Source organism: Cupriavidus sp. U2, from assembly GCF_009663685.2.
GTDB lineage: Bacteria > Pseudomonadota > Gammaproteobacteria > Burkholderiales > Burkholderiaceae > Cupriavidus > Cupriavidus necator_C.
The window spans coordinates 745,152-801,053 of sequence record NZ_RCOG02000032.1 but is presented as its reverse complement, the minus strand read 5'-3'; the positions used below and the strand labels follow the sequence as shown (position 1 = coordinate 801,053).

52 protein-coding genes and 1 tRNA gene (2 of these 53 running past the window's edge) are annotated in these 55,902 nt (G+C 66.1%); 25 read left to right on the top strand and 28 right to left on the bottom strand.

The genetic code is table 11. From position 1 onward, the window contains the following. From polA to D9X30_RS27890, 4 genes are all read left to right on the top strand, one after another. A protein-coding gene (gene polA / locus D9X30_RS27905; protein WP_153945549.1) for a DNA polymerase I crosses the window boundary here: on the top strand, window positions 1–361 show its final stretch. Its footprint begins 2,447 nt before the window's first position; 361 of the gene's 2,808 nt are visible here — the last part of the coding sequence; its start codon lies beyond the left edge, outside the window; its stop codon occupies window positions 359–361. A gap of 334 nt (window positions 362–695) precedes the next feature. Further along, on the top strand, window positions 696–2,105 hold the full coding sequence (locus D9X30_RS27900) for an NAD(P)/FAD-dependent oxidoreductase (RefSeq protein WP_153945548.1): 1,410 nt from the start codon (window positions 696–698) through the stop codon (window positions 2,103–2,105). Between the two features lie 159 nt (window positions 2,106–2,264). Continuing rightward, window positions 2,265–3,140 (top strand): dienelactone hydrolase family protein, encoded by an 876-nt coding sequence (locus D9X30_RS27895; RefSeq protein ID WP_153945547.1) that lies wholly within the window; start codon window positions 2,265–2,267, stop codon window positions 3,138–3,140. 184 nt (window positions 3,141–3,324) lie between these two features. Continuing rightward, window positions 3,325–4,137, top strand: coding sequence for a ZIP family metal transporter (locus D9X30_RS27890; protein WP_153945546.1), 813 nt, complete (start codon window positions 3,325–3,327; stop codon window positions 4,135–4,137). 36 nt (window positions 4,138–4,173) lie between these two features. Here D9X30_RS27890 and D9X30_RS27885 read toward each other — a convergent pair whose 3' ends face one another. From D9X30_RS27885 to D9X30_RS27875, 3 genes are all read right to left on the bottom strand, one after another. Then, window positions 4,174–5,037, bottom strand: a complete 864-nt coding sequence (locus D9X30_RS27885) for a sulfurtransferase (RefSeq protein WP_153945545.1) — start codon at window positions 5,035–5,037, stop codon at window positions 4,174–4,176. Window positions 5,038–5,103: 66 nt separating this feature from the next. Further along, complete coding sequence (locus D9X30_RS27880; RefSeq protein WP_153945544.1) at window positions 5,104–6,024, bottom strand: DMT family transporter; 921 nt, start codon at window positions 6,022–6,024, stop codon at window positions 5,104–5,106. A 185-nt stretch (window positions 6,025–6,209) separates the two neighbouring features. Beyond that, complete coding sequence (locus D9X30_RS27875; protein ID WP_153945543.1) at window positions 6,210–7,316, bottom strand: aromatic ring-hydroxylating oxygenase subunit alpha; 1,107 nt, start codon at window positions 7,314–7,316, stop codon at window positions 6,210–6,212. Between the two features lie 432 nt (window positions 7,317–7,748). Between D9X30_RS27875 and D9X30_RS27870 the strand changes: the two genes are divergently transcribed. The 4 genes from D9X30_RS27870 to folE2 all read left to right on the top strand — a co-directional run bounded on the left by D9X30_RS27870 (window position 7,749) and on the right by folE2 (window position 12,020). Beyond that, window positions 7,749–8,045, top strand: a complete 297-nt coding sequence (locus tag D9X30_RS27870) for an exodeoxyribonuclease VII small subunit (protein WP_153945542.1) — start codon at window positions 7,749–7,751, stop codon at window positions 8,043–8,045. Further along, on the top strand, window positions 8,042–8,926 hold the full coding sequence (locus D9X30_RS27865) for a polyprenyl synthetase family protein (protein ID WP_153945541.1): 885 nt from the start codon (window positions 8,042–8,044) through the stop codon (window positions 8,924–8,926). Before D9X30_RS27870 ends, D9X30_RS27865 begins: the two co-directional genes overlap by 4 nt. 44 nt (window positions 8,927–8,970) lie before the next feature. Beyond that, window positions 8,971–10,887 carry a 1-deoxy-D-xylulose-5-phosphate synthase gene (dxs, locus tag D9X30_RS27860; protein WP_153945540.1) on the top strand — a complete coding sequence of 639 codons (1,917 nt, stop codon included), beginning with the start codon at window positions 8,971–8,973 and terminating at the stop codon, window positions 10,885–10,887. 329 nt (window positions 10,888–11,216) lie between these two features. Continuing rightward, window positions 11,217–12,020 carry a GTP cyclohydrolase FolE2 gene (folE2, locus tag D9X30_RS27855; RefSeq protein WP_153945539.1) on the top strand — a complete coding sequence of 268 codons (804 nt, stop codon included), beginning with the start codon at window positions 11,217–11,219 and terminating at the stop codon, window positions 12,018–12,020. A 46-nt stretch (window positions 12,021–12,066) separates the two neighbouring features. On the opposite strand, the gene tsaD is transcribed toward folE2, so the two are convergent. Beyond that, complete coding sequence (gene tsaD, locus D9X30_RS27850) at window positions 12,067–13,125, bottom strand: tRNA (adenosine(37)-N6)-threonylcarbamoyltransferase complex transferase subunit TsaD (protein ID WP_153945538.1); 1,059 nt, start codon at window positions 13,123–13,125, stop codon at window positions 12,067–12,069. A 148-nt stretch (window positions 13,126–13,273) separates the two neighbouring features. On the opposite strand from tsaD, the gene D9X30_RS27845 reads away from it, so the two are divergent. The 3 genes from D9X30_RS27845 (at window position 13,274) to dnaG (ending at window position 17,199) form a co-directional block, all read left to right on the top strand. After that, entirely contained in the window at window positions 13,274–14,509 is a 1,236-nt protein-coding gene (locus D9X30_RS27845; protein WP_153945537.1) for a BaiN/RdsA family NAD(P)/FAD-dependent oxidoreductase, read from the top strand. A 180-nt stretch (window positions 14,510–14,689) separates the two neighbouring features. Further along, entirely contained in the window at window positions 14,690–15,139 is a 450-nt protein-coding gene (locus D9X30_RS27840; protein ID WP_153945536.1) for a GatB/YqeY domain-containing protein, read from the top strand. 218 nt (window positions 15,140–15,357) lie between these two features. After that, complete coding sequence (dnaG, locus tag D9X30_RS27835) at window positions 15,358–17,199, top strand: DNA primase (RefSeq protein ID WP_249641105.1); 1,842 nt, start codon at window positions 15,358–15,360, stop codon at window positions 17,197–17,199. A gap of 160 nt (window positions 17,200–17,359) precedes the next feature. On the opposite strand, the gene D9X30_RS27830 is transcribed toward dnaG, so the two are convergent. Then, a complete protein-coding gene (locus D9X30_RS27830) occupies window positions 17,360–17,719 on the bottom strand; it encodes a hypothetical protein (RefSeq protein ID WP_249641104.1) in 360 nt (119 codons plus the stop codon). Between D9X30_RS27830 and rpoD the strand changes: the two genes are divergently transcribed. Together rpoD and D9X30_RS27820 are read left to right on the top strand one after the other, a co-directional pair. Then, entirely contained in the window at window positions 17,709–19,994 is a 2,286-nt protein-coding gene (gene rpoD, locus D9X30_RS27825; RefSeq protein WP_249641103.1) for an RNA polymerase sigma factor RpoD, read from the top strand. The two genes, D9X30_RS27830 and rpoD, sit on opposite strands and share 11 nt — an antisense overlap. A gap of 16 nt (window positions 19,995–20,010) precedes the next feature. Beyond that, window positions 20,011–20,089: transfer RNA gene (locus tag D9X30_RS27820), tRNA-Ile, on the top strand. Between the two features lie 80 nt (window positions 20,090–20,169). Here the strand turns inward: D9X30_RS27820 and D9X30_RS27815 are convergent. The 5 genes from D9X30_RS27815 to D9X30_RS27795 form a co-directional block, all read right to left on the bottom strand. Further along, window positions 20,170–21,042 (bottom strand): NAD(P)-dependent oxidoreductase, encoded by an 873-nt coding sequence (locus tag D9X30_RS27815; protein ID WP_153945534.1) that lies wholly within the window; start codon window positions 21,040–21,042, stop codon window positions 20,170–20,172. Window positions 21,043–21,281: 239 nt separating this feature from the next. Continuing rightward, on the bottom strand, window positions 21,282–22,058 hold the full coding sequence (locus D9X30_RS27810) for a DeoR/GlpR family DNA-binding transcription regulator (RefSeq protein WP_153945533.1): 777 nt from the start codon (window positions 22,056–22,058) through the stop codon (window positions 21,282–21,284). 76 nt (window positions 22,059–22,134) lie between these two features. Beyond that, a complete protein-coding gene (gene pdxA, locus D9X30_RS27805) occupies window positions 22,135–23,136 on the bottom strand; it encodes a 4-hydroxythreonine-4-phosphate dehydrogenase PdxA (RefSeq protein ID WP_153945532.1) in 1,002 nt (333 codons plus the stop codon). Window positions 23,137–23,163: 27 nt separating this feature from the next. Continuing rightward, window positions 23,164–24,384: a four-carbon acid sugar kinase family protein gene (locus D9X30_RS27800; RefSeq protein WP_153945531.1), complete on the bottom strand. Its 1,221-nt coding sequence runs from the start codon at window positions 24,382–24,384 to the stop codon at window positions 23,164–23,166. Beyond that, window positions 24,381–25,364, bottom strand: coding sequence for a 2-keto-3-deoxygluconate permease (locus D9X30_RS27795; protein ID WP_153945530.1), 984 nt, complete (start codon window positions 25,362–25,364; stop codon window positions 24,381–24,383). Before D9X30_RS27795 ends, D9X30_RS27800 begins: the two co-directional genes overlap by 4 nt. A 222-nt stretch (window positions 25,365–25,586) precedes the next feature. On the opposite strand from D9X30_RS27795, the gene D9X30_RS27790 reads away from it, so the two are divergent. Further along, window positions 25,587–26,195, top strand: coding sequence for a glutathione S-transferase family protein (locus D9X30_RS27790; protein WP_153945529.1), 609 nt, complete (start codon window positions 25,587–25,589; stop codon window positions 26,193–26,195). Window positions 26,196–26,406: 211 nt separating this feature from the next. Here D9X30_RS27790 and D9X30_RS27785 read toward each other — a convergent pair whose 3' ends face one another. Then, window positions 26,407–27,213 carry an IclR family transcriptional regulator domain-containing protein gene (locus D9X30_RS27785; RefSeq protein ID WP_153945528.1) on the bottom strand — a complete coding sequence of 269 codons (807 nt, stop codon included), beginning with the start codon at window positions 27,211–27,213 and terminating at the stop codon, window positions 26,407–26,409. A gap of 207 nt (window positions 27,214–27,420) precedes the next feature. Here D9X30_RS27785 and D9X30_RS27780 point away from each other — a divergent pair, with 207 nt between their 5' ends. Continuing rightward, window positions 27,421–29,064, top strand: a complete 1,644-nt coding sequence (locus tag D9X30_RS27780; protein ID WP_153945527.1) for an acyl CoA:acetate/3-ketoacid CoA transferase — start codon at window positions 27,421–27,423, stop codon at window positions 29,062–29,064. Between the two features lie 75 nt (window positions 29,065–29,139). Continuing rightward, window positions 29,140–30,138 carry a Bug family tripartite tricarboxylate transporter substrate binding protein gene (locus D9X30_RS27775; RefSeq protein WP_249641102.1) on the top strand — a complete coding sequence of 333 codons (999 nt, stop codon included), beginning with the start codon at window positions 29,140–29,142 and terminating at the stop codon, window positions 30,136–30,138. A gap of 44 nt (window positions 30,139–30,182) precedes the next feature. Here the strand turns inward: D9X30_RS27775 and D9X30_RS27770 are convergent, their stop codons facing one another. After that, the gene (locus D9X30_RS27770) at window positions 30,183–30,395 is read right to left on the bottom strand and encodes a hypothetical protein (RefSeq protein WP_153945525.1); all 213 of its coding nucleotides are present in this window, start codon (window positions 30,393–30,395) and stop codon (window positions 30,183–30,185) included. A 272-nt stretch (window positions 30,396–30,667) separates the two neighbouring features. Between D9X30_RS27770 and D9X30_RS27765 the strand changes: the two genes are divergently transcribed. Then, window positions 30,668–32,215: a DEAD/DEAH box helicase gene (locus D9X30_RS27765; protein ID WP_153945524.1), complete on the top strand. Its 1,548-nt coding sequence runs from the start codon at window positions 30,668–30,670 to the stop codon at window positions 32,213–32,215. A 99-nt stretch (window positions 32,216–32,314) separates the two neighbouring features. Here the strand turns inward: D9X30_RS27765 and gluQRS are convergent, their stop codons facing one another. After that, window positions 32,315–33,193 carry a tRNA glutamyl-Q(34) synthetase GluQRS gene (gluQRS, locus tag D9X30_RS27760; RefSeq protein WP_153945523.1) on the bottom strand — a complete coding sequence of 293 codons (879 nt, stop codon included), beginning with the start codon at window positions 33,191–33,193 and terminating at the stop codon, window positions 32,315–32,317. Window positions 33,194–33,205: 12 nt separating this feature from the next. Beyond that, window positions 33,206–34,138: a LysR family transcriptional regulator gene (locus D9X30_RS27755; RefSeq protein WP_066731515.1), complete on the bottom strand. Its 933-nt coding sequence runs from the start codon at window positions 34,136–34,138 to the stop codon at window positions 33,206–33,208. 144 nt (window positions 34,139–34,282) lie between these two features. Here D9X30_RS27755 and D9X30_RS27750 point away from each other — a divergent pair, with 144 nt between their 5' ends. Both D9X30_RS27750 and D9X30_RS27745 read left to right on the top strand, forming a co-directional pair. Then, on the top strand, window positions 34,283–34,984 hold the full coding sequence (locus D9X30_RS27750; RefSeq protein WP_153945522.1) for a pirin family protein: 702 nt from the start codon (window positions 34,283–34,285) through the stop codon (window positions 34,982–34,984). A 193-nt stretch (window positions 34,985–35,177) separates the two neighbouring features. Then, complete coding sequence (locus tag D9X30_RS27745) at window positions 35,178–36,155, top strand: CobD/CbiB family protein (protein ID WP_092594371.1); 978 nt, start codon at window positions 35,178–35,180, stop codon at window positions 36,153–36,155. Between the two features lie 45 nt (window positions 36,156–36,200). On the opposite strand, the gene D9X30_RS27740 is transcribed toward D9X30_RS27745, so the two are convergent. The 3 genes from D9X30_RS27740 to D9X30_RS27730 form a co-directional block, all read right to left on the bottom strand. Beyond that, the gene (locus tag D9X30_RS27740) at window positions 36,201–36,506 is read right to left on the bottom strand and encodes a putative signal transducing protein (RefSeq protein WP_153945521.1); all 306 of its coding nucleotides are present in this window, start codon (window positions 36,504–36,506) and stop codon (window positions 36,201–36,203) included. Between the two features lie 64 nt (window positions 36,507–36,570). Then, window positions 36,571–37,548, bottom strand: coding sequence for a ribosome small subunit-dependent GTPase A (gene rsgA / locus D9X30_RS27735; RefSeq protein WP_153945520.1), 978 nt, complete (start codon window positions 37,546–37,548; stop codon window positions 36,571–36,573). After that, a complete protein-coding gene (locus tag D9X30_RS27730) occupies window positions 37,545–38,795 on the bottom strand; it encodes a M48 family metallopeptidase (protein WP_153945519.1) in 1,251 nt (416 codons plus the stop codon). The genes rsgA and D9X30_RS27730 overlap by 4 nt, the downstream gene beginning before the upstream one ends. Before the next feature lie 162 nt (window positions 38,796–38,957). Here D9X30_RS27730 and orn point away from each other — a divergent pair, with 162 nt between their 5' ends. Next, on the top strand, window positions 38,958–39,590 hold the full coding sequence (gene orn, locus D9X30_RS27725) for an oligoribonuclease (RefSeq protein WP_153945518.1): 633 nt from the start codon (window positions 38,958–38,960) through the stop codon (window positions 39,588–39,590). Between the two features lie 85 nt (window positions 39,591–39,675). Then, window positions 39,676–40,557, top strand: a complete 882-nt coding sequence (locus D9X30_RS27720) for an AEC family transporter (RefSeq protein ID WP_153945517.1) — start codon at window positions 39,676–39,678, stop codon at window positions 40,555–40,557. Window positions 40,558–40,604: 47 nt separating this feature from the next. Here the strand turns inward: D9X30_RS27720 and mog are convergent, their stop codons facing one another. Both mog and yjgA read right to left on the bottom strand, forming a co-directional pair. Continuing rightward, the gene (gene mog, locus D9X30_RS27715; RefSeq protein WP_153945516.1) at window positions 40,605–41,252 is read right to left on the bottom strand and encodes a molybdopterin adenylyltransferase; all 648 of its coding nucleotides are present in this window, start codon (window positions 41,250–41,252) and stop codon (window positions 40,605–40,607) included. After that, complete coding sequence (gene yjgA / locus D9X30_RS27710; protein ID WP_153945515.1) at window positions 41,249–41,866, bottom strand: ribosome biogenesis factor YjgA; 618 nt, start codon at window positions 41,864–41,866, stop codon at window positions 41,249–41,251. Before yjgA ends, mog begins: the two co-directional genes overlap by 4 nt. 48 nt (window positions 41,867–41,914) lie before the next feature. On the opposite strand from yjgA, the gene pmbA reads away from it, so the two are divergent. Further along, entirely contained in the window at window positions 41,915–43,282 is a 1,368-nt protein-coding gene (pmbA, locus tag D9X30_RS27705) for a metalloprotease PmbA (RefSeq protein ID WP_153945514.1), read from the top strand. 63 nt (window positions 43,283–43,345) lie between these two features. Here the strand turns inward: pmbA and D9X30_RS27700 are convergent, their stop codons facing one another. From D9X30_RS27700 to D9X30_RS27690, 3 genes are all read right to left on the bottom strand, one after another. After that, window positions 43,346–43,846: a dihydrofolate reductase gene (locus tag D9X30_RS27700; protein WP_153945513.1), complete on the bottom strand. Its 501-nt coding sequence runs from the start codon at window positions 43,844–43,846 to the stop codon at window positions 43,346–43,348. Further along, window positions 43,843–44,637, bottom strand: coding sequence for a thymidylate synthase (locus D9X30_RS27695; protein WP_153945512.1), 795 nt, complete (start codon window positions 44,635–44,637; stop codon window positions 43,843–43,845). The genes D9X30_RS27700 and D9X30_RS27695 overlap by 4 nt, the downstream gene beginning before the upstream one ends. Window positions 44,638–44,756: 119 nt before the next feature. After that, a complete protein-coding gene (locus D9X30_RS27690; protein ID WP_153945511.1) occupies window positions 44,757–45,464 on the bottom strand; it encodes a TerC family protein in 708 nt (235 codons plus the stop codon). A 590-nt stretch (window positions 45,465–46,054) separates the two neighbouring features. Here D9X30_RS27690 and egtD point away from each other — a divergent pair. After that, window positions 46,055–47,161 (top strand): L-histidine N(alpha)-methyltransferase, encoded by a 1,107-nt coding sequence (egtD, locus tag D9X30_RS27685; protein ID WP_153945510.1) that lies wholly within the window; start codon window positions 46,055–46,057, stop codon window positions 47,159–47,161. 149 nt (window positions 47,162–47,310) lie between these two features. Further along, window positions 47,311–48,567, top strand: a complete 1,257-nt coding sequence (locus tag D9X30_RS27680) for an SUMF1/EgtB/PvdO family nonheme iron enzyme (RefSeq protein ID WP_153945509.1) — start codon at window positions 47,311–47,313, stop codon at window positions 48,565–48,567. A gap of 94 nt (window positions 48,568–48,661) precedes the next feature. Here the strand turns inward: D9X30_RS27680 and D9X30_RS27675 are convergent, their stop codons facing one another. The 5 genes from D9X30_RS27675 to D9X30_RS27655 all read right to left on the bottom strand — a co-directional run bounded on the left by D9X30_RS27675 (window position 48,662) and on the right by D9X30_RS27655 (window position 52,658). Next, on the bottom strand, window positions 48,662–50,521 hold the full coding sequence (locus tag D9X30_RS27675) for a DEAD/DEAH box helicase (RefSeq protein WP_153945508.1): 1,860 nt from the start codon (window positions 50,519–50,521) through the stop codon (window positions 48,662–48,664). 821 nt (window positions 50,522–51,342) lie between these two features. Then, complete coding sequence (locus D9X30_RS27670; protein WP_153945507.1) at window positions 51,343–51,558, bottom strand: hypothetical protein; 216 nt, start codon at window positions 51,556–51,558, stop codon at window positions 51,343–51,345. 151 nt (window positions 51,559–51,709) lie between these two features. Beyond that, window positions 51,710–51,976: a hypothetical protein gene (locus tag D9X30_RS27665; protein WP_153945506.1), complete on the bottom strand. Its 267-nt coding sequence runs from the start codon at window positions 51,974–51,976 to the stop codon at window positions 51,710–51,712. An 84-nt stretch (window positions 51,977–52,060) separates the two neighbouring features. Then, window positions 52,061–52,327 (bottom strand): hypothetical protein, encoded by a 267-nt coding sequence (locus D9X30_RS27660; RefSeq protein WP_153945505.1) that lies wholly within the window; start codon window positions 52,325–52,327, stop codon window positions 52,061–52,063. Window positions 52,328–52,382: 55 nt separating this feature from the next. Continuing rightward, window positions 52,383–52,658, bottom strand: a complete 276-nt coding sequence (locus tag D9X30_RS27655; protein WP_153945504.1) for a hypothetical protein — start codon at window positions 52,656–52,658, stop codon at window positions 52,383–52,385. A 433-nt stretch (window positions 52,659–53,091) separates the two neighbouring features. Here D9X30_RS27655 and D9X30_RS27650 point away from each other — a divergent pair, with 433 nt between their 5' ends. Continuing rightward, the gene (locus D9X30_RS27650; RefSeq protein ID WP_228770718.1) at window positions 53,092–55,305 is read left to right on the top strand and encodes a serine/threonine protein kinase; all 2,214 of its coding nucleotides are present in this window, start codon (window positions 53,092–53,094) and stop codon (window positions 55,303–55,305) included. 23 nt (window positions 55,306–55,328) lie between these two features. Here D9X30_RS27650 and D9X30_RS27645 read toward each other — a convergent pair whose 3' ends face one another. Next, window positions 55,329–55,902: the 3' portion of a formylglycine-generating enzyme family protein gene (locus tag D9X30_RS27645; protein ID WP_153945503.1), read on the bottom strand. It continues 716 nt past the right edge of the window; only the last 574 of its 1,290 coding nucleotides appear in the window; its start codon lies off the right edge, out of view; the stop codon is at window positions 55,329–55,331.

The following is a 55,902-nucleotide window of genomic DNA, read 5'->3' as shown; positions in this document are numbered from 1 at the left end:
GCGCGAGCAGGGTTACGTCGAAACCGTGTTCGGCCGCCGCCTCTGGCTGCCCGACATCCGGGGCGGCAACGGCCCGCGCCGCCAGGCCGCCGAGCGTGCCGCCATCAACGCGCCGATGCAGGGCACGGCCGCGGACCTGATCAAGCTGTCGATGATCGCCGTGCAGGACTGGCTGGAAACCGACAGGCTCGCGTCGCGCCAGATCATGCAGGTGCACGATGAGCTGGTGCTCGAAGTGCCGCAGGCCGAGTTCGACCTCGTGAAGACGAAGCTGCCCGAGCTGATGTGCTCGGTGGCCACGCTCAATGTGCCGCTGGTGGCCGAAGTCGGCAGCGGCGCGAACTGGGAAGAAGCGCACTAGCGGCCGCACCCGCGGCCTGGCCGCGCGCAGCAGGCACCCTGGGGCGCACTTCCCGGGGGCGCCCCGGCAGCACAGTCGCGCATGCGCCGCTGGGGCACAGATCGCCGCGTCGGCGCTGTCTGCCGCGCGATGCCGATGTATGCAAAGAAGTACTGTCTGAATCGACGCGGGAAGGCTTGCCAGCCGTGCTGCTCTGCAGCACACTGGCAGCAAGCCAGCCGTTTCCTGGCAGTACCAGCCGCACACAGAACATCGGCCTCGCGGTGCGAGACCACAACAGAAAGACGCCGCAGGGGCCTGCACCGGTTTTCAAATTGAAAACATCGGGTAGACCATGAGCAACGCACAAGGCAGAGAGGAAAGCGCCCCCACTCCTATCGACACTACCGCGGGCGGCACGCAAGTCAGCGTGGCACCGCGTCCTTCTAACCTCCCGCACCGGATCATCGTGGTCGGCGGCGGGGCCGGTGGGCTTGAACTCGTGACGCGGCTCGGCGACAAGCTGGGCAAGTCGCGGCGCGCACAGGTGACGCTGGTCGACCGCATGCCCACGCACATCTGGAAGCCGCTGCTGCATGAAGTGGCTGCCGGCAGCATGGATCCGAATACCCACCAGCTCGAATATGCCGCCCAGGCACGCTGGCACCATTTCGACTTCCAGCAGGGCGAACTGACCGGCATCGACCGCGCCCGCAAGATCGTCAACGTGGCGGCCTGCATGGATCAGGATGGCACCGAACTGCTGCCCGCGCGCGAACTGCCGTACGACACGCTGGTGCTGGCCATCGGCTGCATCACGCATTTCTTCAATGTGCCCGGTGCCGCCGAACACGCCATTGCGCTCGATACCGTGGACCAGGCCGAACGCTTCCGCCGCAAGCTGATCGCGGCCTGCGTGCGCGCCCAGAACGGCAAGGGGCGTATTGGTGCCGATGGACGGCCGCAGGTGGACGTGGCCATCATCGGCGCCGGCGCCACGGGCGTGGAGCTTTCGGCGGAACTGCGCAATACCGCCCACGTGCTCAACGCCTATGGGCTGCACCACCTGGACCCCCGCCGTGACGTGCGCATCCATGTGATCGAGGCCGGTCCGCGTATCCTGCCGGCGCTGTCGGAGCGTGTCTCCGCCGAGACCACCAAGCTGCTGCGCAAGCTCGACGTTGACGTGTTCACGTCGGAGCGCGTCACCGAGGTCACGGGCGATGCCGTGCTCACGGCCAGCGGCAAGCGCATCGATGCGGACCTGACCGTGTGGGCGGCCGGCATCACGGCGCCAGGCGTGTTGCGCACGCTTGGTCTGCCGGTCAGCAAGATGGGGCAGCTCGTGGTGGGCCCCACGCTGCAGACCGAAACCGACCCGGACGTGTTCGCATTCGGCGACTGCGCGGCCGCGCCGTGGCCCGAGAAGCAGACCACGGTGCCGCCGCGCGCCCAGGCGGCGCATCAGCAGGCCACGTTCCTGTACGACGCGCTGCGCGCCCGGCTCGACGGCAAGCCGCTGCCGAAGTTCGGCTTCAAGGACTTCGGCTCGCTGGTGTCGCTGGGGCACTTCAGCGCGGTGGGCAGCCTGATGGGCGGCCTGATCGGTGGATCGATGTTCATCGAAGGCCTGATGGCGCGCTTCATGTACACATCGCTGTACCGCATGCACGTGCTGGCGCTGCACGGCGCCATCGGCATGGGGCTCGACACCGTGACGCACTGGCTGCGCAGCAAGACCAGCCCGCGCGTGAAGCTGCACTGACCGCGCGCGGAGCCCAAAAGAGGCCCGGATCAAACGCGATGGCCGCCAGCCACGCCAAGGCGTGCGCTGGCGGCCATGTTTGCTTAGAATCGACGGCGCCGCGCTTGCGTCACATGCCCAGATGACGCGTGCGGTGCCCTCGATGCCACGGAGACCCTCATGCTGAAGCCCGAAGTCGAAAGCCTCGTTCCCGGTCAATCGTTTGACCGCCGCAGTTTCGTCAAGACCGCGCTGGGCTCGGCCTTTGCGGCAGCCGTCCTGCCGGTGACGGCGCAGACGATCAAGACGGATTTCAACGGCCTGACTGCCGGCGAAGTCACCGTGCCATCGAACGGCTTCAACATGCCGGTCTATCGCGCGCAGCCCGAAGGCAAGAAGAACCTGCCAGTCGTACTGGTGATCAGCGAGATCTTCGGCGTTCACGAGCATATCGCCGACATCTGTCGCCGTTTCGCCAAACTGGGTTATCTGGCCATCGCCCCGGAGCTGTTTGCCCGCCAGGGCGACCCCGCCAGCTACGGCACGATCCAGGAACTGCAGGCCAACATCATCCAGAAGGTGCCCGATGCCCAGGTGATGGGCGACCTCGACGCCTGCGTGGCGTGGGCCGGCGCGAACGGCGGCGACCTGAACCGGCTGGCCATTACCGGATTCTGCTGGGGCGGGCGCATCACGTGGCTATACACGGCACACAGCAAGCGCGTGAAGGCGGGCGTGGCGTGGTACGGCCAGCTGGTGGGCCAGCCCAACGCGCTGAAGCCGAAGAATCCGGTCGATATCGCGGGCGACCTGCACGCGCCGGTGCTGGGTCTGTACGGCGGCAAGGACACCGGCATCACGCAGGAGCATGTGTCCCAGATGAAGGCCGCGCTGGCCGAATCGTCGAACCCGAACGCCAGGGCGTCGACCTTCGTGGTCTATCCGGAAGCCGGTCACGCGTTCCACGCCGACTACCGCGCCAGCTACGTGGAAGCGGCAGCCAGGGACGGCTGGCAACGCTGCCTGGCCTGGTTCAAGGAACACAAAGTCGTTTGATCCGGGCGGGATTACCCCCTGCATCCGCGCGGGTGATTGCAAAGAGGGTGCCGAGGTACGTACAATGCGGACTTTCGCGTTTTTGCAACCATGTTGCGTTAGTGCGCGAACGTAGTCAGTCGGCGACGACTGCCCGGCTGTCGGGCGGGGGCCGGTCCGGGAGTTCATCATCCATTCCACGCTTTTGTACATCTTGCTGGCGGCGACCATTTCGGGCGTCGGCAGCATTTTCGGCGCGGCGCTGCTGTCGCTGACCGTGGCTTCGCGCGTGGTGGAGCGCATGGTGAGCTTCTCGGTGGGCGTGCTGCTGGCGACGGCCCTGCTGCATTCGTTGCCCGAAGCGTTCGAGTCCGGTGCCGACCCACGTGCGCTGTTCGGCACGCTGCTGGCCGGGCTGCTGGGCTTTTTCCTGCTGGAAAAGATCTCGCTGCTGCGCCATTCGCATCACCACGAGGGCGACGGGCATCACCACCATCATGGCCATGACCGCGAGGAAGCGGGACGCAGCGGCCTGACCATCCTGGTGGGCGACACGTTCCACAACTTCGCCGACGGGATTGTCATCGCCGCCGCGTTCCTGGCCGATCCGCATATCGGTCTGGTGACGGCGCTGGCGATTGCCGCGCATGAAATCCCGCAGGAAGTGGGCGACTTTATCGTGCTGCTGAACGCGGGCTTCTCGAAGGCGCGGGCCTTCGCGTTCAATCTGCTGTCGAGCCTGGCCGCCATCCTGGGCGGCATCGTGGGCTACTTCCTGCTGGATCAGCTGACGGGCTGGATTCCGTATGTGCTGGTGATTGCGTCAAGCAGCTTTGTCTATATCGCCGTGAGCGACCTGATGCCGCAGATGCAGCGCAAGCCGCGTCTTAAGGAATCGGCGGTGCAGGTGGTGTTGGTGGCGGCCGGTATCGCGGCGATCGTCTTTATCACCAACGGCGTGCACGAGCAGCACGCGCATGGCCACTCGAAGGCCAAAACAGAAGCGGCGTCAAACTGAACTGACGCCGCTTTCTTGCTGGGCCGTCTGGCACCCTCAGGTGCCGCTACCCGTCGCCACGGGGCGCTTGGGATCGGCACACCATTCGCTCCACGACCCCGGATACAGGGCCGCATCGGTCAGCCCGGCCACTTCCATGGCCAGCAGGTTGTGGCAGGCGGTCACGCCCGAGCCGCATTGCATCACCGTGTCGGCGGGCGTCTTGCCGCCGAAGACCTGGCCGAATTCCGCACGCAGCTGATCGGCCGGTTTGAAGCGCCCATCCGCGGTCAGGTTGTCCTTGAAGAATCGATTGGCGGCGCCGGGAATGTGGCCGCCCACCGGGTCGAGCGTTTCGTTTTCGCCGCGGAAGCGGTCGGCGGCCCGCGCATCGACCACCAGCAGCGCCCGCTTGTCCAGGTTTTCCAGCAATGCGGCGGCATCGACGGTACGTACCAGCGACGCGCGGCGCGTGAGGTTGCCACCGGTTTCCGGATCGGGCGTAACGCCCGGTTCCAGCGGCAGGCCTGCCGCCAGCCAGGCCGCCTTGCCGCCGTCGAGCACGGCCACGGTGCCGTGGCCGACCCAGCGCGCCAGCCACCAGAGCCGGGCGGCATACATGCTGCCCTGTGCATCGTAGGCGACGATCAGCGTGTCGTCGTTGACACCGAGCGCACGCAGCCGCGCCACGAACAGATCGGCATCGGGCAGCGGGTGGCGGCCATTGAAGCCGGTCTTCGGGCCGGATAGCTCATTGTCCAGATGCAGGTAGAACGCCCCCGGCACATGGTTTTGCTGGTACATCTCGCGGCCGGCGGCGGGGTTGGCCAGGTCAAACGAGCAATCGATGACGACCACGTGCTGCCGGGCCGAGGCGCGCAGCTGGTTCAGTTCGATGGCGGAAATCAGCGGTGATGGCATGAAGAACCTGTCTCGCGTTGAGTGGGAAGTCGATGCCAATGCTACACCGCCGCCTCCGCGCGCGCGTCAGACCTCGGGATGCACTTCCGCCTCGGGCGACTTGACCGGCGTGGCTGGCGTGGGATGCTTGTCGGTATCGCGGGCGCGCGTGAGCGTGGTGGCAATGCCACTGGCCACGATCAGCGCCATGCCCAGCCACGAGATCCAGTTGAGCCGGTCGTCCCAGACCAGCATGCCCCACAGGCTTGAAAACACGATGCCCGCGTATTGCAGGTTGGCCGTCAGCAGCGTGTTGCCGCGCTTGTAGGCACGTGTCATCGACGTCTGCCCCAGCGTGGCCAGGATGCCGATGGCCAGCAGCAACCCTGCGCCGTGCCAGGTGTGGTGGCTGACGCCAGTGAACAGCATCCAGACCAGGCCGCAGACCAGGCCCACGGCCGAGAAGTAGAACACGATGCGGCCCTCGGGCTCGCCCAGCTGGCCCAGCTGGCGCACTTCCACATAGGCCAGCGCCGTGAACACGCCGGACACCAGGCCGATCATGCCGCCCGCCAGCTGGTCCTTGCCCACCGAGGGCTGCAGCAGGCAGATCACCCCCGCGAACGACAGCAGGATGGCGCCGATCAGCTTCTTGTCGGTGCCGCCGCGCGTGCCGGCCAGCGCCGCGCCCGCGCCCAGGATCAACGCGATCCACACGGGCGACATGTAGTTCAGCGTCATGGCCGTGGCCAGCGGCAGCAGCGTGATCGATGTGAACCAGAGCAGCAGGGCGGTGACGCCAAAGAGGCTGCGCTTGATGTGGGTGACCATGTGCGGCGTGCGCACCGAAGTGCCTTGCGACGACAGCAGGACCCACATGATCGTCACGCCGATCAGGCTGCGGTAGAAGACGATCTCGCCCGTCGTGTAGAGCTCGGCTGCCAGCTTGACGCCCACCCCCATCAAGGAAAATGCGAAGGCGGCAAACAACATCCAGAGCGATTGCATGGCGAAACGGGGCGAGACGGCGTGGAAAGGGGGCGAAATCCGGAAAATCGTTGATAAAGCAACGATCGAGCAGCGATTCTATCAGTGCGCCGACCGCCGCTCCAATGCAAAACGGACCGTTTTCACGGTCCGTTTCGTGTTGTCCACAGTTTTACGGGCGATCACTGCACCACTGTTGCGAACGTTCAGCGGTTGCGGTAGTCCATCGCACGCCGATACCACTCGTGGAAGTGCTGCATGCCGTCTTCCATCGGCGACTGGTACGGGCCGGTCTCGCTGATGCCGCGCTTCATCAGGGCCAGGCGGCCGGCGTCCATGCGTTCGGCAATCTCGTCGTCCTCGATGCACGTCTCCATATAGGCAGCGCGCTCGGCCTCGACGAACTCGCGCTCGAACAGCACGATTTCCTCGGGGTAGTAGAACTCCACGACGTTGCGCGTCTTGCGCGGGCCCATCGGGTGCAGCGTCGAGATGCACAGCACGTTCGGATACCACTCCACCATGATGTTGGGGTAGTAGGTCAGCCAGATCGCGCCATGCTTCGGCAGCTTGCCGTTGTTGAAGCGCAACACCTCGTCGTGCCACTTCTGGTAGGTCTGGCTGCCCGGGCGCTCCAGACCCTTGTGCAGGCCCACGGTCTGCACGCTGTACTGCTCGCCGAACTCCCACTTCAGGTCGTCGCACGACACAAAGCTGCCCAGGCCGGGGTGGAACGGCACGACGTGGTAATCCTCCAGATAGACCTCGATGAAGGTCTTCCAGTTGTAGTTGCACTCGTGGACTTCCACGTGGTCCAGCATGTAGCCGTCGAAGTTGAGATCCTCGGCCACACCCATGCGGGCCAGGTCGGCGCGCACGTCGCGCTCGCCTTCGAACAGCATGCCGTTCCAGTTCTGCAGCGGCGACCGGTTCAGGCGCACGCAGGGCTGTTCCGCAAAATGCGGCGCACCCAGCAGTTCGCCCTGCAGGTCGTAGGTCCAGCGGTGCAGCGGGCAGACGATGTTCCTGGCGTTGCCGCGGCCATTCATCATGATGGCCTGGCGGTGGCGGCAGACGTTGGACAGCAGTTCGATGCCGTCCGGGTTGCGCACCAGCACGCGGCCCTCGTCTTCGGCGGCCAGCGTCTGGAAGTCGCCGGTTTCCGGCACCATCAGTGCATGGCCGACGTAGCCCGGGCCCTTCTTGAACAGCAGTTCGAGTTCTTGTTGATGCAGCGCCTCGTCAAAGTAGACGTCGACGGGCAACTGCGAATCAGCCGGCGCGAGCTTGAGCGCGGTGCTGAGATTGGACATTATCCCCACTCCCTATGAACAGGCGAAAGCAGTGAACAACCCAACCATCGAAAAATGAATCGATTTGGGAAACCGTGTCAGACGATCGGCATCCGCACCGGTTCCCTTTCTGCCTGACCAGTCTGGCGGCGAAAAGTGCGTCCTGGACGCAACGGTCGGATCTCGCTGACGAGCCCGGGATTGTACCCGAGCCCAAAAATTAAGGGCCTGATTTTTTTGGGTTTTTAGCGAAAAAGTCGACCCGGGTCGTCATGGAGGTGCCCCTTCAGCCGCATTCCGAAAGACGACCCGGGCGCACACGTCACTTCCATGTCAAAAGACTGTGTCAAGGGCGCGATCCGGACACCCGGTTTCCATGAAGTGGATAAGACTGTTCTGCGGCCCGGCCCCGGATTGGCGTAAAATCGCGAATTCCCCTGATCAAGGCCTGACATGCCAAGAACGACGACCGCCCCGGTCCAGCCTGAAGATACGCCGGCCGCCAGCGCGCCGCCGGCTTCCTATGAGGCCGCAATGGCCGAGCTGGAAACCCTGGTGGCGAGCATGGAAAGCGGCGAATTGCCGCTGGAAGCGTCCCTGGCGGCATACCGTCGCGGCGCGGAGCTCGTCCGTTTTTGCCAGCAAAGCCTGGAGCGGGTGGCCCAGCAGGTCAAGGTTCTGGAGGGCGATGCCCTGAAACCCCTGGCCGGCGAGCCACGTTCCGATAACAACAGCGCAGATTTCGAATGAGCGATTTCGCTACCTGGATGCGGGCGCAAGGCGCCCGGACCGAGGCCGCCCTGGACGCCGCACTGCCGTCCACGGACACAATTCCACACACCTTGCACGAGGCCATGCGCTATGCTGTTCTCGGCGGTGGCAAGCGGGTGCGCCCGCTGCTGGTTCATGCCGCGGGCGAGGTGGCGGGTGCGGCACCCGAAGCCTGCGATGCCGCTGCGTGCGCGGTCGAGATGATCCACGCCTATTCGCTGGTTCACGACGACATGCCCTGCATGGACGACGACGACCTGCGCCGCGGCCGGCCGACGGTCCACAAGGCCTACGACGAAGCCACGGCACTGCTGGTGGGCGATGCCCTGCAGACCCAGGCCTTCATCGTGCTGGCACAACTGCCGGCGCTGGGCGCCGAGGCGCGCCTGAAGCTGGTGGCCGAACTGGCCATGGCGTCGGGTTCGGTGGGCATGTGCGGCGGCCAGGCGATCGACCTGCAGAACGTGGGCCTGGCGATGACACGCGACGCACTGGAAGGCATGCATCGCATGAAGACCGGTGCCCTGCTGCGTGCCAGCGTGCGCATGGGAGCGTTGTGCGGAAACATCGATCCGGCCGGTCTGGCGGCGCTTGACCAATATGCGGCGGCCGTGGGATTGGCTTTCCAGGTGGTGGACGATATTCTCGACGTCACTGCAGATACGGCAACGCTCGGCAAGACCGCCGGGAAGGATGCCGCCAACGACAAGCCGACCTATGTGTCGCTGCTTGGTCTGGATGCCGCACGCGAGCTGGCTGCCCAGCTTCGCACCGACGCCCACGAGGCGCTGGCGGGATTCGGCGCACGCGCCGGCCGGCTGGCCGAACTGGCCGACCTGATCGTGCTGCGCTCAAACTGAACTGAAAAGCCGGACACACAGAATCCGGCGGCCGAACGGACATCATGACCTACACGCTGCTCAACAATATCGACGACCCCGCGGACCTGCGCAAGCTGGACCGCCGCCAGCTCGGCACGCTTGCCGACGAACTTCGTGCCTACGTGCTGGAATCGGTCTCGCAAACCGGCGGTCACCTGTCGTCCAATCTGGGCACGGTGGAGCTGACCATCGCGCTGCACTATGTGTTCGACACGCCGAGCGACCGCATCGTCTGGGACGTGGGTCACCAGAGCTACCCCCACAAGATCCTGACCGGCCGCCGCGACCGCATGTCGACGCTGCGCCAGTACGGTGGTATCTCCGGCTTCCCGCGTCGCTCGGAAAGCGAATACGACACGTTCGGCACGGCCCATTCGTCGACCTCGATCTCGGCCGCACTGGGCATGGCCCTGGGCGCGCGCACGATGGGTCACAAGCGCGTGGGTATCGCCGTGATCGGCGATGGCGCGATGACCGCCGGCATGGCCTTCGAGGCCATGAACAACGCCGGGGTCTACAAGGACCTGCCGATGCTGGTGGTGCTGAACGACAACGACATGTCGATCTCGCCGCCGGTTGGCATGCTGAACAAGCACTTGGCCCGCCTGCTGTCGGGCCAGTTCTACGCGGCCACCAAGAAGGGCATCGAGAAGGTACTGTCGGTGGCGCCGCCGGTGCTCGAATTCGCCAAGCGCCTGGAAGAACATGCCAAGGGCATGGTCGTGCCGGCCACGCTGTTCGAGGAATTCGGCTTCGACTACATCGGCCCAATCGACGGTCATGACCTGGAATCGCTGGTGCCGACGTTGCAGAACATCCGCCAGCGCGCCCTGGAAGGCCACGGCCCGCAGTTCCTGCATGTGGTGACCAAGAAGGGCCAGGGCTACAAGCTGGCCGAGGCCGACCCGATCCTGTATCACGGCCCGGGCAAGTTCAACCCGGCCGAGGGTATCCGCCCGTCGGCCAAGCCGTCGCGCAAGACGTACACGCAGGTGTTTGGCGAATGGCTGTGCGACATGGCCGCCGCCGACAAGCGCCTGATCGGCGTGACGCCGGCCATGCGCGAAGGCTCGGGCATGGTGGAGTTCGAGAAGCGTTTCCCGGACCGTTACTACGACGTGGGCATTGCCGAACAGCACGCCGTGACGTTTGCCGGCGGCCTGGCCTGCGAGGGCCTGAAGCCGGTGGTGGCGATCTACTCGACGTTCCTGCAGCGTGGCTACGATCAACTGATCCACGACGTGGCGCTGCAGAATCTGCCGGTGGTGTTCGCGCTGGACCGCGCCGGCCTGGTCGGCGCCGACGGTGCCACGCACGCCGGTGCGTACGATATCCCGTTCCTGCGCTGCATCCCGAACATGATGGTGATGACGCCGGCCGACGAGCAGGAATGCCGCCAGTTGCTGACCACCGCCTACCAGCAGGATTGCCCGACCGCCGTGCGCTACCCGCGTGGCGCTGGCGTGGGCGTGGCCACCGAGGCCGCGCTGACGGCGCTGCCGCTGGGCAAGGGCGAGATCCGCCGCGAAGGCCAGGCGCGCGCCGGGCAGCGTGTGGCCATCCTGGCATTCGGTTCGATGCTGCATCAGTCGCTGACGGCCGCGGATTCGCTCGATGCCACCGTGGCCAACATGCGTTTCGTGAAGCCGCTGGACGTCGACCTGGTCAAGCAGCTGGCCGCGAACCACGACTACCTGGTCACTGTGGAAGAGGGCGCGACGATGGGCGGCGCCGGCAGCGCCGTGCTCGAAGCACTGGCCGAGGCCGGCATCGAGATCCCGACGCTGGTGCTGGGCCTGCCCGACAAGTTCATCGATCATGGCGATCCGGCTTTCCTGCTGTCGCAGTGTGGCCTGGATGCCGCTGGCATTGCGCGTTCGGTGCGCGAGCGTTTCGCGCTGACCGAGCAACCGGTGAAGGTGGCCACGCGCGTCGCCTGACTGCCAGTCGCAGCAAGCTGTAGCCGGAGCCGGCGCGGATTATCCGCGCCGGTTTTGTTTTGGCTGTCGGCAAACGGCAGGAAGCTGCATTGCCGGGGCATTGTCCGCATGAAATACGCAGAATGACGCGCGGGCGCGGCAGCACCTTCCAATATTGCGTAGAATCGCCATTCCCATTTTTGTGTTCGCAACTGCGGGCCGGCGCCCCCCTGGTTTTCTGTCCGGACCGTCGTTTCACACTCGTTGCGCGGCGTGGAGAAATCCTGCGAAAACGCCGCGACCGTAAGGATGGCCGTCATCCCCTGACGACGTCCTGGAGGAAACCGTAGATGAATGACATCAATCCCGCCTTCGTGATGCCCGACGTGCAATCGAGCGTCGATACCCGCCAGATCGTGATCCAGCGTGTGGGCGTCAAGGGCGTGCGATATCCGCTGACACTGAAGACGCCGGCTGGCGACATCGGCACCGTTGGCACGTTCAACCTGGACGTGCGTCTGCCGGCGGACCAGAAGGGCACGCATATGTCGCGTTTCGTGGCGCTGCTGGAAGACAACCGCGCGCCGCTGGACCTGGCCGGCTTCCGTGGGCTGCTCGACGACATGCTGGTGCGCTTGGAAGCCGATGCCGGCCGCATCGAGGTATCGTTCCCGTACTTCATCAGCAAGACCGCGCCGGTGTCTGGCGTGCAGTCGCTGCTGGACTACGAAGTGACGCTGGCTGGCGAGAAGTGCGACGGGCAGACGCGCCTGTTCCTGACCGCGCTGGTGCCGGTGACGAGCCTGTGCCCGTGCTCGAAGAAGATCTCGCAGTATGGCGCGCATAACCAGCGATCGCACATCACCATGCAGGTGGAACTGGCTGGCGACCTGGATGTGGAAACGCTGGTGCGCATGGCCGAGGAAGAAGCTTCGTGCGAGCTGTGGGGTCTGCTCAAGCGGCCCGACGAAAAGTTCGTGACCGAGCGTGCCTACGAAAACCCGAAGTTCGTGGAAGACCTGGTGCGCGACATCGCCATGCGTCTGAACGCCGATGACCGGATCGTGGCCTACACGCTGGAAGCCGAGAACTTCGAGTCCATCCACAATCACAGCGCCTACGCCGTGATCGAGCGCGACAAGCGCGTCGCGTAAGCGTTCGCGGCAGCTCCCCGTGTCCGCCGGGCGCGGGCGGGGAGAACTAGCTTTCCTGCGTAGCCGGCGTGCCGGCAGGGTCCGGCAGACGGATGTCGGACAAATCCCAGCGCGGCGTGACGCCGTAGTCGTAGCCATGGCGCGCCAGCTGGGGCGCGGCCTGCAGGCGCATGGCGCCGGCAAAGGCGATCATCGCGCCGTTGTCGGTGCAAAACGCCAGGTCGGGGTAGTACACGTCCACCTTGCGACGGCGGCCCATCTCGTCGAGCCGCGCGCGCAACTGCCGGTTGGCGCCGACGCCGCCGGCCACCACCAGCCGCTTGTGGCCGGTCTGCTTGAGCGCGTTGAACGACTTCGCGGCCAGTACGTCGACGATGGCATCGACAAACGAGCGCGCCAGGTTGGCCCGGTCCTGCTCGCAGGCGTTGCCGAGCTTGCGCGTCTGGGTCAGCACGGCGGTCTTGAGCCCCGCGAACGAGAAATCGAGATTGCCCGAGTGAAGCATCGGCCGCGGCAGCTCGAACGCGCCGGGATTGCCGAATTCGGCCAGCCGCGACACCTCGGGGCCGCCCGGATAGCCCAGGCCCAGCAGCTTGGCGGTCTTGTCGAACGCTTCGCCGGCGGCATCGTCCAGCGTTTCGCCCAGCAGCGTGTAGTCGCCAATGCCTTTGACTTCCATCAGTTGGGTGTGGCCACCAGATACCAGCAGTGCGACAAACGGAAACGGCGGCGGGGCATCGGTCAGCAGCGGCGAGAGCAGGTGGCCTTCCAGATGGTGGACGCCCACCATCGGCACACCCAGCGCAAAACCGAGCGCGTTGGCCACCGATGCGCCCACCAGCAGCGCACCGGCCAGACCGGGGCCCTGGGTATAGGCGATGGCGTCGATGTCCTTGCGCTGGCGGCCGGCGTCGTCCAGCACCTGCTGCAACAGCGGCAGCACGCGGCGGATATGGTCGCGCGACGCCAGTTCCGGCACCACGCCACCGTATTCGCGATGCATGGCGATCTGCGAGTGCAGCGCATGCGCCAGCAGACCGGCCCCGGTGTCGTAGAGGGCCAGCCCGGTTTCGTCGCAGGAGGATTCGATACCGAGGACAAGCATGGAAATTCTGGTGCGGCCGGACGGGTTCGGGCTGCAACTGCAGCGATCTTGCCGGCAAAAATCGGAAGGCCAGCAGGGTAGCACACCCTGACCCCATGCGCTCGGGTGGCCGTCATTCGCTACAATCGCGGCTTCTTGAAAGGGTGACATGACACAAGGCAGGAAAGACCGGTTCGACGTGGCGGTGCTGGGCGCAGGGGCGGCCGGCATGATGTGTGCCGCCGTGGCCGGCCAGCGCGGCGCGCGGGTGGTGCTGATTGACCATGCCACGCGGCTGGCCGAGAAGATCCGCATCTCTGGCGGCGGCCGTTGCAACTTCACGAACCTGCAGGCCGGCCCGGCCAACTACCTGTCGTCAAATCCCCATTTCTGTCGGTCGGCGCTCGCGCGCTACACGCCGCAGGATTTCCTGGGCCTGCTGCGCCGCTACGACATCGGCTGGCATGAAAAGCATCGCGGCCAGCTGTTCTGCAACGACAGCGCCGAAGACATCATCCAATTGCTGCGCGCAGAATGTGATGCCGGAGGCGTGCATTGGCAGACCGGCTGCACGATCGACGAGATCGGCAAGGAGGGTGACGACTACCTGTTGCTGACCGCGCAGGGCACGGTGCGCGCCGGGGCAGTGGTGGTGGCCACCGGCGGGTTGTCGATTCCGAAGATCGGCGCGACCGATTTTGGCTATCGCATCGCTCGCCAGTTCGGACTCAAGGTCGTGGAAACCCGCCCGGCGCTGGTGCCGCTGACGTTCGACGGTCAGGCCTGGCAGCCGTTCGTGCCGCTGGCCGGGGTGTCGATGGAGGTCGATATCGCCACCGGCAGCGGCAAGTCGGCCGGCGCCTTCAAGGAAGACCTGCTCTGGACCCACCGGGGTCTGTCCGGGCCCGCAGTGTTGCAGATTTCCAGCTACTGGCGGCCCGGCACCCCGATCGAGATCGACCTGTTCGATGGCGAGGACGCCGCCGACTGGCTGATCGGCCATAAAAAAGGCGGCCGCAAGCATCTGGATAATCTGCTGGCCGAACGCCTGCCGTCGCGGTTGGCCGACGCCTGGTGTGCCGCCGTGGGTCTGCAGGGCAAACAATCAGTGGCCGACATGCCCGACAAGGCGCTGCGCCAGCTTGGCGAGGCGCTCAACCGCTGGCGCCTGGTGCCGTCCGGCACCGAGGGCTACAAGAAGGCCGAGGTCACGCTAGGCGGCGTGGACACCCGCGGGCTATCGTCGTCGACCATGATGGCGCGTGACGTCGATGGCCTGTACTTCATCGGCGAAGTGGTGGACGTGACCGGCTGGCTGGGCGGCTACAACTTCCAGTGGGCCTGGGCATCGGCCGTGGCGGCGGGCGAGGCCGCGGCCGAGGCGGTGCGGGGCGGGTCCGCCTAGGCGGCGCGCATGCAGCGGTGCGGGCCATGCGCTACAATCGGCGCTCTCGCACATGACCGGTGAGGCGCTTCGTTCCCTTTTGCCGACGCCTTGCTTCCGCAAGAAACCCGCTACGGGCCATGGCTCCGGCGGGTTTTTGCGTTATGGTCCCAGTTGCTACCCATTTTTCGGAAGATTGCCATGTCCCTGAAAGCCCGCATAACTGAAGACATGAAGACCGCCATGCGCGCCCGCGAAACCGAGCGCCTCGGCACCATCCGCCTGCTGCAGGCCGCCATCAAGCAGCGTGAGGTGGACGAGCGCGTGGAACTGGACGACGCCGCGGTGACTGCCGTGATCGACAAGATGATCAAGCAGCGCAAGGACTCCATCAGCCAGTTCGAGCAGGCCGGTCGCGACGATCTGGTGGCCAAGGAAAAGGCCGAAGTCGATGTGCTGGTGGCCTATATGCCCGCCCAGCTTTCGGAAGCCGAAGTGGCCGCCGAAGTGCAGAAGGCCGTGACTGAAGCGGGCGCCACCGGCCCCCAGGACATGGGCAAGGTCATGGGCCTCGTGAAAGCCCGCCTGGCCGGCCGTGCCGACATGACGGCGGTATCGGGTCTGGTCAAGGCTGCCCTCGCCCCGAAATAATTGACAGTTCGGTCAGATATAAGCAGGATTATCAGTTGCGAAGCACGGAGTTGGCGCCGTATTGAGGGGACTTGGCGCCCAATGTCGGCCGGGGCCGGCATTTCGTTGCGGCTGCACTACAATGATTCGATGGCTGCCGGGCGACGTTCCGGTCACGCATTCCAGAAAAATGGCCGCCGGCCGGTCCGGCAGGCCTTGGCATCAGGACGGTCAGTCGGGTGATTCCGCAATCCTTCATTCAGGACCTGCTTAACCGCGTAGACATTGTCGACGTGGTGGGCAAGTACGTGCAGTTGAAGAAGGGCGGGGCCAACTTCATGGGCCTGTGCCCGTTCCACAACGAAAAATCCCCGTCGTTCACGGTATCCCCGACCAAGCAGTTTTATCACTGCTTTGGGTGCGGCGCGCATGGGTCGGCCATCGGCTTCCTGATGGAGTATTCGGGCCAGTCGTACCCCGACGCGGTGCGGGAACTGGCGCAGTCGGTAGGGTTATCCGTTCCCGAGGAACGCAACAGCCTGCCGCCCGCCCAGCGCGCGGAACAGCAGGCCAGATCGGTGGCACTGAGCGACGCCATGTCGCGGGCCACCGAGTTCTACAAGAAACAGCTACGCGGTTCGCCGCAGGCCATCCAGTACCTGAAGGGTCGCGGCCTGACCGGAGAGATCGCGGTGCGATTCGGGCTCGGTTACGCGCCCGACGACTGGCAGGGCCTGGAGGCTGTTTTCGGCTCGTATCGTGACGATGCGACTGCAGCGCCACTTGTTGAAAATGGCCTGCTGATCGAATCCCAGGACAAGCGCGACGCCGACGGCAAGCCGCGCCGTTACGACCGGTTCCGCGACCGCATCATGTTCCCGATCCGAAATACCAAGGGCAACGTGATCGGGTTCGGCGGCCGCGTCATGGGCCAGGGTGAGCCTAAATACCTGAACTCCCCCGAAACACCGCTTTTCAGCAAGGGAACGGAGCTCTACGGGCTGTTCGAGGCGCGTCATGCCATTCGCGAGAACGGCTACGTGCTGGTGGTGGAGGGATACATGGACGTGGTGGCGCTGGCGCAGCTTGGCTTTGCCAACGCGGTGGCCACGCTCGGCACGGCCTGTACGGCGATCCACGTGCAAAAGTTGCTGCGCCAGACCGATGCCGTGGTCTTCTCGTTCGATGGCGATGCCGCCGGACGCCGGGCGGCGCGGCGTGCGCTCGAAGCCTGCCTGCCGCATGTCGCCGACAACAAGACCATCCGCTTTCTGTTCCTGCCCGCCGAGCACGATCCCGACAGCTATGTGCGCGAAGAGGGGACCGACGCCTTCGCGCGCCAGGTGCAGAACGCGATGCCGCTGTCGCGTTTTCTGCTCCAGATCGTGACAGAAGACCAGGACCTGCGGCAGCCCGAAGGCCGCGCCCGTGCCCAGTTCGAAGCCAAGCCGCTGCTCCAGGCCATGCCGGCCGGGGGTCTGCGGCTACAGATTGTGCGCGAACTTGCCGATGCTACCGGTACGACGCCGGCCGAGATCGAGGCGGTGTGCGGGCTGGGCAGCGATTCGTCGCGCGTCGGCCGCTTCTCGCAGCCGCGTCCCCGCGCCAGGCGCCAGGCGCCGACCGGGCTGGAGCAGCAGGTGATCCAGCTCCTGATGAGCTACCCGTCGCTGGCAAGCCGGCTTGACGAGGACGCCCGCGCCTTGCTGCTCGATCCCCAGCGGCCCGAAACCGAAGTGCTTGCTCACTTGGTGGCGGCCTGCGACGGCATCCAGGGCACCATGAATTTTGCGGCCTTCAACGAGCAATTGGCCCAGACGCCTTACGCGGACGTCTACGCCGCCGCCCGGGCAGCCGTGCTGAAGGAAGAAATGGAAGAGGCGCTTGCGACACTTGAATTCGACGGCGCCGTACACAAGCTGCTGGCAGATCCGCTGCAGCGCGAACTGGAGACATTGCTGGCCGCCATCCAGGCCGGCACCGCCAATGAGGACGACAAGGCGCGCTATCGCTGGCTGATGCCGGAAGTCCAGCGCCGTCGCCAGATGGGATGGCGGCCCGTCAATGCGGAAGACGAGTAGTAGCCGTCACACGGCACACGATAAAAGGCAGCGCACAGGTTTTTCGGCTTGAGCCGCGCATGTGACCCCAACTGACGGACAAATCCGGGGTCTAACCGCTTAAGCCTTGATTTTTCAGGTGAAAACCTCACCTGACAGGAAGCCGGGGATTGGTGACGTGCTACAATGCCCGGTTTGGATTGCGAAATCTCTCTCCAGTACTGGCGAAAGTGAGCGTGCCAATGGCAAAGGCCAAAGCAACCGAAAGGGCAGCCGGGAAGGCTCCCTCCAAAGCTCCCCAATCAGGGAGCGGCAAGGCGTCCGTGAAAACAACGGCGGCGAAGACATCGACCGCGTCAGTCAGGACGACATCAGCCCGGTCTGCGCCAGCAAAGTCCGCGCGTAGCGTTTCAGCGCCCGCCGGAACCACTTCCGCCAGGAATCGCACATCCGAAAAATCAAAGCCCTCGACTTCGGCACGCGAGAGCGGCAGCAGCGCCAATACAAGCGGCAGTGATGCCGCTGCAACAGTGAAAGGCAAGAGTATCACCGTGGCGAAACAGCAGAATACCGAAGTCGAGAGCAAGCGTGCGGCAACGACGGCCGGCACCCGGACCAGCAGCGCCAAGGGTGGCGCCGCTGCCACCGCGCCGAAAGCCCGTGCCGCAACTCCCGCACCCGTTGCATCGGAGCGCCCCGCCGCCCCGGCCGTCAAGCCCGAGCCGAAGAAGCGCGGCCGCAAGCCCAAGGCCGAGATGCAGCAAGAAGACAGCACCATCGAAGACGTGACTGAAGAGTTTTACGACAACGACGCGCCCGCCTCCACGCCCGCGGCGGCCCCCAAGACCGAGAAGCAGAAGGCCAAGGACCGCAAGGCCAAGGAAAAGGCGCTGCTCAAGGAATTCGCTTCGTCCAACCAGGCCGGTAGCGAGGAAGAACTCGAGGTCCGCCGCCAGAAGCTGAAGGCGCTGATCAAGCTGGGCAAGTCGCGCGGCTACCTGACCTATGCGGAAATCAACGATCACCTTCCGGACGACATGGTCGATTCGGAAACGATCGACACGCTGGTCGCCACGCTGAACGACATCGGCATCGCCGTCTACGAACAGGCGCCGGACGCCGAGACGCTGCTGCTGAACGACAACGCCCCGTCGGCCACCAGCGAGGAAGAGGCCGAGGAAGAGGCCGAAGCCGCGCTGTCCACCGTCGATTCCGAATTCGGCCGCACCACCGACCCGGTCCGCATGTACATGCGCGAAATGGGTACCGTGGAACTGCTGACGCGCGAAGGCGAAATCGAGATCGCCAAGCGTATCGAAGCCGGTCTGAAGGACATGGTCATGGCCATTTCGGCCTGCCCGGTCACGATCTCGGAAATTCTGGCCAGCGCCGAGCGCATCGCCAACGAAGAGATGAAGATCGACGAATTCGTCGATGGCCTGATCGATCCGAACGCCGAGGAAGTCCAGGACAACTCGCCGGCCGCCGCGGCCGCCTCCGCTGACGAGGACGAGGAGTCGGAAGACGGCGACGACGAGGAAGGCGACGACGAAGACGACGACGAAAACGGCGCCGGCGCCGGGGCATCCGCCCGTCAGCTGGAAGAGCTGAAGGTTGCTGCGCTGGAGAAATTCCGCATCATCGCCGAGCAGTTCGACAAGATGCGCCGTGCCTTCGAGAAGGAAGGCTACAAGTCCAAGCCGTACGTGAAGGCCCAGGAAGCGATCCAGGCCGAGCTGATGGGCATCCGCTTCACCGCGCGTAACGTCGAGCGTCTGTGCGACACGCTGCGCGGCCAGGTGGACGAAGTCCGCAAGCTCGAACGTGCCATCCTGAACATCGTGGTCGACAAGTGCGGCATGCCGCGTGCCGACTTCGTTGCCCGCTTCCCCGGCAACGAGACGAATCTGGACTGGATCGAGACCATCGTCGCCGACAACAAGCCGTACAGCACGATCGTCGAGCGTAACGTGCCGGCCGTGCACGAGCTGCAGCAGAAGCTGATCGACCTGCAGGCCCGCGTGGTGCTGCCGCTGAAGGAGCTGAAGGACGTCAATCGCAAGATGTCCGAAGGCGAGAAGCGCGCCCGCGAAGCCAAGCGCGAAATGACCGAGGCCAACCTGCGTCTGGTGATCTCGATCGCGAAGAAGTACACGAACCGTGGCCTGCAGTTCCTGGATCTGATCCAGGAAGGCAACATCGGCCTGATGAAGGCGGTGGACAAGTTCGAATACCGTCGCGGCTACAAGTTCTCCACGTACGCCACGTGGTGGATTCGCCAGGCCATCACGCGCTCGATCGCCGACCAGGCCCGCACCATCCGTATCCCGGTTCACATGATCGAAACGATCAACAAGATGAACCGGATCTCGCGCCAGATCCTGCAGGAAACCGGCAACGAGCCGGACCCGGCAACGCTGGCCGAGAAGATGGAAATGCCCGAGGACAAGATCCGCAAGATCATGAAGATCGCGAAGGAACCGATCTCCATGGAAACGCCGATCGGTGACGACGACGATTCGCATCTGGGCGACTTTATCGAGGACACGAACACGCTGGCCCCGGCCGAAGCGGCGCTGCATGGCTCCATGCGCGACGTGGTGAAGGACGTGCTCGACAGCCTGACGCCGCGCGAAGCCAAGGTGCTGCGCATGCGTTTCGGCATCGAAATGAGCACGGACCACACGCTGGAAGAAGTCGGCAAGCAGTTCGACGTCACCCGCGAGCGTATCCGCCAGATCGAGGCCAAGGCACTGCGCAAGCTGCGCCACCCGAGCCGGTCCGACAAGCTGAAGAGCTTCCTGGAAGGCAGCTAAGCATCACGCCTTCTAAGGGCCTCTAGCTCATGCCTGGTTAGAGCAGCGGACTCATAATCCGTTGGTGCCGTGTTCGACTCACGGGAGGCCCACCATTGAAACAAAAAGGGGTTACGGTTGATGCCGTAACCCCTTTTTTTGATGAAATTCCGACGCTGGGCCGAATTTCGTCGGTTCAGCCCCGTCCCGCCCGCCGCCGCGCTGTCAGGGCCAGTGCCGCCCAATCCTTGTGTCCATGCGCGATGGCCTCGATATGCGCGTCGCGCAGCGTGCTGGCCAGCGTCATCGGCACGTTGGCCTGCTCGCCCGCTTCCAGGGCCAGCCTGACGTCCTTGCCGCCCAGCGCCAGCTTGAAGCCGGCGGGCTCGAAGCGCTGTTCGGCGATCGCACCGCCGTAGATCTTGTAGACCGGGGCGGCAAATACCGTGGCGGTGACCAGGTCCAGGAACGCGGCCGGGTCGACGTCGTAGCCCTGTGCCAGCGCCGCGCCTTCGCTCATGGCGCCAATCGCGGCGCCGATCATGAAATTCACGCCCAGCTTGACCGCGTTGGCCTGCTCGGGCTTGTCGCCAAAGATCCAGGTTTTCTGGCCCAGTATGTCGAACAGCGGCTGCACGGTGGTGAGCGCCTGGGAGTCGCCGGCGGCAAGGATGTTCAGCTGGCCGGCCTCGGCCACGTTGACGCGGCCCAGTACCGGCGCCGCGACATAGGCCACGCCACGCGCCGCATGCAGCGCGGCGAGTTCGCGCGCCAGCGCCACCGAGACGGTGCCCATGTTGATATGGATGGCGCCACGGGCCAGCGCGTCGAGCGCACCGCCGCCGACGATGGTGTCGCGCGTGGCGGCGTCGTCGGCCAGCATCGTGATCAGCACCTGGGCGCCATGGGCGGCGTCGGCAGCCGTGGTAACGCCTTGCGCGCCCTGTGCCACGAGCTTGTCGACGGGGCCGGGCGAGCGGTTCCAGGCGCGTACCGAATGGCCGGCCTTGAGCAGGTTTGCGGCCATCGGCAGCCCCATCGTGCCGAGTCCAAGGAAAGCGATTTGCATGACGGCCTCCATCGTGTGCTTGCGTGCGTCTAACGGCTTTGCTTGCGGACGTGCGTCGGGATACACGTGCGGGAAGGCCGCAAGTTAGCACGCGCGCGCGCCGGGCGTATTAGCCCTGCTGCGGGTGCGGGATGCCGATTGCGCACCCGCCGTACGTATCGAAACGTCCGCGCCGCGTCTTCCTGCTGGAACGTGGCGGTCCGGCGCGACGCCCGCCATCGCCGCCGATCACATCGCGGCTACTCGGCCACCACCACCTCGACCTGCTTGAGCGCGTGAAACGGTTCAAGTTGCGCCGGCGTGGCGTCGGCATCGGTAACCAGCGTCCAGGCGCGTTCCAGCGGGGTCCAGTGCTGCTGGCGGGCGCGGCCGAGCTTGGTGGAATCGACCAGCACGAAGATGTCGGCGGCCTGGCGGATGATGCATTCCTTCAGGTAGGCCTGTTCCGCGCTGGCTTCGCACAGGCCCACGCCGGCCACCACGCCGTCGGCGCCCAGGAATGCCTTGTCCACGCTGATGCGTGACAGCGCCACCTGCGCCAGCGGCCCGAACGTGCCCATGCTCGACGGGCGCACATCGCCGCCGATCAGCGTGACGCGGACCTTGGGCAGGCCCGCCAGCGCGGTCACGGCCAGCAGATTCGTGGTGTAGACGTGCAGGTCTTCGCGCGCGGCCAGCAAGCGGGCCAGCGCGGCGGCCGTGGTGCCGCTGTCCAGCAGCACCGCGTCGCCGTCCTGCACGAAGCTTGCCGCCAGGCGGGCGATGGCTTCCTTCTGCTCGCGCTGCAGGGCCTTGCGTTCCTCCAGCGATGCCTCGGGTTCGTGGCCGCCCACCTGCATCAGCGCGGCGGCGCCGCCATAGGTGCGGACGATGCGGCCTTCACGCGCCAGGGCGGTCAGGTCGCGGCGCACGGTGGCCTCGGACACGCCAAGGCTCGCGGTCAGGCGGTCGACGTTGGCGTCTTCACCCGCAAGCACGAGTTCGAGGATGGCGCGGCGGCGGTCGGCGGCTTTCATGAGCGAGACAAGAAAAAGGGGATCGAAAAACGATCCCCGATCTTACAGCAGTGCAGGCGCGGTCAAACGGCGGGGATCACGCGCGCCGCGTGGCCAGTTCCGCGCCCTGGCGCAGGGCTTCGAGCAGGCTGCGCTCGTCGGCGATGCCCTTGCCGGCGATGTCGAACGCGGTGCCGTGGTCAACCGACGTGCGGATGACCGGCAGGCCGACGGTGATGTTCACGCCGGCTTCCAGGCCCAGCACCTTCACGGGGCCATGGCCCTGGTCGTGGTACATCGCCACCACCAGGTCGAAATCGCCCCGGCCGGCGCGATAGAACAGCGTATCGGCCGGCAGCGGCCCTTCCACATCCACGCCCTGCGCGCGCAGCGCCTCCACGGCCGGGATGATCTTCTGCTCTTCCTCGCCCTGGCCGAACAGGCCGTTTTCGCCGGCGTGCGGGTTGATGCCGCACACGCCAATGCGCGGCGCGGCAATGCCGGCGCGCTTGAGCGTGGTGTCGCCGCGCTCGATCGTGCGCTGCACCAGCCCCGGCTCGATCTTGCGGATGGCGTCCATCAGGCCGATGTGGGTGGTCACGTGGATCACGCGCAGCTTCGGCGCCACCAGCATCATCGACACCTCGGGCGTGCCCGTCAGGTGCGCCAGCATCTCGGTATGGCCCGGGAACTTGTGGCCGCCGGCGTGCAGCGCCTCCTTGTTCAGCGGCGCGGTGCAGATCGCGTCGATCTTTTCCTGCTGCGTCAGTTGCACGGCGCGCTCGATATAGCGGAACGCGGCGTCGCCGGCCACGGCCGACAGCTTGCCGAACGGCAGGTCTTCCGGGATCAGGCCCAGGTCGATGCAGTCGATCGTGCCCAGTTCGAAGCGGGCTTCGTCGGGCGATGCGATGGCGCGCACCTTGAGCGTCGAGTTGACCAGGCGGCCGGCCTGCTCCAGCCGGCGCGCGTCGCCGATGACCAGCGGGCGGCACTGGGCGTAGACACTCTCGTGCGCCAGGCTCTTGACGATGACTTCGGGGCCAATGCCCGTGGCATCACCCATCGTGATGCCGATAACCGGAATGTAGTCGCTCATTTGTCCTTGTCCCGTTTGGTGGGGAAATCAGTCCTGGCGCATGGCTTGCCAGGCAAGCCATAGCGCGGCGTCGGTGCCGAACGCGCCCGCCTTGGTGGCAATGCGGCGCGTGGGGCCCGTGAGGGTTTCGGATAGCGGCACGCCGGCTTCCACCTCGCGCTTCAGCGTGAGGGCGCCGATGCCGGCGGCCGCCAGCATCGCACGTGCCGTTTCGCCGCCGGTGGCAATCAGCCCGCCGACGTGCGCAAAGTAGGGTAATACCAGCTGGGCCAGTGCGGCGGACAACTGCGGCCCTTCGGCCGGGTCGAATGCGTCGTCGCGGCCGATGCTGACCAGCAGGTCGCGGCCCGCCATCAGGCAGTCGGCAATTGACTGTTGCGACGCGATCCATGCCGCGTGGTGTGCGCCGTCGCGCAGCGCCTGCGGCGGCACCACCAGCGCGTCGATGCCGGCCTGTTCGCAAAGATAGGTGGCCTGCCTGCCCGACACGCCGGACATGCTGCCCACCAGCGTCAGCACCGGGCCTTCGTGGCGGGGTGCCGGGGTCGGGGTGTCCACGCCGCGCACCGGTGCCGCCGCCGACAGCGCGCGCGCCAGGCCGCCCGAGCCCACCCAGAACACCGGCGTGGCCAGGTCGATCGATGCCTGGGCCAGCGTGAGCAGGTCGGCTTCGATTTCAGCATCGCAGACCACGGCCTGATAGCCCTCGGCCTGCCAGCCTGCCAGTTGAGATTGCACGGCGGCCAGGCCGGCGCGCAGCGTGTACAGCGAAATGCGCGCGGTGCGCAGGCCCTGCGCTTCGAGCAGCGCCACCATGTCGGCGGGGCCGGTCAGGCCTTCCAGGCGCCAGATGTCGGTGCTTTCAAGCGGCTGGCCGTTCACGAACATCCGGCCGTCGCGCGTGGTGCGGCCCATGGCCGGAAAGGCCGGGGCGACGACGGCCAGGCCGGCCACCGGCTGCAGCGCGGCCGTCTCGGCAGCCCAGTTGCCGCGCAGGGTCGAATCGATCTTCTTGTAGAGCCGGCGGTGTGCGGCAGTGCCGCAGCGCCAGGCTTCGAGATTGCGCGCGGCGGCCTCGGTTGGCGCCAGGCGGCGGCTATCGACGTCGGCGGCGACTACATCGGCACCGCCGACTTCCACGGCGGCCGCTGCATCCAGCGTCACCACCGTGCGCGCGCCGTGCGCGGCAAAGCCGATGGCGCAGTCTGCCGCGCCGGACAGGTCGTCGGCGATGATGAGCCAGCTCATGCGGCGGTCCTGGCCATGGTGGCGTTCGTGCGCCGTGCCACGCGACGCGCCACGAAGGCGGTCAGCAGCGGGGTCAGCACCGCAGTCACCACCACGCAGGCGGCCACCAGGATCGTGGCGTGCCTGGCGGCCTCGGTGTAGGCCGGGTTGGCGGCCGCCACGAGGGTTGGGACGGCTGCCGCGTTGCCAGCGGTGCTGGCCGCCGCAACGCCCGCCACGCCGGTGCCGCCGCTCAGGCGGTCGGCGATATAGAGCGCGAAGCCCGTCACCACGACCACGGCGACACCCAGGCCCAGGCCCAGCATGCCAGCCTGCCATACCTTGTGCAGGTCAAGGCCAGCGCCCAGCGCCAGCGCGAAGAACGGAATCATCACCGGCACGGCCTTGCTCAGGAATTCGCGCATCTCGCGGTCCAGGTTGCCCAGGATCATGCCCAGCATCAGCGGCAGGATGCTGCCGACCAGCGTCGGCCACGGAAAGGCCGACAGGCCCGCCACGCCCAGCGTGACCATGGTCAGGAACGGGCCCGATTCCAGCGACATGATCGAGTAGGCGCCCACGTCCTCAGGCTTGCCGTACTGGCCCATCAGGGCCATGTACAGGCCGCCGTTGGTGTCATTCATCGCCGCCACCACGGCCAGCGTGGACATGCCGGCGAACATGCCGGCGCTGATCGGCGCCTCGCCCAGGAAATGGCCGAGGATCACGCCCAGCAGCATGGCCGTGCCCACCTTGGTGGCAAACAGCACGCCGCCCTTCTTCACGATGTAGGGCGTGGCCTTGACGCTGATGCTGGCGCCCATGCAGACGTAGAACACGGCCAGGATGGGTAGCGCGCCGGTGAACAGGGCGTTCGTGAACGACCCGAAGAACTTCGGACCCTCGGGGGCAAACGTTGCAACCAGCGAACCGATCAGCAACGGCACGATCATCATGCCGCCCGGCACGCGCTCGATGGCGCGCTTGATATGAATCTGCATCGTCGTCTCCTGCCGCGTGGGTGCGGCAACTGTGTGTTTTGCGCAGGCGTTTGATCGATTCGATCAAACGTGGGGCGAAGTGTAGGCCAAAGGATTGATTTTGACCAGTTCGATCAGAAAAATGATTGAAATGGTCATTCGGTCACACTACCGCCAGCGCAGCACGGGTTGCGCTATCGTATGGCTCCCGCTTTTCTTGTCCGTATGGAAACTGGAGCCCCCATGAGACTGATCGGCATGCTCGATTCCCCCTACGTGCGCCGCGCCGCGATTACGCTGCGGCTGCTGGGGTTGCCCTATGCGCTGGAGCAGGTGTCAGTGTTTCGCACCTTCGACCAGTTTCGCGCGATCAATCCGGTGGTCAAGGCCCCCAGCCTGGTGTGCGACAACGGCGTGGTGCTGATGGATTCGACGCTGATCATCGACTACGCCGAGGCGCTGGCCGGCCGCAGCCTGATGCCGGCAGAGCTGGTGGCGCGCCAGCGCGCGCTGCGCATCGTTGGCCTGTCGCTGGCGGCGTGCGAGAAGGCGGTGCAGCGCGTGTACGAGCACAACCTGCGGCCCACCGAAAAAGTGCACCAGCCGTGGGTGGAACGCGTGGATGGCCAGTGCGCCAGCGCGTTCGCGCTGCTCGAAGACGAGATGAAATCGGTGCCGCTTCCGGTGGCCGAGGAGGAGCTCGATCAGGCCGGCCTCACCGCGGCGGTGGTGTGGACGTTCACGCAGGCCATGCTGCCGGGCAGGGTGGACCCGGTGGCGCATCCGGCGCTGACGGCGTTCGCGACGGCGGTCGAGACGTTTCCGGCTTTCCGGGCATTGCCGCACGCCTGAACGCCAAATGTGATGCATTGACCGATCAAGCGCGCGGATTCGTACGCCGATTGTGCGATACCCCACCAAATCCCCCACAAACGGGTGATGTGGCGCTAGTCGCCTTGCATCACGATACGCGGCGGGGCGACAGGATCCTTGCCCCGCTACCACTTCTGCCCCGCGACCTCCCCGGCCTGCGGGGCTTTTTCCTTTTGGGGCCGACTGGCAGTTATCGCGCCTTCAGGATGGCCTCGATCTGCGCGGCAGCGTGGCGCAGCGGCGGCAGGTAGTGCTGTTCCAGATAGGCCTGGTCGCGGCTGCCCAGCACCATGCTCAGGCCCAGGCCGGCCACCACCTTGCCGGCCTGGTCGGTCAGCGGCACAGAGATCCCGGCAAATCCATCGACCAGTTCGCTGACCAGCGCGCAATAGCCATTGGCGCGCACTTCCGCCAGCTTGCGCGCCAGCGCCGGGCGGGAACTGATCGTGAACGGTGTCAGCTTGCGCAGTTCGGCGCGGTCCAGATAGGCGGCCAGGGTTTCGTCGTCGAGCCCGGCCAGCAGCACGCGCCCCAGCGAGTGCGCGTAGGCCGGCATGCGGCGGCCAATCGCCATGTCCACGCGCAGCAACTGGCTGGGCTCCTCGCGCGCCACCAGCACCACCGACTCGTGGTCCAGCATGCCGACCGAACAGCTTTCGCCGGCTTCGGCGCACAGCGCCTGCAGATAGGGACGCGCAAGCTGCGGCAGGTTCATCGACGCAAAGTAGGCATAGCCAAGGTCCATGACCCGGGGCGTCAGCACGAACTGGCGGCCCTGCTGTGCCACGTAGCCGTTGTGCGCCAGCGTGAGCAGCAGGCGGCGGGCGGCGGCTCGCGTCACGTCCAGTTGATCCGCCACATCCTGCATGGTCAGGCGCTCGCTGCCGCTGGCGAACAGGCGCAGCAATGCCAGGCCCTTGGTCAGGGAGTCGAGCAGTTCTTCCTTCCTGGGGGTGTCGATGGCGTCTTCGGTGGTCTGGGCGTTGCTGCGCGGCATGTCGGGATGGAACGGGTCGAAGGGATCGAAGGGATCGAAGGGATCGAAGGGATCGAAGGGATCGAAGGGATCGAAATAAGGGGTTTCTGCGGGTCAGCCCCGACTTGCGTCCGGCCGTCCGATCCGTATGATAGGTGTTTCGCGAACATTTGTTCGCAAAAGGTGGGTCGGTAGAAACCACGACAGAACAAGACTCAGGAGACGGCAATGAAGGTGATCACCACCGCGCAGGCGGCAGAACTCGTCCAGACCGGCTGGACCGTGGCCAGTGCGGGGTTTGTCGGCGCCGGCCATGCCGAGGGCGTGACCGAGGCGCTGGAGCAACGCTTTCTGCGCGATGGGCTGCCGCGTGACCTGACACTGGTCTATTCCGCAGGGCAGGGCGACCGGGGCGCACGCGGGGTGAATCACTTCGGCAATGCCGGCATGACGCGCGCCATCGTCGGCGGGCACTGGCGTTCGGCCACGCGCCTGGCCACGCTGGCCATGAACGAGGATTGCGAAGGCTTCAACCTGCCGCAGGGCGTGCTCACGCACCTGTATCGCGCCATCGCCGGGGGCAAGCCCGGTGTGCTGACAAAGATCGGCCTGCACACGTTCGTGGACCCCCGTACGGCGCAGGACCCGCGCTACCACGGTGGCGCGGTCAACCAGCGGGCCCGCGACGCCATTGCGGCGGGCACCGCGAACTGGGTCGAGGCGGTGGACTTCCGGGGCGACGAATACCTGTTCTATCCAAGCTTCCGTATCGATTGCGCGCTGATCCGCTGCACGGCATCGGACCCGCGCGGCAACCTGAGCACCCATCGGGAGGCATTCCACCACGAACTGCTGGCCATGGCGCAGGCGGCCCACAACTCGGGCGGCATCGTGATCGCGCAGGTCGAGTCGATCGTCGATCATCACGAGACGCTGCAGGCCATTCACGTGCCCGGCATCCTGGTGGATTACGTGGTGGTCAGCGAGCAGCCCGCGCATCACCAGATGACGTTTGCCGAGACGTACAACGAGGCCTACGTGCGGCCGTGGCGCGGCGAGCGTGCCGATGCCGCCGAGAAGGCGAAGGAAGCGCAAACGCTGCCGGCCGCATCGGCCGCGCTGGACGCCCGCACCATCGTGCAACGCCGCGCCGTGATGGAACTGGCCGCGCGCCGGCCGCGCGTGGTGAACCTGGGCGTGGGCATGCCGGCCGCCGTGGGCGCGCTGGCACACCAGGCCGGGCTCGACGGCTTCACGCTGACCGTCGAGGCCGGCCCCATCGGCGGCACGCCGGCCGATGGCCTGAGCTTTGGCGCGTCGGCCTATCCCGAGGCCGTGGTCGACCAGCCGGCGCAATTCGATTTCTACGAGGGCGGCGGCATCGACCTGGCCATCCTGGGCCTTGCCGAACTCGACGGCCACGGCAACGTGAACGTGAGCAAGTTCGGCGAAGGGGAGGGCGCGCTGATCGCCGGCGTGGGCGGCTTCATCAACATCACCCAGAGCGCCCGCGCGGTGGTCTTCATGGGCACGCTGACGGCCGGCGGGCTGGAGATCCGCGCCGAGGACGGCGCGCTGCGGATCGTCAAGGAAGGGCGCGTCAGGAAGATCGTGCCCGAGGTCTCGCACCTGAGCTTCAATGGCCCGTACGTGGCGTCGCTGGGCATTCCCGTGCTGTACGTGACCGAGCGCGCCGTGTTCGAGATGCGCGCCGATGCCAACGGCGATGCGCGCCTGACGCTGGTGGAAATCGCCCCGGGGGTGGATCTGCAGCGCGATGTGCTCGACCAGTGCGCCACGCCGGTGGCGGTGGCCGACGACCTGCGCACGATGGACGCGCGGCTGTTCCAGCCGGGGCCCATGCGGCTCTGAGCACGTTTCAAGAAACGACTAGAACGATTACGAGAAAGAGGCCCGCTGTACCGGGCCGATATTGGAGGAAGCACTGTGCAACACCGTCGTCAATCCCGTCGTCTGGCGCTGTCCGCGCTGGCCCTGGCAGCCCTGCTGCCGTTTGCATCGGCGTCCGCGCTGGCGCAGCAGCACTACCCGGACAAGCCGATTCGCCTGGTGGTGCCGTTCCCGGCGGGCGGCCCGACCGACACGGCCGCGCGCATCATTGGCCAGAAGATGGGCGAGACGCTGAAGCAGACCATCGTCATCGACAACCGTCCCGGTGCCTCGGGCACCATCGGCACCGAAACCGTGGCCAAGGCGGCTCCCGATGGCTACACGCTGGTAATGCTGGCCACGCCCACGCTGCTGGCGCCGCACCTGCTGCCGCGCAAGAGCTACGACATCTTCAAGGACTTCACGCCGGTTGGTAACGCCTACGAACTGCCGATCGTGATGGTCGTGAACCCGCAGTCGCTGCCCGATGTGACCGACCTGCAGTCGTACATCGCCAAGGCCAAGGCTGCCCCCGGCAAGATGAACTACACCAGCGCCGGCAACGGCAGCTTTGGCCATCTGTCGACCGAACTGCTGAAGAACCTGGGCCACTTCGACGTGCAGCATGTGCCGTACAAGGGGAGTGCGCCGGCGATTTCGGACCTGCTGGCCGGCCAGGTGCCGATGATGTTCTCGGACATGATCGCGGCGCTGCCGCATATCAAGGCCGGCAAACTGCGCCCGATCGCGGTGGGATCGAGCAAGCGCGTCACGTTTGCGCCGGAGGTGAAGACCGTGGCCGAGCAGGGTTTCCCGGGTTTCGACGCGTCGTCGTGGGGTGGCCTGCTGGTGCCGGCCGGCACGCCCAGGGACGTGGTGGCCAAACTGTCCGACGCGCTCAAGGGCGCGCTGGCCGATCCGACCGTGCAGCAGAAGATGCTGGGCGCCGGCACCGTGGCTTCGTACCTGCCGTCCGACCAGCTTGCCGCGCGCATGCAGAACGACTATGCCAAGTGGGGCAAGGTCATCAAGGACAACAACATCAAGAGCGACTGACGGCTGTCTGAAGCCGTTTTCCAGCCCGGCTTGCTTGATGCGGGTCAGACGGCGCGCAGTTTCCTGCTTTCGGCCCAGTGCCAGCCGTCGCCGTGGGCGATGGGTTCCAATTCCGGGTGGATACCCCAGCCCTTGCCCGCCGTGTCGATGGTCAGGCCGGCGCCCAGGCCTAAAAAGTGACTGGAGATACGTAGGAAACTGCGGCGGGTGGCGTCGGATGGGGGTGTGGCGGGCAAGGAGGGCAGGCGGGTCGTCATGGCGGAAGGCTTTGGGTGTCCATGTATGGACATGGCCGGGCGATATCCTCGCCAGCTTTTGTGACGCGTTGTTGACATTTCATTGACATGTCAGACACCGATACTGCCCTTCAGCCCCTGTGTGCGCCCCCGGACTCTGGTGGTAGAATCCAAGTCTTTGATTTTCCGGGCAATTCATCTTTTCGCGCGTTTTCCGCCGCGCGCCGCCCGTTGAACCGTACCAGACGCGTGTCCGTTGCCTCGGCTCCGCGCCCTGCACCGACACCTCATTGATGACGATGACCAACACCCCAGACCAGACCCCAGCCGCAGAGCAGACGTTCGAAAGCTTCGGGCTGGACGCACGCATCCTGCGTGCCTTGTCCGACCAGGGCTACACCAAGCCCACGCCGATCCAGGCACAGGCCATTCCGGTGGTGCTGCTGGGCAAGGACGTCATGGGCGCCGCACAGACCGGCACCGGCAAGACCGCCGGCTTTGCCCTGCCGATCATCCAGCGCCTGCTGCCGATGGCCAACGCCAGCGCGTCGCCGGCGCGCCACCCGGTGCGTGCGCTGATGCTGACGCCCACGCGCGAACTGGCCGACCAGGTCTACGACAACGTGGCGCGCTACGCGCAGCACACCGACCTGCGCAGCACCGTGGTGTTCGGTGGCGTGGACATGAATCCGCAGACCGACGCGCTGCGCCGTGGCGTGGAAATCCTCGTGGCCACGCCGGGCCGCCTGCTCGACCACGTGCAGCAGAAATCGGTGAACCTGTCGCAGGTGCAGATGCTGGTGCTGGACGAGGCCGACCGCATGCTCGACATGGGCTTCCTGCCCGATCTGCAGCGCATCATCAACCTGCTGCCGGCGCAACGCCAGACGCTGCTGTTCTCGGCCACGTTCTCGCCCGAGATCAAGAAGCTGGCGTCGAGCTACCTGAAGCAACCGGTGACGATCGAAGTGGCGCGCAGCAACTCGACCAACGAGAACGTGCGCCAGGTGGTTTATTCCGTGCCGGACGGCCACAAGCAGGCCGCCGTGGTGCACCTGCTCAAGCAGCGTGCCAACGAGCAGCAGTCGAAGCAGTGCATCGTGTTCGTGAACAGCAAGATTGGCTGCTCGCGGCTGGCACGCCATTTGGAACGCGAAGGCATCAACGCCGCCGCCATCCATGGCGACAAGACGCAGACCGAGCGCATGCAGACGCTCGACGGCTTCAAGAGCGGCACGATCGATGCGCTGGTGGCCACCGATGTGGCCGCGCGCGGCCTGGACATCCCGGCCATGCCGTGCGTGATCAACTTCGACCTGCCGTTCAGCGCCGAGGATTACGTCCACCGGATCGGCCGCACGGGTCGTGCCGGCGCCAGCGGCGATGCGCTGTCGATCCACGTGCCGGGCAATGATGACCGGCTGCTGGCAGATATCGAGAAGCTGATCAAGCGCAGCGTGCCGCGCGGCACGCTCGAAGGCTTCGACCCGACCGGGGAGCGTGCACGCCAGGAAGAATCGGACCGCCGCCGCCAACGCTCGGACGTGCGCCGTGCGCGCGACAACGGCGGTGCCGGTGCCACGGGGGGCGCAGCCGGTGCGGCCGGTGGCAGCGGCGAGCGCGACGAATCGGCCCCGCGCCGCCGTCGTACCGAACCCAATGGCCGGCCGGCGTTCCGTCCGTCGGACGATCCGTTCTTCTCGCGTCCGTACGAGCCGTCGGGCAACTACACGCCGGCGCCGAAGGCCGAGGATCAGCTGGCCGCCGCGCTCACGCGTGGCCGTCAGGCGCCCAAGCGCCCGGTGGCGGCGTTGCTGGGCGGTGCGCCCCGCAAGTCGTAAGATCGCCAAGGCCTCACAAGCAAAATGGCCCGCACAACGCGGGCCATTTTCATTTCGGGCGACGACGATCGGGTCGGGTTCGATGGGCGGCTCGCTGCCTCACCGATCCAGCCACTGTTCCGCCCACTGCTCCGAGGCCGCCGCCAGCCAGGCCGTGACCGATGCTTCTCCGTTCACGATGCCCAGGTGCGCGCCGGCTTGCCGCAGCGCATCCAGCGGCGCGGCCGTGTCCAGCGCCTGCGCGCCGCTTTGCTTGCTCAGTTTTTCGCCCATCGCGTTGACCACCACGGGCACGTGCAGGTACGACGGCGTGGGCAGGCCCAGCAGGTGCTGCAGATGGATCTGGCGCGGCGTGGAGTCGAGCAGGTCGGCGCCGCGCACGATGTGGGTAATGCCCTGTTCGGCATCGTCGACCACGACGGCCAGCTGATACGCCCAGAGCCCGTCGGCCCGGCGCAGCACGAAATCGCCAAGCTCGGTTTCCAGATTCTGGCACTGGCGCCGCTGCCAGCGATCGTCAAAGCAGATCGTGGCCGCAGGGCCGTCTGGCACGCGCACGCGCCATGCGCGCGGCAGCTTGCCATGCAGGCCATTGCGGCAGGTGCCCGGATAACCGAGCGTCTGGTGCCGCTCGCGCACGTGGATGAGCGAATCGGCGATTTCCTTGCGCGAGCAGCCGCATGGATACAGGCTGCCGGCGGCGTCCAGTTGCCGCAGTGCGTCGGCATAGCGCGACTCGCGGCGGCTTTGCCAGACCGGCGGCTCGTCGGGCCGCAGACCCAGCGCGTCGAGTGTGCGCAGGATGCCAGTGTCGGCATCCTTTACGCAGCGCGGGTAGTCGATGTCCTCGATCCGCACGAGCCAGTCGCCGCCATGGGCGCGCGCGTCGAGCCAGCTGGCCAGCGCGGTCACCAGCGAACCGAGATGCAGCGGGCCGGTGGGGGAGGGGGCGAAGCGCCCCCGGTAACGTTGCGGCATGGTGCGGCGGACTTACTCGAACGACTCCGGTTGCTGCGGCGCCTGCTGCATCAACGCCTGCGCCAGGCGGGGATCGTCGAGCTTGCTGGACCACCATTGCAGCGCCTTGCCGCGGGTATTGGTGCGCCATGCCACCTTGAAGTTGCCGGGCGCGCGCACTTCCACGGTTTCGCGCACCTGCAGCACGCCGCTTTCGATATGGGGCTGTGCCATCGGCGCGGGCAGCCAGCCGCAGCCCAGGCCGCGGATCTGCGCTTCGAGCTTGTCGCGCATGGTGGGCACCACCAGCACGTCCTGGCCGGCCAGCACGCCATGGGTGCGCGCGGGCAGGTTGCGCGACGTATCGCCCACGGCCACGATGCGGTGCTTGGCAATCTGGATCGTCGTGAGCGGGCCTTCCTCGGTGGCCAGTGGATGATGCGCGGCCACGGCGAAGACAAACGGAATCGTGCCCAGCGGCCGCACCTGGAAGCCCTGGGTGCTCGGAATCTCGTACGCGCCGCCGATGATCAGGTCGGCCCGGTTGCTGACCAGCGCATCCCAGGTGCCGCCCAGCACTTCCTTGGCAAAGCGCAGTCGGGTGGCCGTGTTCTCGGCGTAGAAGTCCTGGATGACGGGCAGCAGGGCCCGGAAATTGACCAGATCGTCCACGGCGATATTCAGGCTGGCCTCCCAGCCGGTGGCCAGGCGCTTGACGCGCCGTGCCAGGTCGTCGGCCGCATGCAGCAGGTGGCGGCCTTCGTCCAGCAGCGCGCGACCCGCCGGCGTCAGTTCGGCACGGTGCCGTCGGCGATCGAACAGCAGTACGTCGAGGTCTTCCTCGAGCTTGCGCACCACATAAGTCAGCGCGGAGGGCACCTTGCCCATTTCGTGGGCGGCGGCCGCAAAACTGCCTTTGCGCTCGATGGCGTCAAGGACTTCAAGGGATTCGAGTGACAGGGGCATATTCAGAATTTCTGAACAAGTGCTTCTAACGCGGTGCCCGCCAATATACTCCCGCTCCCCTAAACTGCCTAGCATCGAAACGCCGCCGGGCCCGCAGCCAGGAGCTGAAGGGTTCGATTCCAGGCCACAAGGAGGGCCATCAAAATGATTGAAATCCGTAAGTCTGAAGATCGCGGTTATGCAGACCATGGCTGGCTCAAGTCGTACCATACGTTCTCGTTTGCCGACTATTACGACCCGCGCCATATCCAGTTTGGCCCGCTCCGTGTGATCAACGAGGACCGTGTGGCGCCCGGCATGGGGTTTGGCACCCATGGCCATCGCGACATGGAAATCATCAGCTATGTGCTGGAAGGGGAACTTGCCCACAAGGACAGCATGGGCAACGGCAGTGTCATCCGTCCGGGCGACGTGCAGCGCATGAGCGCGGGCACCGGCGTACGCCACTCCGAGTACAACCATGCGGCAGACGCCACGACGCACTTCCTGCAGATCTGGATCATGCCGAACCAGCAGGGCATCGAGCCGGGCTACGAGGAAAAGACCTTCGACGCCACCGAAAAGCGGGGTCGCCTGCGCCTGGTCGGCAGTCCGGACGGGGCCGACGGCTCAGTGGTGATCCATCAGGACGTGCGCCTGTTTGCCGGCCTGATCGACGGTGACGAGGCTGCCACGCTGGCGCTGCAGCCCGGGCGCCAGGCCTATGTGCATGTGGCGCGCGGCCGGGTGACGGTCAATGGCCAGCCGCTGGAAACGGGCGACGCCGCCAAGCTTGCCGGCGAGGATGCCGTGAGCCTGGAAAAGGGCGCCGACGCCGAAGTGCTGGTGTTCGACCTGCCGGCGTAACCGGTGAGGGGAACTGCAAACGCCCGCCGCCCTGGCGGGCGTTTGCGTTGCGGCCGCCCGTTGCGCGGGCGTCAGTTGTTTACCCGTAACCAGTGCTTACAGGTACTTGGAACACTTGCCGCTATGCTATCGTCTGGCCTATCCGGCATGCGACCGCCGCGGCACACGCCGTGCGCCGATTAATCGTCACGCGATGACCTTCGTATCCATTCTCCTGGCGCTGATTGCCGAACAATTCCGGGCGCTCGGCCGGAACAATCCCATCTACGACATCGTGCGTGTGCTGGGTGACCGCGCCGAGCACGCCTTCGACACCGGTCGCCCGCGCGACGCCGCGCTGGCGTGGCTCACCGTTGTGCTGCCGCTCACGCTGGCCGTGGTGTTTGTCCACTACCTGCTGGCGTCGATCAGCGTGGCCCTGACCCTGGTCTGGAATGTCCTGCTGCTCTACCTGACGCTGGGCTTCCGCCAGTTCAGCCATTACTTCACCGACATTCACGAGGCGCTGAACCGGGACGACCTGCATACCGCCCGCACGCTGCTGCATGAATGGACCGGGCTCGACACGGTGGAAATGCCCGTCAGCGAGATTGTCCGCCACACGCTGGAAGCGGCCATCGTGGCCGTGCATCGCCATGTGTTCGGGGTGTTCTTCTGGTTCCTGGTGCCGATCGGCCCCGGCGGCGTGGTGCTGTATCGCACGGCCGAATTCCTGAATCGCCAGTGGAACACGCCATCGAACGAACGCAGCCCGGCCCTGGGGCGTTTCGCCGCGCGCGCGTTCTACGTGCTGGACTGGGTGCCGTCGCGGCTGACGGCAATCGGGTTTGCCATCGTCGGCAATTTCGAGGACGCGGTCTACGCGTGGCGCAACCACGCGCGCAAGTGGAACGATGCGGTCAACGGCATCCTGCTGGCCAGTGGCGGCGGGGCGCTCGGCGTGCGGCTGGGCCAGCCGCTGGCCGAAGAGGATTCGAGCGTCATGCTGCGCACGAGCCTGGCTGGCGTGGACTACGCGCCGGGCATGAGCGAAGCCGAGCCGGTGCCGCCCGAGTTTGGCGCGGACCCCGGCGTCCGTACGCTGCAGTCGGCGGTGGGCCTGGTCTGGCGTGCCGTGATCCTCTGGATGTTGCTGCTGGCGATGATCTCGCTGGCCCTCTGGGTGGGCTGACCCCCGAAGGACTAGGAATAAGCGCCACGGTCGTGGCGCTTTTTTTTATTCCCGGTGCGCGCCGCAGTGCCAGCATGCGGCGAATTGCGCCTCGTGCCATTCGCCGCAGCGGTGGCATTGCCAGCGCGGCCCCGGCGCGGGATTGGCCGCCGCATTGAGCGCGGCCCAGGCATCGGCTTCGGCCGCGTCGTCAAGAATCCAGACCTGCGGGGCGCTTTCATTGAGCGGGATATCGCCCGCCGCGCCGGCAAGCCAGGTGTTGCGGACTTCCGCGCGGATGCCGGCTGCATCCAGCACGTTCTGGCAATGCGCGGCATGGACCAGCGAAGGCGTCCTCAGCAGCAGTTTCATGATGAAGCCGTGGCAGGCAGGTGCTTTTACCTTACCACGGCCGACGCCAATTGCCAGCCGGGGCTTACCACGGCTTCTGCTGACGCGATTCGTGCAGCAGCTGCGTATAGAGCTGGTGGCGGCGCGGCGAGATCGTGCCGTTATCGATGGCGCCCAGCACGCCGCAGCCCGGCTCGTTGATGTGGTGGCAGTTGTAGAACCGGCACTCGGTCAGCCGCGGCCGGAATTCCGGGAAGGCGCGCTCCAGCATGCCTTCGCTCAGGTGGTGCAGGCCGAATTCCTGGAAGCCTGGGGAATCGATCAGATAGCCGGGCTGGCCATCGACCACGGCCCATTCGGCCGGCAGGTGATAGAGCCGCGTGAACGTGGTGGTGTGCTTGCCGGAGTCGAGCTTCGACGAAATTTCGCGCGTCTGGGCTTCCACGCCTGGAATCAGCAGGTTCAGCAGCGACGACTTGCCCATGCCCGACTGCCCGATCAGGATGCTGGACACCCCCGCCGTGCGCGGCTGCAGCGCGGCCAGGGCCTCGTCGGGGCGGCCGTGGACGGACAGCTCCAGCGTGTCGTAGCCCAGATCCTGGTACAGCTTCAGGCGGCGGCGCGCGTCGTCGAGCCGCCCGGTCAGGTCGGTCTTGTTCAGGATCACCAGCGGGCGGATCTCCAGCGCCTCGGCCGACACCAGCGCGCGGCCCAGCAAATCCTCCGAGAAGCTCGGCTCGGTGGCCAGCACGATGATGACCTGGTCGATATTGGCCGCCAGCAGCTTCGACTTGAACTGGTCTGACCGGTACAGCAGGTTCTTGCGCGGATCGATGCCGGTGATCACTCCCTGGTCCACCGCGGCCAGTTCGATGCGCACGTGGTCGCCCACCGCCGCGTCGCTTTTCTTGCCGCGCGGGAAGGCATGCAGGTGGGAACCATCGGTGCGTTCCACCACGTAGTGGCGGCCATGCGCGGCGACGATCAGTGCGGATTCCGTATCGGCCCCATTGCCCTTGCCGGAGCCCTTGCCGGCGTTGTGATGGCGTGCGCTGCGGGTCATGCGTGCGACAGCAGGCGGTCGATCCGCTGGGCCGCGGGCGGATGCGAGTAGTAGAACGCGCTATAGATCGGGTCCGGCGTCAGCGTTGACGCGTTGTCCTTGTACAGCTTCACCAGTGCGGACACCAGGTGCCCGGCATTGGTCTGGTGCGCGGCGAACTCGTCGGCCTCGAATTCATGCCGGCGCGACGACTGGCTGGCCAGCGGCCCGAGGATGAACGTGAACACCGGCAGCGCCAGGAAGAACAGCACCAGCGCCAGCGCATTGTTGCTGGTGCCGAAGTTCGGCAGCACACCCAGGCCCGTGAAGAACCACTCGCGGGTGGCCAGCCAGCCCAGGATCGCCAGGAATACCAGCGACAGCGCAAACGTGACCGCGATCATCTTGGCCACGTGGCGGCGCTTGAAGTGGCCCAGCTCGTGGGCCAGCACCGCCTCCACCTCCTCGCCGTCCAGGCGCTCCAGCAGCGTGTCGAAGAATACGATGCGCTTGGCCGCGCCGAAGCCGGTGAAATAGGCGTTGCCATGCGCGCTGCGCCGGCTGCCGTCCATCACGAACAGGCCCTTGCTGGCGAATCCGCACTTGCGCAGCAGCGCCTCGATGCGCTCGCGCAGGCCTTCGTCGGCCAGTGGTTCGAACTTGTTGAACAGCGGGGCGATATACGTGGGCACGATAACCTGCAGCAACAGGCTGAAGCCCACCCAGAGCAGCCAGGTGTAAAGCCACCAGTAGGGGCCGGCGCGATCCATCAGCCACAGCACGGCCAGCAGCAGCGGCAGGCCCAGCACGGTGGCCACTGCGGCCATCTTGGCCAGATCGGCCAGCCACAGTCCGAATGTCATCTTGTTGAAGCCGAATCGCTGCTCGATCACGAATTGGCCGTATAGCGAGAAAGGCAGGTCGAACAGCCCGCCGATGACGGCCACGCTGGCGATCAGCGCCACGCCGTAGAAGTAGGCGTTGTCCGGGAAGGTATGGAGCCAGAACTGGTTCAGCGCGTGCAGGCCGCCCAGCATCGTGAAGCCGATCAGCACGGCGGCGCCGGTCAGCACTTCGAGCATCGACAGTCGGGTGCGGGCAATCGTGTAGTCCGCCGCCTTCTGGTGGGCGGACAGGGCGATGGTGTCGGCAAACCGCGCGGGCACGGCGCCGCGATGGCGCGCCACATGGCGGATCTGGCGCGAGGCGAGCCAGAGTTTGGTCAGCACCATGATGACCAGGGCGGCAAGAAAGATCAGCGTGAACATCGGCAAGCCTTGTAGACGATGGCGCGGCGCAGCAACGGGAAAGCCGAAGTGCGCGGCATGCCATCCGGGGCAGATATGCGAGAATTATAAATTGTTCGCCCCCGGCCACCCGCCGATCCGGGGCAATTCCTTTTCCAAGCCCATATCGAGCCGTACCGCCAGATGACAAGCCCCGCCGCATCCTCCGTCAAAAGTGAAAACAACCTTGTCTGGCTGGACATGGAAATGACCGGCTTGCAGCCGGATACCGACCGCATCATCGAGGTGGCGGTGGTGGTGACCGATTCCGAACTGAACATCCTGGCCGAAGGGCCGGTGCTGGTGATTCACCAGTCGGATGCCGTGCTCGATGGCATGGACAACTGGAACAAGGGCACGCATGGCCGCTCGGGCCTGATCGACAAGGTCAAGGCATCGACGCTGACCGAAGCCCAGGCCGAGGCCGAGCTGCTGGCCTTCCTGAAACGCTGGGTGCCGGCCAGCAAGTCGCCGATGTGCGGCAATTCGATCTGCCAGGACCGCCGCTTCATGGCGCGCTACATGCCCAAGCTTGAAGCGTTCTTCCACTATCGCAATCTCGACGTCTCGACGCTCAAGGAACTGTGCAAACGCTGGGAGCCCGCCATCCACAAGGGTTTTCAGAAGCGTCAGCTGCACACGGCGCTGGCCGACATCCTGGAATCGGTGGAAGAACTGCGCTACTACCGCCAGCACTTCATCAAGACGCCGGCCGAAGCGGCCGCCACGTTGCCGGCACCGGCAACATCTGCCGCTCCCGCCGGCCCCGCCGCGTAACACCCTCTCAAGAACAAGAACCCGGCGGGCGGGCTCCACGACGGACCGGCCACGCCGCCAGAGTCCGTCCAGCCTCGCCCCTGCCATGTTCACGCGCATCGTCTCGATCATCACGCCGGTCATCCTGATCATCCTGATCGGTTGGATATATGGGCGGCGTGCCCATCCGGACATGGCGGGCATCAACAAGGCGATGCTCGAAGTGATCGCGCCGTTGCTGGTGGTATCGGCATTCATCAGCAAGGATTTCGTGCTGGCCGATCACCTGGTGCTGCTGGCCTGCGCCGTGGCCGTGGTCATCGGGTCGGGCGTCCTGGCCTGGGTGGTGGCCCGTATGAGCGGCGCCAATCCGCGCACGTTCGTGCCCCCGATGATGTTCAACAACTGCGGCAACATGGGGCTGCCGCTGTCGGTCTTCGCCTTCGGGCAGGTGGGCCTGGCGCCGGCCGTGGCGCTGTTCGCGGCATCGAACCTGATGCATTTCACGATCGGCATGAAAATCGTGAACCGGCATGCGTCGATGGCGCAGATCGCGCGCAATCCGATGGTGCTGGCCACCGTGGCCGGCGTGGCGCTATCGCTTGCCAAGCCGGTATTTGCGCTGCCCGGGCCGGTCTACGAATCGATCAAGCTGCTCGGGGATGCCACGGTGCCGCTGATGCTGTTCGCACTGGGTGTGCGGATGAAGGATGTGAGCCTGCGCAACTGGGGCATGGGCGTGCTGGGCGCCGTGGTCTGCCCGCTGGCCGGTATCGCCGTGGCGCTGCTGCTGGCATGGTGGGTGCCGATGACCGATCTGCAGCGCGGGCTGCTGTTCGTCTTCGCGTCGCTGCCGCCGGCAGTGCTGAATTTCCTGGTGGCCGACCACTTCCGGCAGGAACCGGACCAGGTGGCGTCCATCGTGCTGCTCGGCAATATCGCCGCCGTGGTGTTCGTGCCGATCGGGCTGTATCTGGGGCTGAAATAGAAAACGCCCTGCGCCGGGTGGGGCAGGGCGTCATCGGCATCGGCCGGTCAGACCGTCGGGTTCGGCTTCGCGCGCAGCGCGCTCTTCGGCCGGAACGCCTTCACGATGGCTTCGTTGGTTTCCACATACGGGCCACCGATCAGGTCGATGCAATAGGGCATCGCCGCGAACACGCCTTGCACGATCACGCGGCCTTCCACGTCGCGCAGGCCTTCCAGCGTCTCGCGAATGGCCTTGGGCTGGCCGGGCAGGTTCACGATCAGCGCCGCCCGGCTCGGCGTTTCGCGGATCACCGCCACCTGGCGCGACAGGATGGCCGTCGGCACGAAGTGCAGACTCACTTGTCGCATCTGCTCGCCAAATCCCGGCATTTCCTTGGTACCCACGGCCAGCGTGGCCTCGGGCGTCACATCGCGCCGGGCCGGACCAGTGCCGCCGGTGGTCAGCACCAGATCGCATCCGGCCACGTCCACCAGTTCGATCAGCGTGCGCGAAATCAGCGGTGCCTCATCGGGAATCAGCCGTTCCACGGCCTGCCACGGCGAGGTCAGCGCCTTGCCGAACCAGTCGCGCAGGGCCGGGATGCCCTCGTCCTGGTACGTGCCGGACGACGCCCGGTCCGAAATGGAAACGAAGCCGACCACCAGCTCGTCGGGGTGGTGACGGGGAACGGGGGCGGTCAGCGGCGGATTCATGCGTCGGGTTCCTTTTGGGTGTCTGTTGCGGCACTTTCATCGCCATCATCGCCACCCTCCAGTGCGGCCTTGATGGCCTGGAACAGCTCGCGGTAGTACTTCGGCGGCTTGCCCAGTTCCTTTTCCTTGCGCGCGTTGCGGATGATGTTGCGGACCGACTGCACGTCCACGCCCGGGTGTTCGCCCAGGAATCTGGTCAGGTTGGCGTCGTCGGCCAGCAACAGTTCGCGCCAGCGTTCCATCAGGTGCATCTTGGCGGTCTCGGCCTTGCTGGTGCCCTTGAAGCCTTCCAGCGCGGCGCGGATGGCGGCCACTTCGTCGTCGTCCAGGCTGCGCATGACCTTGCCGACAAACTGCATCTGGCGGCGCTTGCCTTCGTGGCTGGTGATCTTGCGCGCAGCATGGATGGCGTCCGCCAGCGACTCTGGCATCGGCACCCGCGCCAGGCGGTCTTTGGCCAGCGCCTCGAGTTCGGCGCCCAGGTCCTGCAGCTCGGTCATGTCGCGCTTGCGCTGCGACTTGCTCTTGGGCAGGTCGTCGTCGTCTTCCGGAGCAAAGGCGCCCGGGAAACGGCCGTTGGAGTTGTTACGGGTATTTCGCGTCATGGCCGGCATTTTATCTTGCTATGATTCCCGTTTGGACTTTTGATCACGCCCGCCCATATGAGCCAGACTGCCGAAAAGACCGCGCATTTCACCTATACCCAGGATCAGCTCAAGGCCATGGCGGCCGATGTGCTGCGCGTGGCACGCGAACTTGGCGCGACGGATGCCGCGACGGAGATCTCCGAAGGCGGTGGCCTGTCGGTGACGGTGCGCAAGGGGCAGGTGGAAACCATCGAGCAGAACCGCGACAAGGTGGTGGGCGTGACGGTCATGATCGGCCAGCGCCGCGGCAATGCCAGCACGTCGGATTTCTCGCCGGGGGCGCTGCGCGCGACGGCCGAGGCGGCGTACAACATCGCCCGCTTCACGGCCGAGGACGATTGCGCAGGCCTGGCCGAGGAAGGGCTGCTCGAACGCAACCCGCAGGATCTGGACCTGTTCCACCCGTGGGACATCGATGCCGAGGGTGCCATCGACATCGCGCGCCGTGCCGAGGCGGCGTCGTTCGCGGTGTCGCCGAAGATCAAGAACAGCGATGGCGCCAGCGTGTCGGCCCAGCATTCGCAGTTCGTGCTGGCCACGTCGCGCGGCTTCGTGGGCGGCTACCCGTATTCGCGCCATTTCATCTCGGCGGCACCGATCGCCGGGTCGGGCGGCGGCATGCAGCGCGACGACTGGTATTCGTCCAAGCGGTCGCCGCTGGCGCTGGCCGAGCCCGAGGCCATTGGCCGCTATGCCGCCGAGCGCGCGCTGGCCCGTCTGAATGCCCGCAAGCTGTCCACGCGCAAGTGCCCGGTGCTGTTCGAGGCGCCGCTGGCGGCCGGCCTGCTGGGCGCCTTCGTGCAGGCGGTGTCGGGCGGCGCGCTGTACCGCAAGTCGACGTTCCTATACGACTCGCTGGGCAAGGCCGTGTTCTCGCCCGATATCCAGATCAATGAGCAGCCGCACGTGCCGGGCGCCATGGGCAGCGCCCCGTTCGACGAGGAAGGGGTGCGCACGCAGGCCCGCCAGGTGGTGCGTGACGGCGTTGTACAGGGCTATTTCCTCTCGACCTATTCCGCGCGCAAGCTCGGCATGCAGACCACCGGCAACGCGGGCGGCTCGCACAACCTGACGCTGACCAGCTCGAACACGCAACCGGGCGACGACTTCGCCGGCATGCTGAAGAAGATGGGCACCGGCCTGCTGGTGACCGAACTGATGGGGCAGGGCGTGAACTACGTGACGGGCGACTACTCGCGCGGCGCGTCGGGCTACTGGGTGGAAAACGGGGTGATCCAGTACCCGGTGGAGGAAATCACGATCGCCGGCAACATGGTCGAGATGTTCAAGCAGATCGTTGGGATCGGCGCCGACGCGCTGGTGCGCGGCACCAAGGAAACCGGGTCGATCCTGATCGAGCAAATGACGATTGCCGGCAACTGATTCGGCATTCGGCCATGAAAAACGGCGCCCGAGGGCGCCGTTTTTCATGGTCGGGCGGTGGGGTCATTCCTCGCCCGACGGCGGTCGTTCGTAGGTGACGAACGCATAGTCGAACGCGTTGGCCGCCGAATGGTGGGTTTCGCGCGCGACCTCCACCCACTTCGACCGGTCGATGGCCGGGAAGTGGGCGTCGCCTTCCACGTCGGCATCGATCTCGGTGACGATCAGGCGATCCGCACTGGGCAGGGCCTCCGCGTACAGCTGCGCGCCACCGATCAGGAACACCTGTTCCACGCCCACGCACAGGCGCTGGGCGTCTTCCAGCGAGCCCACCACCTCGGCGCCTTCCAGTTGCAGGTCCGGGTTGCGGCTCACCACGATATTGCGGCGGCCCGGCAGCGGCCGGCCGATCGAATCCCAGGTCTTGCGGCCCATGATGATCGGCGCGCCCAGCGTGGTGCGCTTGAAATGCTGCAGGTCCTCGGGCAGGCGCCACGGCAGCGTGTTGTCGCGGCCGATCACGCCATTGCGCGCCCGCGCGACGATCAGGGTCAGCAGCGTCATACGGCCACCGGCGCCTTGATCGCGGGGTGCGATTCGTAGCCCACCAGTTCGAAGTCGTCGTACTGGTAGCCGAAGATGCTGTCGGGACGGCGCTTGATCTTCAGCGTCGGCAGCTTCATTGGCGCGCGCGACAACTGCGTCTGCACCTGTTCGAAGTGGTTGCTGTAGATGTGGCAGTCGCCGCCCGTCCAGACGAAGTCGCCCACGCCAAGGTCGCACTGCTGCGCGATCATGTGCGTCAGCAACGCGTAGCTGGCGATATTGAACGGCACGCCCAGGAAGATGTCCGCACTGCGCTGGTACAACTGGCAGCTCAGCTTGCCGTCGGCCACGTAGAACTGGAAGAACGCGTGGCAGGGCGGCAGCTTCATTTGCGGGATCTCGCCGACGTTCCAGGCCGACACGATCAGACGGCGCGAATCGGGGTTGTTTCGGATCTGCTGCACCACCTCGCTGATCTGGTCGATATGGCGGCCGTCCGGCGTTGGCCAGGCGCGCCACTGGTAGCCGTAGACCGGGCCCAGCTCGCCGTTGGCGTCGGCCCATTCGTCCCAGATCGTGACGCCGTTGTCTTTCAGGTACTGGATGTTGGTCGATCCCTGCAGGAACCACAGCAGTTCGTGGATGATCGACTTCAGGTGCAGCTTCTTGGTGGTGACGACCGGAAAGCCTTCGTTCAGGTCGAAGCGCATCTGGTAGCCGAACACCGAGCGCGTGCCGGTGCCGGTGCGATCGGACTTTTCGGTGCCATGCTCGAAAACATGGCGCATGAAGTCGAGGTACTGTTTCATCGGCGCGGGGTAGAAATGTGATGTCGGCTCGTGGGCCGTAAAGCGGGGATTTTAGCCTGAAAGCAAAAAGCCGCCCGAAGGCGGCCGTTTGCGTTTCCCGGCAATTCCGGTCAGCCAGGTCAGTGGCTTTCCACCGGCTTCTGGTTGCTGTCGCGACGCTTCTGGGTCAGGTAGCCCGCACCCAGCACGCCACCGATGATCACCAGGTACAGAGCCCACTTGATGGCGGGCTGTGCCTCGAAGAAGGCCTTGGTGATCGGCTCGCCCAGGATCATCTTGACGGCGGTGAAGGCCAGCACGCCGGCACCGATGTAGATGATCGACGGATAGCGCGACATCAGCTTGAGCACCAGGCTCGAACCCCAGACCACGATCGGGATACTGATCAGCAGGCCCAGCACCACCAGCAGGAAGCTGCCGTGGGCGGCGCCGGCCACGGCCAGCACGTTGTCCACGCCCATCACCGCGTCGGCGATGATGATGGTCTTCATGGCGCCCATCAGCGTGGCCGCGCCAGCGCCGTGCTCGTCGCCGTCGTTCTCGGCGGCCAGCAGCTTGTAGGCGATCCAGACCAGCGCCAGGCCGCCAACCAGCAGCAGGCCAGGGATCTTGAGCAGCCAGACCACGCCAATCGTCATGGCCGACCGGACCACCACGGCACCGATGGTGCCCCAGACAATGGCTTTCTTCTGCAGGTGCGGCGGCAGGTTGCGCGCCGCGAGGGCAATCACGATGGCGTTGTCGCCAGCCAGGACCAGGTCAATGACGACGATCGACAGCAGGGCTGTCAGGAACTGCATCGTGAACAGATCGGTAAACCACTCCATGTACGCTCCTCAGGTACGAAAAAAGCTGCAGGCCATCAAGCCAGCAAGGGATTTTTGTTGCACCTGGGATTTACAGCGAGCGCCGGAAGTGATCAGGGGCGCCTTTGCAAACCGTAAAAACCAGGTGTGCAAAGGTCTTGCTCGACTGACTGGCGCGGAATGCGCACCAGGGTCAGCACAACCGGAGACGAGCGATGCGTCTCGGAATGACGATTGTGCTAAGGGCATCGGATGCCCCCAAGCTACTCCCCTTTTACTTCCCTCTTTGGAAGGGATCGTGGCCGCCGGAAAGCTCCGGCAATCACGTTGGAGGCGATTATAAGGGAACTACGAAAAAAATGTTGCACTGCCGGGGTGGGGTTTGCATGTATCAAGTTTCAGACATGCATGCCGTGCGATTCAGTTTGTAAAGTGATGCAACGTGCCACGCACGCATAAGCATATGCACCTATCCTATCTGGACCGGTTCGGCAGGTGTGCACCAGACCTGACAGGCGCGCACCCCTGACCACCGCTGGCAAGCATCGGATGCCGGCGCCGACGCTTTGAGAGGGATTCACCGTAGTGCCCATCGACAACAAGGAAACGTCATGCCGGCCCCCACTACGCTTCAGACGCCCGACACCCATTCGACCCGCAACAACTCCCGCAACAACTCCCATCACCAGAACGGCCACGCCACGCCGGACATTGCTCCGGAGCCGCGCATCGTGGTCGGCAACGGCCATGTCCGGCCCGGGGCGGTCCCGCAGCCGGAATTCGTGCAGCAATACCGCGAGGACAACGGCGCGCTACGCGCCGAGATCGAGGAAGGGCTGCGCCGCAGGCAGGCGCGCATCAGCCCGAAGTTCTTCTACGACGTGCTGGGTTCCCGGCTGTTCGAGGCCATCACCGACCTGCCCGAGTACTACCCCACGCGCACCGAGGCGTCCATCTTCGCCACGGCCGCGCCCGCCATCGCGGCACGGGCGGGCAGCGGCTGCGTGCTGATCGACCTGGGCGCTGGCAACTGCCAGAAAGCGGCGCGCCTGTTCCCGAGCCTGCAGCCGGCCCAGTACGTGGCGCTCGATATCTCGGTGGAATTCCTGCGCGGCACGCTGGCCGCGCTGCAGCAGCAGAACCCCCAGATCCCGATGCTGGGGCTGGGGGCCGACCTGTGCGGGCCGCTCGACCTGCCCTCCAGCGTCAAGCGCGGCCGCCGGCTGTTCTTCTATCCGGGTTCCAGCATCGGCAACTTCGCGCCGATCGACGCCCTGGCGCTGCTGCAGCGGCTGCGGGCTGCGGCGGGCCCGGGAGACGGCGTGCTGATCGGCGTGGACCTGTACAAGGACGCCGACACGCTGGTGGCAGCCTATGACGATGCCCTGGGCGTGACCGCCGCGTTCAACCGCAACGTGCTGCGCAACGTGAATCGCATCGTGGGCAGCGACTTCGCGCTGGCCGACTGGCGTCACGCGGCCACGTTCGATACGCAGGCATCGCGCATCCAGATGCACCTGCAGGCCGAGCGCGATGTGACCGTGCGCTGGCCAAACGGCGAACGGCGGTTCGCGGCCGGCGACCGCATCCATACCGAGGACTCGCACAAGTATCGGCCGGATGACTTCGCGATCCTGCTCGAAGCGGCCGGTTTTACCGACCCGGTCAGCTGGACCGATCCGCGCGGCTGGTTCGCCGTATTTCACGCGCGCGGCTGACGATCGGCACGATCTGGGCAGGCTGGCGGTAAGCCGCGCCGCCAGCAGGGTGAAAGGGCGGGGGGGCGGAACGCGTTGGCGCGCGGTGTCATAATGCGCGCAGCCGGCCCGGCCGGCACCGATTCCCACCCTTTGTCACGGATACCTCGATGAGCGGCTTTTCCATGCTTCCCGATCTCCACTTCACCGGCGGCACGGCGGCCTGGCCCGACGCGCGCCGGCTGCCGCGCGAGGGGTTGGCACAGGCATTGGTGGAGTCGCGCAGCCGCACGCTGGCCTGGCTGGGTGCCTTCGGCGTGACCCGCAAGGGTTGGACCGTGCAGCGTCAGTACGACACCAATCCGCCGCTGTGGACGCTGGGCAATATCGCCTGGCACGCCGAATGGTGGTGCCTGCGCGGTGTGCGGCATCTGGAGCAGGGCGGTATCCGCCTGCCGGTGGCCAGCGAGCCGTCGCTGCTCGATGGTGCCGACGAATGGTTCGATCCCGAGCGGATTGGTCCGGACGAACGCTGGGAGATCGCGCTGCCCGACGTGGCGGTGGTGAAGCAATACGCCACGCAGGTGCTCGACGGTCTGCTGCGGCGCATCGCGCTGCTGCCTGACGACGGCGATGCCACGCTGTATCCGTTCCGCCGGGCGCTGTACTACGAGGACGTGCAGGGCGAAACAGTGGCCACGCTGCTGCAGGCTCTGGAGGTGGCGCCGGTCGAGCCGGCATCGATCTCGCCGGCGGCGGCCGTGCAGTCTGCGGGCACGCTGCATTTTCCCGGTGGCAATTTCACGCAGGGCTGGCCGGAAGCCGACGGCTTTGCCTGGCCCGACGAATTGCCGGCGCAGAAGGTCTACGTCCCCGCGTTCGAGATGGACGCCGCGCTGGTAACCAACGCCCAGTTCCTGGAATTCGTGGAAGATCGCGGCTACGAGCATCCGTCGTACTGGTCGGCCGCCGGCCGGCAATGGCTGATGACGCAGGAGCGTTCGGCGCCGCGCTACTGGTCGCGCCATGCAGTCAGCCGCAGCTGGGTGGCGTCGCGCTTCGGTACGGAGCGCACCCTCAATCCCGACGAGCCGGTGCGGCACGTCACGCTGTTCGAGGCCCAGGCATGGTGCGTCTGGGCCGGGCGCCGCCTGCCGCAGGAAGTGGAATGGGAGCTGGCGGCCGTGCAGAATCGCGGGCTGCAATGGGGCACGCTGCGGGAATGGACGGCTACCCCGTACGAGCCGTACCTGGGTTTTGCCGCCGAGCCGACCGATGGCGAGATCATCGGCCGCTTCGGCACGCACCAGGCCGTGCGCGGGGTGTCGTTCGCCAGCCCGTCGCGCCTGCGTCATGTGCGGGCCCGCACGGCCCTGCTGCCCGAGGACGACCTGTCCTTCGTCGGCTTCCGGACGTGCGCGATGTGAACTGACGCGCGGCAATAAGAAAAGGCACCCGAGGGTGCCTTTTTTTGCGTTCCGCCACCGGCCGGCTGGCCGGCGGGGGATCAGCGATCAGCGATCAACGCTCGTAGCGCGAACGGCTGTTGCCGTTGCGTTGGCCGCCAAAGCCGCCGCGATCGCCGCCACGGTCGCCAAAGCTGCGGTCGCCGAAGCTGCGCTCGCCACCAAAGCCACGGTTGCCGTCGCGTTGCTGGCCGTCGCGGTTGCCGTACAAACGCTGCTCGCCGCCGAAGCTGCGGTCGCCGAAGCTGCGTTGCTGACCTTGGCCCTGGCCACGGTAGCCGCCGTTGCCGCGGTCGCCGAAGCCGCCGCGGTCGCCGAAGCCACCGCCATTGCCACGGTCGCCGAAGCCGCCGCCGTTACCACGGTCGCCGAAACCACGGTTGCCGTCGTTGCTGAAGCGGCGCTCGCCAAAGCTGCGTTCGCCGCCTTCGCGGTTGCCGCCGTTGTTGTTACGGTAGCCGCCGCCGTTGCCGGCGCCATTGCCGCTGCGATAGCCACCGCCGCTGTTGCCGCGGAAGCCGTCACGGCCGCCCGGCTTGCCGCCGAAGTTCGAACGCGGCTTCGGCGAACGGCGCGGCTCCAGGCCTTCGATCACCGATGCGTCGATGCGGTGGTTCGTGAAACGCTCGATACGGCGCCACTGGAACATGTCGCCATGGTTCACCAGGTTGATGGCGATGCCCGAGCGGCCGGCACGGCCCGTACGGCCGATACGGTGGACGTAGTCTTCCGCCTGCTTGGGCAGGTCGAAGTTCACCACGTGGGTGATATCGGGCACGTCGATGCCGCGTGCGGCCACGTCGGTAGCCACCAGCACGCGCAGGTTGCCGCGGCGCAGGGCCGTCAGCGTGCGGTTGCGCGCACCTTGCGTCATGTCGCCGTGCAGGGCGCCGGCCGCGAAGCCGGTGTCCGACAGGCGCTCGGCCAGCGAATCGGCGTCACGCTTGGTGGCGGTGAACACGATGGCCTGCTTCAGCGACGAATCGCGCAGCAGGTGGTCGAGCAGGCGCTCCTTGTGCGACATGTCGTCGGTGAAGTGCAGGCGTTGCTCGATGTTGCTGTGGTCGGCGCGCGCGGCGGCGATCTCGATGCGTTGCGGGTCGCGCAGCTGGCGCGAGGCCAGCTGGCCGATACGGGCGTCCAGCGTGGCCGAGAACATCAGCGTCTGGCGCGATGCCGGCGTGGCGGCCACGATGGCGTCGATGTCGTCGGCAAAGCCCATGTCGAGCATGCGGTCGGCTTCGTCGAACACCAGCATGTCCAGCGCGGACAGGTCGATGCGGCCGGCTTCGATGTGGTCCAGCAGACGGCCCGGCGTTGCCACCAGGATGTCCGGCATGCGCGACAGCATGGCCAGCTGCTTCGGATAGGGCATGCCGCCCAGGATGCTGGCGCACACGATGCGGCGCAGATGGCGGCCGTACTTGGCGGCGGCCTCGGTCACCTGCAGGGCCAGTTCACGCGTCGGCGTCAGCACCAGCAGCGACGGCTGGGCGGCGGCCGGACGGGGGCGCTTGCCCTTCATGCGCTTGGCCGGTTCGGTCGGACGATTCGGCGCGGGCTTTTCGCTGATGCGCTGGATCGCCGGCAGCATGAACGCGGCGGTCTTGCCTGAACCGGTCTGGCTCGAGACCAGCAGGTCGCGGCCAGCCAGGAAGGCGGGAATGGCCTGGGCCTGGACCGGGGTGGGGTTGTTGTAGTTGGCTTCGGCCAGGGCGCGCAGGATGGCGGGGTCCAGGCCAAGCTTTGCGAAACCGCTTTCCGGTGCGTCCGACGCTTGCGCGGCCGGGGCTGCATCGGCATTGAGCATGGCGTCGAGCTTGTCGAGCGGGCTCACGGCAGCGGCGGGCGTGGCAGTGGTGTCGGCGGCGGAAGCAAAAGGTTGCTCCGCACGGAAGTCTTCGTGCTGGGTCATGTCGTACGTATTAAATATGCATGGCACCCCAGGGCATTGTGCGCAAAGGGGTGGGCGCAAGTGCAAAGTCTTAAAAAGGCTTCGGCGCCAATCGGTAGGCCGTTCGACAGACTCAGCTGGCAAGACGGCGGCAGGCAGGGGGCGGCAGGCGATTCAAGCAAACCGGCCGATTATCCCTGGCAGGCAAACAGCAATTCGGGCTGTTATCAGGATCGGAGACGAGGCAGCGTCAGGTGAGCGGTGCGTTCTGGCCAGGCACCTGTCTGATACTTCGTGTGATGACAGAGGCAGGGAGCAGATCTTGGGAGGTAGCGGATACGCCACGGCGGATTGCCGGACGGCGCGGTGCGGGACTCACAGTGCGAAACTCACGGCGCGAAGTATAGCAGAACGCTGAATTTTTTGTTGCGCCGCGCAAGCGGGAAATATCGGGAACGTCGTAAGCAAACGTAAATGAAAGCGGCCGGGGCATCGCTTGCATGTCGGGGCCCGGTGCCTATACTCCAGACGCGGGCATCGATGCCCGTACGGGGCGGACGATAAACAGTCCCGCTGACATTGCCTTTGGCAAGGTTCGCTTGCCGCTCGGCTCCGGCATTGCGGTCATTGATGCCACCGCCAGGTTTCCTCCGACTGTCCGGGTGGTCCGGATGGGCGTCCGCTTCATGGGCGGAATCCATGGGAAACATGCTTGGCACAGGAATGACCGGAAGCAGCCGGTGACGCAGACCCAGGAAGTCCGGGCCCGTCCGCAACCAAAGCCCGCCAATTGCTTGGCGGGCTTTTTCTTGTGATGCGACCAGTGCGCCTCGTGTGCCGGCCTACTTGCGCGCGGGCGCGGTTTCCCGTGCCTGCCCGGCAACCTGCGGTGTGCCGGGGAACCCCTCCGGATACTGGACCAGCCGCGTAAGCGCGGGGCGTCGGTGCGCCTGCCAGCGGTAGCTGCCGGCCAGCCGCGCGCCGCCGATGATGGCGGTCATGGCCTCGCGATCGAGGTCCATGTTTTCCGACAAATCCTTGATGACGATGACTGCCATGGCGATCTCCAGCATGCGGGCCTTGCCGCGGCCGGCCGGAATGGCGCCGGTCGGGCAGCGCCGGGGCAGGCGCGGGCCCGATTCAGTATAGGCGAGCGGTCCCGGCGCATGCGCCTGGCACGCGACAGGACCGCTCCTGGACGCGCGGCGTTCAAGCCACCGCCAGGTTGCCGCCCCATTGCGTCGGCTTGACGTTGAGCGCGAGGTGGCCCAGGTCGACGCCGACGATCTTGTTGTTGTTGAAGGCGGCGACGTTCACCTGCTGGAACTGCTGCACGCTCTGGTTGATGTTGACGTTGACCAGCGGGCCGGCGGCGGCAATCTTGCCGAACCAGTCCGTGCCGCCGCGGATGGCGCACAGCGATTGTTGGTCGAGGTCCTTGCTGACGGCAAGGTCGCGGACGATGATCGATGACATGGTGGACTCCTGGATGCGAATTCAGCGGGTCAGGTCTGCGGCGGGCGGCTGGCTCGATGCCGGCGCCCGCCGCTGGCGGCGGACTCAGGCGTTGTTCTGTGCGTACTGGTTTGTCGTCGCGTTGTTGCGCAGATGGTCCTGGAAGGCCGAACCGTTGCCGAAGTAGTTGCCCACCTGCTGCATCTGCTGGTTCTGCTGGTCGATCTTGACGTGCGAGTCGAACGACAGCTTCACCGGGGCGTAGACGCTGGTCCACGGGGCGATCAGGCCCAGGCCGCCGCGTACCGACTGCATGCGGTTGGCTTCGAGGGTGGTGGTGCTGGACAGGTCGAGGATGGTCAGGGTGCTCATGGCAGTCTCCTAATGGGCGAGTGTGCGGGTGCGGTGCGTGGATGCGAAGGGGTGCTCAGACCGGGTGGTACACGTTGTTCTGTGCGGACTGGGTCGTGGTGACGTTGTTCGTCATGTGGTCCTGGAAGGCCGAGCCATTGCCGAAGTAGTTCTCCACCGATTGCATTTGCTGGTTCGACTGGGTGACGTTGAACACCTTGTCGACCGACAGCTTGAACGGGCTGTAGACGGTGGTGATCGGCAGGATGGCGATACCGCCGCGTACGGCATTCAGCGCCTTGGCGTCGAGGGTTTCGGTCGAGGACAGGTCCTTGATGGTCAGCGTGGTCATGATGGTTCTCCTGGATAAGGAAGGTGCTGCGTTGGGTCTGGGTGATGAGCATCGGGTTGGTGTCGCGCTCGGACCAGATATCGCAGCAAGCGTGCCAGCGCGTGCCATGGCCACGGAAAAAGTCTGCGGAGCGTTGTGGGGCAAGGGTTTGCGCGGAAGCCGCACGATGCGCGCCGGCATGGCGGGGATGCGTTGCCCCCGCGGAGTGATGGGGCGGCGCCAACAGAAAGGTGTCGGGTGTCGGGCGAACGGCAACGTCCGGGGCGTGCCGGACCACAGGGCGGCATTGCGGATGGCCGGAGTGCGCACTAGTATCCATCGAAGGCAATGTGCCGTGACGCAACGGTTCCGCCTCCAGTGCCGCCTCCAGTGCCGCCTCCAAAGCGCCACTTGTCAGCGCCACCAGTCGGCAACCAATGTCGGGATGCACCGGATGTCCAGCCTGACCGAACTCATACGGAATTTTCAGAGCGGGAGCCTGAGCCGCGACGAATTCCTCGCATCGGTGGATACGGCCCTGAAGGACGATCAGACCGACTCCACCCAGTTTGCCCGCGTGCTTTCCGAGGAGCACACACGCTTTCCGTTGCCGCCGGCCGTCTACGCCGAAGTCATGCATCGCATCGACTCCCACGTGGCCACGCAGTTCGACCCCGTTGGCCCGGCGCGGCACGATGCGCGCAGCGATGGGCGCACCGAGCTGCCCGGCGAGGAAACGCGCATCGAGCCCGAGCCAGGGGATCGGCCGATGCCGGCGCCGGGGTTCACCGGCACCACCGGCAGCGGCATGACTGGCGGCGGATACACCGGCAACACGGGCACGGGCAACACCGGCAGCCATACGGGTGGCAACACGGCGGGCGCCACCACCGGTGGACACAGCGGGCACTTTACCGGCGGCTTCATCCCGTCCGGTCCGACAAAGGGTGTGGGCGATACGCTGAACGGCCGCTTCGTGCTCGAAGAGTGCCTGGGCGTGGGCGGCATGGGCACGGTGTACAAGGCGCTCGACCTGCGCAAGCTCGAAGCATCGGACCGCAAGCCCTATATCGCCATCAAGGTGCTGAACATGCAGTTCAGCGGCCATCCGAAATCGCTGATCGCGCTCCAGCGCGAGGCGCGCAAGGCCCAGCAGCTGGCCCACCGCAATATCGTCACGGTGTACGACTTCGACCGCGACGGGCCCACGGTCTTCCTGACCATGGAATACCTGCAGGGCAAGTCGCTCAACCGTGTGCTGCGCTCGCCGGATTTCCAGGGGCTGCCTTATGCGAAGGCGATGCCGATCATCGTCGGCATGGGCAGCGCGCTGGCCTACGCGCACGAACGCGGCTTCGTGCATTGCGACTTCAAGCCGGCCAATGTGTTCCTGACCGATCGCGGCGAGGTCAAGGTGATCGACTTCGGCATCGCGCGGGGCTTCCAGCAGCCTGCCGACGACGCCGACCAGACCGTCTTCGATCCGGGGTCGCTGGGCGGCATGACGCCGGCCTACGCCAGCCCGGAGATGTTCGAGCACCGCGAGCCCGATCCGCGTGACGATATCTACGCGCTGGGCTGCGTCAGCTACGAACTGCTGACCGGTCGGCACCCGTACAACCGCGTGTCGGCCACGGAGGCGCGTGCAAAGAATCTGAAGCCCGAGCCACCGAAGACGCTGTCGCGCGGGCAGTGGAAGGTGCTGCGCCAGGCGCTGTCGCTGGACCGCGCGACCCGCACGCCCACGGTCAAGCAATTCCTGGCCGGGCTGGGCGGCGAAGCGCAGGCCACCAGCCTTCGCCTGCCCGTGATCGCGGGGAGCGTGATCGCCGGCGTGGCGCTGGCCACGGGGGTGCTGGTGTACCTGTGGCGCAGCCACATGCCGCCGACGGAAAGTGCACCGCCGGCCCAGGCCGTTGCGCCGTCCGCCACGCCCGCACCGCCGGCCCAGGCCGTTGCGCCGTCCGCCACGCCCGCGCCTCCGGCAGAGGCGGTGCCAGTCAAGCCCGAAGCCGTGGCGCAGGTGATCGCCGCCACGCCGTGTTCGCTGCTGAGGGCGCGGATCGACGGCAATACGCTGCAGGTGAGCGGCTATGTTGGCGAACCGGCGTTGGGCCGCCTGCGCGACAAGCTGGGCAAGATCGCGGGCGTGCGCACGCTGAAGCTCGATGCCCAGCCGCTGACCAGCGACAAATGCGACGTGGTGAAGCTGGTGGCGCCGTACTGGTCAGGCAGCCTGAAGGCCGGTGAGCCGGCCGGCGCGGTACTGCGCACGCGCGGCGGGACGCAGCTGACCGAAGGCGCGCCGCTGGTGCTGGACATCAACACGCCGCCGCACGACTCGTATGTCTACGTCGACTATTTCTCGGCCGATGGCAAGGTGGCGCACCTGGTGCCCAGCGCGCGCATCCAGGGCAACCAGGCGCCGGCCAGCTACAGTGCGACCGTGGGCGACAGCGGCGACTGGGTCATCTCGAAGCCGTTCGGCACCGAGCTCGTGGTGCTGCTGACCACGCCGGCGCCGCTGTTCACCGCACGGCGCCCCGAGTTCGAGACCCGCCAGGAGTACCTGAAGGCGCTGGAAAAGCCGCTGGCGCAGATGGCCAGCAAGCACGGACGCGAGCAGGTCAGCGCGGACATCGTGCAGATCGCCACGCGCGCGAAGTAGCCGCCAGCACAACCCGCGTGGGGCTACTTCGCCTCGCGCACCACGCGGAAGCCGTTCTGCGACTGCCGCACGCTGGTGCTGTACTTGAAGCGCGTGGAAGACACCATGTAGCTGGCCCCCTCGCGCCATGAGCCGCCACGTATCACGCGCGCGGTGCAGGCCGGCTCGTCCCAGGCGCGGCCATCGGTCGGCGCGTTCTTGTACGAACTGTGCCAGCAGTCGGCCACCCATTCCCAGACGCTGCCGTTCATGTCGTGGAGCCCGAACGGATTGGGAGCGAACGATCCGACATTGGCTGGCGCGGCATCGCTCCACGGATCGCCGCAATCCTTGCAGTTGGCGTTGCCCTTGCTCATCCGGTCGCCCCACCAGAATGCGGTGCTGGTGCCGCCGCGCGCCGCGTACTCCCATTCGGCCTCGGTGGGCAGCCGGTAGCTCTTGCCGGTGGTCTTCGACAGCCAGGCCACGTACTGCTGCGCGTCATCCCAGCTGATGTCGCGCGCCGGTGCCGTCCTGGCCTCGGGCGGGTTGGCGGCAATGCGCGGGCAGGCGTTGGCATCGACGCAGGCATTCCATTGCTCGACCGTGACCTCGTAT

Excerpts from the sequence above, each read along its gene's own strand:
- D9X30_RS27670 (WP_153945507.1), bottom strand. The coding sequence starts at position 51,558 with ATGGCAGTCATCGTCATCAAGGATTTGTCGGAAAACATGGACCTCGAT.
- D9X30_RS27655 (WP_153945504.1), bottom strand. The coding sequence starts at position 52,658 with ATGACCACGCTGACCATCAAGGACCTGTCCTCGACCGAAACCCTCGAC.
- mog (WP_153945516.1), bottom strand. The coding sequence starts at position 41,252 with ATGAATCCGCCGCTGACCGCCCCCGTTCCCCGTCACCACCCCGACGAG.
- D9X30_RS27765 (WP_153945524.1), top strand. The coding sequence starts at position 30,668 with ATGACGATGACCAACACCCCAGACCAGACCCCAGCCGCAGAGCAGACG.
- yjgA (WP_153945515.1), bottom strand. The coding sequence starts at position 41,866 with ATGCCGGCCATGACGCGAAATACCCGTAACAACTCCAACGGCCGTTTC.
- D9X30_RS27755 (WP_066731515.1), bottom strand. The coding sequence starts at position 34,138 with ATGCCCCTGTCACTCGAATCCCTTGAAGTCCTTGACGCCATCGAGCGC.
- D9X30_RS27800 (WP_153945531.1), bottom strand. The coding sequence starts at position 24,384 with ATGAGCTGGCTCATCATCGCCGACGACCTGTCCGGCGCGGCAGACTGC.
- pdxA (WP_153945532.1), bottom strand. The coding sequence starts at position 23,136 with ATGAGCGACTACATTCCGGTTATCGGCATCACGATGGGTGATGCCACG.
- D9X30_RS27785 (WP_153945528.1), bottom strand. The coding sequence starts at position 27,213 with ATGCCGCGCAGCAACGCCCAGACCACCGAAGACGCCATCGACACCCCC.
- D9X30_RS27750 (WP_153945522.1), top strand. The coding sequence starts at position 34,283 with ATGATTGAAATCCGTAAGTCTGAAGATCGCGGTTATGCAGACCATGGC.
- D9X30_RS27870 (WP_153945542.1), top strand. The coding sequence starts at position 7,749 with ATGCCAAGAACGACGACCGCCCCGGTCCAGCCTGAAGATACGCCGGCC.
- D9X30_RS27745 (WP_092594371.1), top strand. The coding sequence starts at position 35,178 with ATGACCTTCGTATCCATTCTCCTGGCGCTGATTGCCGAACAATTCCGG.
- tsaD (WP_153945538.1), bottom strand. The coding sequence starts at position 13,125 with ATGCTTGTCCTCGGTATCGAATCCTCCTGCGACGAAACCGGGCTGGCC.
- folE2 (WP_153945539.1), top strand. The coding sequence starts at position 11,217 with ATGAATGACATCAATCCCGCCTTCGTGATGCCCGACGTGCAATCGAGC.
- D9X30_RS27865 (WP_153945541.1), top strand. The coding sequence starts at position 8,042 with ATGAGCGATTTCGCTACCTGGATGCGGGCGCAAGGCGCCCGGACCGAG.
- D9X30_RS27840 (WP_153945536.1), top strand. The coding sequence starts at position 14,690 with ATGTCCCTGAAAGCCCGCATAACTGAAGACATGAAGACCGCCATGCGC.
- egtD (WP_153945510.1), top strand. The coding sequence starts at position 46,055 with ATGCCGGCCCCCACTACGCTTCAGACGCCCGACACCCATTCGACCCGC.
- rsgA (WP_153945520.1), bottom strand. The coding sequence starts at position 37,548 with ATGACCCGCAGCGCACGCCATCACAACGCCGGCAAGGGCTCCGGCAAG.
- D9X30_RS27885 (WP_153945545.1), bottom strand. The coding sequence starts at position 5,037 with ATGCCATCACCGCTGATTTCCGCCATCGAACTGAACCAGCTGCGCGCC.
- D9X30_RS27695 (WP_153945512.1), bottom strand. The coding sequence starts at position 44,637 with ATGAAACAGTACCTCGACTTCATGCGCCATGTTTTCGAGCATGGCACC.
- D9X30_RS27810 (WP_153945533.1), bottom strand. The coding sequence starts at position 22,058 with ATGAAAGCCGCCGACCGCCGCCGCGCCATCCTCGAACTCGTGCTTGCG.
- D9X30_RS27650 (WP_228770718.1), top strand. The coding sequence starts at position 53,092 with ATGTCCAGCCTGACCGAACTCATACGGAATTTTCAGAGCGGGAGCCTG.
- D9X30_RS27815 (WP_153945534.1), bottom strand. The coding sequence starts at position 21,042 with ATGCAAATCGCTTTCCTTGGACTCGGCACGATGGGGCTGCCGATGGCC.
- D9X30_RS27720 (WP_153945517.1), top strand. The coding sequence starts at position 39,676 with ATGTTCACGCGCATCGTCTCGATCATCACGCCGGTCATCCTGATCATC.
- gluQRS (WP_153945523.1), bottom strand. The coding sequence starts at position 33,193 with ATGCCGCAACGTTACCGGGGGCGCTTCGCCCCCTCCCCCACCGGCCCG.
- pmbA (WP_153945514.1), top strand. The coding sequence starts at position 41,915 with ATGAGCCAGACTGCCGAAAAGACCGCGCATTTCACCTATACCCAGGAT.
- D9X30_RS27730 (WP_153945519.1), bottom strand. The coding sequence starts at position 38,795 with ATGTTCACGCTGATCTTTCTTGCCGCCCTGGTCATCATGGTGCTGACC.
- D9X30_RS27790 (WP_153945529.1), top strand. The coding sequence starts at position 25,587 with ATGAGACTGATCGGCATGCTCGATTCCCCCTACGTGCGCCGCGCCGCG.
- D9X30_RS27665 (WP_153945506.1), bottom strand. The coding sequence starts at position 51,976 with ATGTCATCGATCATCGTCCGCGACCTTGCCGTCAGCAAGGACCTCGAC.
- dxs (WP_153945540.1), top strand. The coding sequence starts at position 8,971 with ATGACCTACACGCTGCTCAACAATATCGACGACCCCGCGGACCTGCGC.
- D9X30_RS27660 (WP_153945505.1), bottom strand. The coding sequence starts at position 52,327 with ATGAGCACCCTGACCATCCTCGACCTGTCCAGCACCACCACCCTCGAA.
- D9X30_RS27845 (WP_153945537.1), top strand. The coding sequence starts at position 13,274 with ATGACACAAGGCAGGAAAGACCGGTTCGACGTGGCGGTGCTGGGCGCA.
- D9X30_RS27895 (WP_153945547.1), top strand. The coding sequence starts at position 2,265 with ATGCTGAAGCCCGAAGTCGAAAGCCTCGTTCCCGGTCAATCGTTTGAC.
- D9X30_RS27675 (WP_153945508.1), bottom strand. The coding sequence starts at position 50,521 with ATGACCCAGCACGAAGACTTCCGTGCGGAGCAACCTTTTGCTTCCGCC.
- D9X30_RS27880 (WP_153945544.1), bottom strand. The coding sequence starts at position 6,024 with ATGCAATCGCTCTGGATGTTGTTTGCCGCCTTCGCATTTTCCTTGATG.
- D9X30_RS27900 (WP_153945548.1), top strand. The coding sequence starts at position 696 with ATGAGCAACGCACAAGGCAGAGAGGAAAGCGCCCCCACTCCTATCGAC.
- D9X30_RS27740 (WP_153945521.1), bottom strand. The coding sequence starts at position 36,506 with ATGAAACTGCTGCTGAGGACGCCTTCGCTGGTCCATGCCGCGCATTGC.
- orn (WP_153945518.1), top strand. The coding sequence starts at position 38,958 with ATGACAAGCCCCGCCGCATCCTCCGTCAAAAGTGAAAACAACCTTGTC.
- D9X30_RS27700 (WP_153945513.1), bottom strand. The coding sequence starts at position 43,846 with ATGACGCTGCTGACCCTGATCGTCGCGCGGGCGCGCAATGGCGTGATC.
- D9X30_RS27690 (WP_153945511.1), bottom strand. The coding sequence starts at position 45,464 with ATGGAGTGGTTTACCGATCTGTTCACGATGCAGTTCCTGACAGCCCTG.
- D9X30_RS27875 (WP_153945543.1), bottom strand. The coding sequence starts at position 7,316 with ATGTCCAATCTCAGCACCGCGCTCAAGCTCGCGCCGGCTGATTCGCAG.
- D9X30_RS27770 (WP_153945525.1), bottom strand. The coding sequence starts at position 30,395 with ATGACGACCCGCCTGCCCTCCTTGCCCGCCACACCCCCATCCGACGCC.
- D9X30_RS27780 (WP_153945527.1), top strand. The coding sequence starts at position 27,421 with ATGAAGGTGATCACCACCGCGCAGGCGGCAGAACTCGTCCAGACCGGC.
- D9X30_RS27680 (WP_153945509.1), top strand. The coding sequence starts at position 47,311 with ATGAGCGGCTTTTCCATGCTTCCCGATCTCCACTTCACCGGCGGCACG.
- D9X30_RS27795 (WP_153945530.1), bottom strand. The coding sequence starts at position 25,364 with ATGCAGATTCATATCAAGCGCGCCATCGAGCGCGTGCCGGGCGGCATG.